49 protein-coding genes and 7 pseudogenes (2 of these 56 cut by a window edge) are annotated in these 57,671 nt (G+C 65.7%); 32 read left to right on the forward strand and 24 right to left on the reverse strand.

Annotated features, from left to right (window positions below; translation table 11 throughout):
- The 12 genes and pseudogenes from ACRXBZ_RS33750 to ACRXBZ_RS33800 form a co-directional block, all read left to right on the forward strand.
- Positions 1–881 carry the 3' portion of a CaiB/BaiF CoA transferase family protein gene (locus tag ACRXBZ_RS33750; RefSeq protein WP_433882515.1) on the forward strand. 133 nt of this gene lie to the left of the window's left edge, so only the last 881 of its 1,014 coding nucleotides appear in the window; the start codon falls outside the window, past its left edge; it ends in the stop codon at positions 879–881.
- Positions 882–925: 44 nt separating this feature from the next.
- Positions 926–1,597 (forward strand): GntR family transcriptional regulator, encoded by a 672-nt coding sequence (locus ACRXBZ_RS33755; protein WP_433882516.1) that lies wholly within the window; start codon positions 926–928, stop codon positions 1,595–1,597.
- 85 nt (positions 1,598–1,682) lie between these two features.
- Complete coding sequence (locus ACRXBZ_RS33760) at positions 1,683–2,831, forward strand: thiolase family protein (RefSeq protein WP_433882517.1); 1,149 nt, start codon at positions 1,683–1,685, stop codon at positions 2,829–2,831.
- Positions 2,828–3,196 (forward strand): Zn-ribbon domain-containing OB-fold protein, encoded by a 369-nt coding sequence (locus ACRXBZ_RS33765; RefSeq protein WP_433882518.1) that lies wholly within the window; start codon positions 2,828–2,830, stop codon positions 3,194–3,196. The genes ACRXBZ_RS33760 and ACRXBZ_RS33765 overlap by 4 nt, the downstream gene beginning before the upstream one ends.
- A gap of 10 nt (positions 3,197–3,206) precedes the next feature.
- Positions 3,207–4,775, forward strand: coding sequence for a class I adenylate-forming enzyme family protein (locus ACRXBZ_RS33770; RefSeq protein WP_433882519.1), 1,569 nt, complete (start codon positions 3,207–3,209; stop codon positions 4,773–4,775).
- Entirely contained in the window at positions 4,768–5,646 is an 879-nt protein-coding gene (locus tag ACRXBZ_RS33775) for an SMP-30/gluconolactonase/LRE family protein (protein ID WP_433882520.1), read from the forward strand. The genes ACRXBZ_RS33770 and ACRXBZ_RS33775 overlap by 8 nt, the downstream gene beginning before the upstream one ends.
- Positions 5,624–6,403: an HpcH/HpaI aldolase/citrate lyase family protein gene (locus tag ACRXBZ_RS33780; protein ID WP_433882521.1), complete on the forward strand. Its 780-nt coding sequence runs from the start codon at positions 5,624–5,626 to the stop codon at positions 6,401–6,403. Before ACRXBZ_RS33775 ends, ACRXBZ_RS33780 begins: the two co-directional genes overlap by 23 nt.
- The gene (locus ACRXBZ_RS42195) at positions 6,376–6,483 is read left to right on the forward strand and encodes a hypothetical protein (protein ID WP_490885430.1); all 108 of its coding nucleotides are present in this window, start codon (positions 6,376–6,378) and stop codon (positions 6,481–6,483) included. Before ACRXBZ_RS33780 ends, ACRXBZ_RS42195 begins: the two co-directional genes overlap by 28 nt.
- Positions 6,480–7,628, forward strand: coding sequence for an acyl-CoA dehydrogenase family protein (locus ACRXBZ_RS33785; protein ID WP_433882522.1), 1,149 nt, complete (start codon positions 6,480–6,482; stop codon positions 7,626–7,628). The genes ACRXBZ_RS42195 and ACRXBZ_RS33785 overlap by 4 nt, the downstream gene beginning before the upstream one ends.
- A gap of 83 nt (positions 7,629–7,711) precedes the next feature.
- Entirely contained in the window at positions 7,712–8,596 is an 885-nt protein-coding gene (locus tag ACRXBZ_RS33790; protein WP_433882523.1) for an HTD2 family dehydratase, read from the forward strand.
- A 20-nt stretch (positions 8,597–8,616) separates the two neighbouring features.
- Positions 8,617–8,805: a hypothetical protein gene (locus tag ACRXBZ_RS33795; RefSeq protein WP_433882524.1), complete on the forward strand. Its 189-nt coding sequence runs from the start codon at positions 8,617–8,619 to the stop codon at positions 8,803–8,805.
- 69 nt (positions 8,806–8,874) lie between these two features.
- A pseudogene (locus tag ACRXBZ_RS33800) lies at positions 8,875–9,018 on the forward strand (IS256 family transposase); the annotation flags it as partial.
- A gap of 355 nt (positions 9,019–9,373) precedes the next feature.
- Here ACRXBZ_RS33800 and ACRXBZ_RS33805 read toward each other — a convergent pair.
- Positions 9,374–9,613, reverse strand: coding sequence for a hypothetical protein (locus ACRXBZ_RS33805; RefSeq protein ID WP_246868638.1), 240 nt, complete (start codon positions 9,611–9,613; stop codon positions 9,374–9,376).
- A 494-nt stretch (positions 9,614–10,107) separates the two neighbouring features.
- Here ACRXBZ_RS33805 and ACRXBZ_RS33810 point away from each other — a divergent pair, with 494 nt between their 5' ends.
- The 5 genes from ACRXBZ_RS33810 (at position 10,108) to ACRXBZ_RS33830 (ending at position 22,482) form a co-directional block, all read left to right on the forward strand.
- Entirely contained in the window at positions 10,108–10,419 is a 312-nt protein-coding gene (locus ACRXBZ_RS33810) for a hypothetical protein (RefSeq protein WP_433882525.1), read from the forward strand.
- 351 nt (positions 10,420–10,770) lie between these two features.
- Positions 10,771–20,028 (forward strand): WXG100-like domain-containing protein, encoded by a 9,258-nt coding sequence (locus tag ACRXBZ_RS33815; RefSeq protein WP_433882526.1) that lies wholly within the window; start codon positions 10,771–10,773, stop codon positions 20,026–20,028.
- A 112-nt stretch (positions 20,029–20,140) separates the two neighbouring features.
- Complete coding sequence (locus tag ACRXBZ_RS33820) at positions 20,141–21,436, forward strand: IS701 family transposase (protein ID WP_433882527.1); 1,296 nt, start codon at positions 20,141–20,143, stop codon at positions 21,434–21,436.
- 50 nt (positions 21,437–21,486) lie between these two features.
- Positions 21,487–22,125: a hypothetical protein gene (locus ACRXBZ_RS33825; RefSeq protein ID WP_433882528.1), complete on the forward strand. Its 639-nt coding sequence runs from the start codon at positions 21,487–21,489 to the stop codon at positions 22,123–22,125.
- A 15-nt stretch (positions 22,126–22,140) separates the two neighbouring features.
- On the forward strand, positions 22,141–22,482 hold the full coding sequence (locus ACRXBZ_RS33830) for a hypothetical protein (RefSeq protein WP_433884170.1): 342 nt from the start codon (positions 22,141–22,143) through the stop codon (positions 22,480–22,482).
- 243 nt (positions 22,483–22,725) lie between these two features.
- Here ACRXBZ_RS33830 and ACRXBZ_RS33835 read toward each other — a convergent pair.
- Positions 22,726–22,923, reverse strand: a pseudogene (locus tag ACRXBZ_RS33835) (helix-turn-helix domain-containing protein); the annotation flags it as partial.
- Between the two features lie 24 nt (positions 22,924–22,947).
- On the opposite strand from ACRXBZ_RS33835, the gene ACRXBZ_RS33840 reads away from it, so the two are divergent.
- The 3 genes from ACRXBZ_RS33840 (at position 22,948) to ACRXBZ_RS33850 (ending at position 24,681) form a co-directional block, all read left to right on the forward strand.
- A complete protein-coding gene (locus ACRXBZ_RS33840) occupies positions 22,948–23,178 on the forward strand; it encodes a hypothetical protein (protein WP_433882529.1) in 231 nt (76 codons plus the stop codon).
- A gap of 153 nt (positions 23,179–23,331) precedes the next feature.
- Positions 23,332–24,396 (forward strand): glycoside hydrolase family 25 protein, encoded by a 1,065-nt coding sequence (locus ACRXBZ_RS33845; RefSeq protein ID WP_433882530.1) that lies wholly within the window; start codon positions 23,332–23,334, stop codon positions 24,394–24,396.
- Between the two features lie 6 nt (positions 24,397–24,402).
- Positions 24,403–24,681, forward strand: a complete 279-nt coding sequence (locus ACRXBZ_RS33850; RefSeq protein WP_433882531.1) for a hypothetical protein — start codon at positions 24,403–24,405, stop codon at positions 24,679–24,681.
- Between the two features lie 124 nt (positions 24,682–24,805).
- Here ACRXBZ_RS33850 and ACRXBZ_RS33855 read toward each other — a convergent pair whose 3' ends face one another.
- On the reverse strand, positions 24,806–25,243 hold the full coding sequence (locus ACRXBZ_RS33855) for an Imm1 family immunity protein (RefSeq protein ID WP_433882532.1): 438 nt from the start codon (positions 25,241–25,243) through the stop codon (positions 24,806–24,808).
- Positions 25,240–25,485, reverse strand: coding sequence for a DddA-like double-stranded DNA deaminase toxin (locus ACRXBZ_RS33860; protein ID WP_433884053.1), 246 nt, complete (start codon positions 25,483–25,485; stop codon positions 25,240–25,242). The genes ACRXBZ_RS33855 and ACRXBZ_RS33860 overlap by 4 nt, the downstream gene beginning before the upstream one ends.
- Before the next feature lie 68 nt (positions 25,486–25,553).
- On the opposite strand from ACRXBZ_RS33860, the pseudogene ACRXBZ_RS33865 reads away from it, so the two are divergent.
- Positions 25,554–27,130: pseudogene (locus tag ACRXBZ_RS33865) on the forward strand (IS1182 family transposase).
- Between the two features lie 439 nt (positions 27,131–27,569).
- Here ACRXBZ_RS33865 and ACRXBZ_RS33870 read toward each other — a convergent pair.
- The 4 genes from ACRXBZ_RS33870 to ACRXBZ_RS33885 form a co-directional block, all read right to left on the reverse strand.
- Positions 27,570–29,042 carry an NAD-dependent succinate-semialdehyde dehydrogenase gene (locus ACRXBZ_RS33870; RefSeq protein WP_433882533.1) on the reverse strand — a complete coding sequence of 491 codons (1,473 nt, stop codon included), beginning with the start codon at positions 29,040–29,042 and terminating at the stop codon, positions 27,570–27,572.
- A gap of 13 nt (positions 29,043–29,055) precedes the next feature.
- Positions 29,056–30,168, reverse strand: coding sequence for an alcohol dehydrogenase catalytic domain-containing protein (locus ACRXBZ_RS33875; protein ID WP_433882534.1), 1,113 nt, complete (start codon positions 30,166–30,168; stop codon positions 29,056–29,058).
- Positions 30,165–30,464 (reverse strand): hypothetical protein, encoded by a 300-nt coding sequence (locus ACRXBZ_RS33880; protein ID WP_433882535.1) that lies wholly within the window; start codon positions 30,462–30,464, stop codon positions 30,165–30,167. The genes ACRXBZ_RS33875 and ACRXBZ_RS33880 overlap by 4 nt, the downstream gene beginning before the upstream one ends.
- 135 nt (positions 30,465–30,599) lie before the next feature.
- On the reverse strand, positions 30,600–31,415 hold the full coding sequence (locus ACRXBZ_RS33885) for an N-acyl homoserine lactonase family protein (protein WP_433882536.1): 816 nt from the start codon (positions 31,413–31,415) through the stop codon (positions 30,600–30,602).
- A 183-nt stretch (positions 31,416–31,598) separates the two neighbouring features.
- Here ACRXBZ_RS33885 and ACRXBZ_RS33890 point away from each other — a divergent pair, with 183 nt between their 5' ends.
- Complete coding sequence (locus tag ACRXBZ_RS33890; protein WP_433882537.1) at positions 31,599–33,572, forward strand: helix-turn-helix domain-containing protein; 1,974 nt, start codon at positions 31,599–31,601, stop codon at positions 33,570–33,572.
- Between the two features lie 596 nt (positions 33,573–34,168).
- Here the strand turns inward: ACRXBZ_RS33890 and ACRXBZ_RS33895 are convergent.
- The 4 genes and pseudogenes from ACRXBZ_RS33895 to ACRXBZ_RS33910 all read right to left on the reverse strand — a co-directional run bounded on the left by ACRXBZ_RS33895 (position 34,169) and on the right by ACRXBZ_RS33910 (position 37,661).
- On the reverse strand, positions 34,169–34,972 hold the full coding sequence (locus tag ACRXBZ_RS33895; protein ID WP_433882538.1) for a class I SAM-dependent methyltransferase: 804 nt from the start codon (positions 34,970–34,972) through the stop codon (positions 34,169–34,171).
- Between the two features lie 44 nt (positions 34,973–35,016).
- Positions 35,017–35,232: pseudogene (locus ACRXBZ_RS33900) on the reverse strand (HalD/BesD family halogenase); the annotation flags it as partial.
- Between the two features lie 755 nt (positions 35,233–35,987).
- Positions 35,988–36,626: an integrase core domain-containing protein gene (locus ACRXBZ_RS33905; protein WP_433882539.1), complete on the reverse strand. Its 639-nt coding sequence runs from the start codon at positions 36,624–36,626 to the stop codon at positions 35,988–35,990.
- 411 nt (positions 36,627–37,037) lie between these two features.
- Entirely contained in the window at positions 37,038–37,661 is a 624-nt protein-coding gene (locus ACRXBZ_RS33910; protein ID WP_433882540.1) for a hypothetical protein, read from the reverse strand.
- A gap of 351 nt (positions 37,662–38,012) precedes the next feature.
- On the opposite strand from ACRXBZ_RS33910, the pseudogene ACRXBZ_RS33915 reads away from it, so the two are divergent.
- Positions 38,013–38,189 (forward strand): annotated as a pseudogene (locus ACRXBZ_RS33915) (HNH endonuclease); the annotation flags it as partial.
- 315 nt (positions 38,190–38,504) lie between these two features.
- A pseudogene (locus tag ACRXBZ_RS33920) lies at positions 38,505–38,871 on the forward strand (IS701 family transposase); the annotation flags it as partial.
- A 65-nt stretch (positions 38,872–38,936) separates the two neighbouring features.
- On the opposite strand, the gene ACRXBZ_RS33925 reads toward ACRXBZ_RS33920, so the two are convergent.
- Positions 38,937–39,611: a GntR family transcriptional regulator gene (locus ACRXBZ_RS33925; protein ID WP_433882541.1), complete on the reverse strand. Its 675-nt coding sequence runs from the start codon at positions 39,609–39,611 to the stop codon at positions 38,937–38,939.
- An 82-nt stretch (positions 39,612–39,693) separates the two neighbouring features.
- On the opposite strand from ACRXBZ_RS33925, the gene ACRXBZ_RS33930 reads away from it, so the two are divergent.
- The 3 genes from ACRXBZ_RS33930 (at position 39,694) to ACRXBZ_RS33940 (ending at position 43,711) form a co-directional block, all read left to right on the forward strand.
- On the forward strand, positions 39,694–40,869 hold the full coding sequence (locus tag ACRXBZ_RS33930; RefSeq protein ID WP_433882542.1) for a glycerate kinase: 1,176 nt from the start codon (positions 39,694–39,696) through the stop codon (positions 40,867–40,869).
- Positions 40,869–42,290 (forward strand): purine-cytosine permease family protein, encoded by a 1,422-nt coding sequence (locus tag ACRXBZ_RS33935; protein WP_433882543.1) that lies wholly within the window; start codon positions 40,869–40,871, stop codon positions 42,288–42,290. The genes ACRXBZ_RS33930 and ACRXBZ_RS33935 overlap by 1 nt, the downstream gene beginning before the upstream one ends.
- 257 nt (positions 42,291–42,547) lie before the next feature.
- A complete protein-coding gene (locus ACRXBZ_RS33940; protein ID WP_433882544.1) occupies positions 42,548–43,711 on the forward strand; it encodes a peptidase C69 family protein in 1,164 nt (387 codons plus the stop codon).
- A 503-nt stretch (positions 43,712–44,214) separates the two neighbouring features.
- On the opposite strand, the gene ACRXBZ_RS33945 is transcribed toward ACRXBZ_RS33940, so the two are convergent.
- The 9 genes from ACRXBZ_RS33945 to ACRXBZ_RS33985 all read right to left on the reverse strand — a co-directional run bounded on the left by ACRXBZ_RS33945 (position 44,215) and on the right by ACRXBZ_RS33985 (position 53,268).
- Positions 44,215–45,240, reverse strand: a complete 1,026-nt coding sequence (locus ACRXBZ_RS33945; RefSeq protein ID WP_433882545.1) for a LacI family DNA-binding transcriptional regulator — start codon at positions 45,238–45,240, stop codon at positions 44,215–44,217.
- A gap of 33 nt (positions 45,241–45,273) precedes the next feature.
- Positions 45,274–45,591 carry a muconolactone Delta-isomerase gene (locus ACRXBZ_RS33950; RefSeq protein ID WP_433882546.1) on the reverse strand — a complete coding sequence of 106 codons (318 nt, stop codon included), beginning with the start codon at positions 45,589–45,591 and terminating at the stop codon, positions 45,274–45,276.
- A 1-nt stretch (position 45,592) separates the two neighbouring features.
- Positions 45,593–47,173, reverse strand: a complete 1,581-nt coding sequence (locus ACRXBZ_RS33955; RefSeq protein WP_433882547.1) for a phytoene desaturase family protein — start codon at positions 47,171–47,173, stop codon at positions 45,593–45,595.
- Positions 47,170–48,189 (reverse strand): membrane dipeptidase, encoded by a 1,020-nt coding sequence (locus tag ACRXBZ_RS33960; RefSeq protein ID WP_433882548.1) that lies wholly within the window; start codon positions 48,187–48,189, stop codon positions 47,170–47,172. The genes ACRXBZ_RS33955 and ACRXBZ_RS33960 overlap by 4 nt, the downstream gene beginning before the upstream one ends.
- A 40-nt stretch (positions 48,190–48,229) precedes the next feature.
- Entirely contained in the window at positions 48,230–49,750 is a 1,521-nt protein-coding gene (locus ACRXBZ_RS33965; protein WP_433882549.1) for an aldehyde dehydrogenase family protein, read from the reverse strand.
- Between the two features lie 11 nt (positions 49,751–49,761).
- Entirely contained in the window at positions 49,762–50,577 is an 816-nt protein-coding gene (locus tag ACRXBZ_RS33970) for an ABC transporter permease (RefSeq protein ID WP_433882550.1), read from the reverse strand.
- Positions 50,555–51,412: an ABC transporter ATP-binding protein gene (locus ACRXBZ_RS33975; RefSeq protein WP_433882551.1), complete on the reverse strand. Its 858-nt coding sequence runs from the start codon at positions 51,410–51,412 to the stop codon at positions 50,555–50,557. Before ACRXBZ_RS33975 ends, ACRXBZ_RS33970 begins: the two co-directional genes overlap by 23 nt.
- The gene (locus tag ACRXBZ_RS33980; protein WP_433882552.1) at positions 51,412–52,431 is read right to left on the reverse strand and encodes an ABC transporter substrate-binding protein; all 1,020 of its coding nucleotides are present in this window, start codon (positions 52,429–52,431) and stop codon (positions 51,412–51,414) included. Before ACRXBZ_RS33980 ends, ACRXBZ_RS33975 begins: the two co-directional genes overlap by 1 nt.
- A gap of 525 nt (positions 52,432–52,956) precedes the next feature.
- A complete protein-coding gene (locus tag ACRXBZ_RS33985) occupies positions 52,957–53,268 on the reverse strand; it encodes a hypothetical protein (RefSeq protein ID WP_433884171.1) in 312 nt (103 codons plus the stop codon).
- A gap of 166 nt (positions 53,269–53,434) precedes the next feature.
- On the opposite strand from ACRXBZ_RS33985, the gene ACRXBZ_RS33990 reads away from it, so the two are divergent.
- The 4 genes from ACRXBZ_RS33990 to ACRXBZ_RS34005 all read left to right on the forward strand — a co-directional run bounded on the left by ACRXBZ_RS33990 (position 53,435) and on the right by ACRXBZ_RS34005 (position 55,549).
- The gene (locus ACRXBZ_RS33990) at positions 53,435–54,010 is read left to right on the forward strand and encodes an IS607 family transposase (RefSeq protein WP_433882553.1); all 576 of its coding nucleotides are present in this window, start codon (positions 53,435–53,437) and stop codon (positions 54,008–54,010) included.
- A 2-nt stretch (positions 54,011–54,012) separates the two neighbouring features.
- Positions 54,013–54,996 carry an IS607 family element RNA-guided endonuclease TnpB gene (tnpB, locus tag ACRXBZ_RS33995; protein WP_433884054.1) on the forward strand — a complete coding sequence of 328 codons (984 nt, stop codon included), beginning with the start codon at positions 54,013–54,015 and terminating at the stop codon, positions 54,994–54,996.
- Between the two features lie 33 nt (positions 54,997–55,029).
- Positions 55,030–55,242: a zinc ribbon domain-containing protein gene (locus ACRXBZ_RS34000; RefSeq protein WP_433884055.1), complete on the forward strand. Its 213-nt coding sequence runs from the start codon at positions 55,030–55,032 to the stop codon at positions 55,240–55,242.
- A 64-nt stretch (positions 55,243–55,306) separates the two neighbouring features.
- Positions 55,307–55,549: a hypothetical protein gene (locus tag ACRXBZ_RS34005; protein WP_433882554.1), complete on the forward strand. Its 243-nt coding sequence runs from the start codon at positions 55,307–55,309 to the stop codon at positions 55,547–55,549.
- A gap of 48 nt (positions 55,550–55,597) precedes the next feature.
- On the opposite strand, the gene ACRXBZ_RS34010 is transcribed toward ACRXBZ_RS34005, so the two are convergent.
- Positions 55,598–55,930 (reverse strand): hypothetical protein, encoded by a 333-nt coding sequence (locus ACRXBZ_RS34010; RefSeq protein WP_433882555.1) that lies wholly within the window; start codon positions 55,928–55,930, stop codon positions 55,598–55,600.
- Positions 55,931–56,081: 151 nt separating this feature from the next.
- Between ACRXBZ_RS34010 and tnpC the strand changes: the two are divergent.
- Positions 56,082–57,245 (forward strand): annotated as a pseudogene (gene tnpC / locus ACRXBZ_RS34015) (IS66 family transposase); the annotation flags it as partial.
- A gap of 9 nt (positions 57,246–57,254) precedes the next feature.
- Here the strand turns inward: tnpC and ACRXBZ_RS34020 are convergent.
- Positions 57,255–57,671 carry the end of an ATP-binding protein gene (locus ACRXBZ_RS34020; RefSeq protein ID WP_433882556.1) on the reverse strand. Its footprint extends 756 nt past the window's final position, so 417 of the gene's 1,173 nt are visible here — the last part of the coding sequence; its start codon lies off the right edge, out of view; the stop codon is at positions 57,255–57,257.

Raw genomic sequence — 57,671 nt, forward strand, 5'->3', positions numbered from 1 at the left:
GGATCCTCGACCGCGGGCGCTCCGCGGTCGGCCTCGACCTGAAATCCGATAGTGGCCTGGCCGAGGCCCGTGCGCTGATCGGCCGCGCCGACGTGCTCATCGAAGGTTTCCGGCCGGGCGTTATGGAGCGGCTGGGCCTGGGACCCCAGGTGTGCCTCGACCTCAACCCGCGCCTGGTCTACGGGCGGATGACCGGCTGGGGCCAGACCGGACCGCTGGCCGCCAAGGCCGGGCACGACATCAACTACCTCGCCCTCACCGGCGCCCTGCGTTCGATTGCCCGCCGGGGACAGGCCCCCGTGCCGCCGCTCAACCTCGTCGGGGACTACGGCGGCGGCGGGATGCTGCTCGCCTTCGGGGTGCTGGCGGCACTGCGCGAGCGCGACGCGAGCGGCCGCGGCCAGGTCGTCGACGCCGCCATGATCGACGGGGTCAGCCTGCTGATGTCGGGCATCTGGCAGCGCGTCGCCGACGGCCGGTGGCGGACCGAACCCGGCACCAACGACATCGACACCGGTGCCCCCTTCTACGACGTCTACGAGACCGCCGATGGCGAGTACGTCGCGGTGGGCAGCATGGAGCCGCGGTTCTACGACCGGCTCGTCCGGGCACTCGGGCTGGATCCCGCCCAGCTGCCCGAGCAGTGGGACCGGGCGTCCTGGCCTGCCACGAAGAAGCTGTTCGCCGGGATCTTCGCCGGCCGGACCCGGGACGAGTGGGCGGAGATCTTCGCGCCCCTCGACGCCTGCGTCACGCCGGTGCTCAGTATGGCCGAGGCGAGCGCGGACCCGCACCTGGCGGCACGCGCGACGCTGCGGACGCGCGATGGTCGCGTGGAACCCGCGCCCGGCCCGCGCTTCGGTCCGACCGCGGAGGGATAGTCTTGATAAAGTATTCGGCATCGGCGGCACGAGGACGGGGTGACATGGCGAGGGCGGCGCAGCCACGACGGCGGAACACCAGCGACGAAGTCGCCGCCCACATCCGCGAGCGCATCTTCGACGGCACCCTCGAACGGGGCCAGCGCGTGCCGCAGGACGCGATCGCCGCCGAACTCGGCGTCAGCCGGCTGCCGGTGCGCGAAGCGCTCATCACCCTCGAGACCGAGGGCCTGGTGGACACCGAGACCCACCGCGGCACGTTCGTCGTGCCGATCCGCCAGGAGGACATCGAGGACCACTACCGCATCTACGGCATGGTCCAGGGCCTGGCGACCGCGCGAGCCGCCACCCGCATCACCGAGCCCGTGCTGCGCAAGCTCGAGGAACTGCACGAGCAGATGGGACGCAGCACCGATGCCGACGAGCTGCACGACCTGAACTGGGAGTTCCACACCCTGATCAACAAGACCGGGGGCAGCAGGCGACTGCTCTCGGTGCTGCGGCAGCTGTCGCGCAACCTCCCGCGTTCGGTCTACGAGGCGCCCTCGGGCGGCGGACCCCAGGCGAACACCGGGCACGCCCGGATCCTGGCGGCGCTGCGAGCGGGCGATGCCGCGGCAGCCGATGCCGCCAGCCGCGAGCACGTCCGCGGTGAAGGCGACTACGTGGTGCGGACTCTGCGCACCAAGAGCGTGCTCGCCGACGACGAGTTCTGACGCGCCACCCGTGCCACCGGCGAAACCGGGTCTCTGCCCACTGAACATATATATGATCAAATATCCGAACGACGAGGGAGTCGTGATGAGCACGCCACTCGCGGCTGTCGCCGGGGTGGGCACCACCCGCTTCGGGAGGCCGCCCGATCTCTCCGCCGATGACCTGGCCGGCTGGGCCCTGCGCGAGGCGCTGTCCGACGCCGGGCTCACGGTGCGCGACATCGACGGGCTCGTGGCCACCCGGGTCAGCGGCTATGAGCAGTTCGCCTCGGCCCATGGCCTGCAGCCCCGGTGGTGCGTGCAACTGCCCTCCGAGGGGCGGATGTGCGGGGCGGCGATCGCACTGGCCGTCAACGCGCTCCGCACCGGGGAATGCCGGACCGTCGCTCTCGTCTACGGCAACAACGGCCGCTCCGCTGGCGCCACCTACGGAGCCGGAGGCGCGGGATACACCGCCGCGGGGGAGGGCTATGGGACCGCGCCCGAGCTGACCCGGCCGTACGGGATGACCTCGCCGGGCGCGTTCTCGGCGCTCATGTTTCAACGGCACAGCCACCTGTACGGCACCACCGAGGAACAGCTGGCCGAGGTCGCGGTGACCTTCCGCGGGCACGCGGCGCTCAATACCGCGGCCGTCATGCGCGACCCGCTGGACCTGGAGACCTACCTGGCCTCCCGCTACATCGTCGAGCCGCTGCGCCTGTTCGACTACTGCCTGATCAACGACGGAGGCGTGGCGGTGATCCTCACGACTGCCGAGGCCGCCACGGATCTGCCGCGTCCGCCGGTCTATGTCATCGGAGTCGCCCAGCGAGCCCAGTTCCTCGGTTCCGACTTCCCGCCCGAGGATTTCTGGGCCGGGGCGATCGGCGAGGTCGGAAGTGCCGCGCTGCACCAGGCCGGCCGCGACCGCGCCGACATGGACGGGCTGATGCTCTACGACAATTTCAGCCCCACCGTGCTGTTCACCTTGGAGGGCCTGGGTTACTGCCCGCCCGGCGAGTCCGGGCGCTGGATCCAGAACGGCCGCATCGGCCTGGGCGGCGAACTTCCGGTCAACACCTCCGGTGGGCACCTGTCGGAGAGCTACCTTCAGGGATGGGGCCTCACCGTCGAGGCCGTCCGCCAGCTGCGCGGCGAGTGCGGTGCCCGGCAGATCCCGGGAGCGACCCACATCCAGTACGCCTGCGCCGCGCCGCTTGTGTCCTCCGTCGTGTACGGGAGCGAGCCGTGACCGCCGACCTTGGGGAACATTTCGCCGGGCTCGAAGCCGGACGGCTGTGCGTGGCGCGCTGCGGGGCGTGTGGTGAATCCCGGTTCCCGCCCAAACCGGTCTGCCCGCACTGCCGCGTGTCCCGCGGTATCGAGTGGTTCACCGCCGCCGGCACCGGAACCGTGTGGTCGTTCGCGGTGTTCCACAAAGCGTATTTCCCGCCACCGGGGCCACAACCGCCTTATGCCGTGGCGGTCGTGCTGCTGACCGAAGGCATCAAGATCATCAGCAATGTCACCGGTGACGGCGTTCGCGTCGGCATGCCGGTCCGAGCGAGCTTCAAGCGTGTGAACGGCGTTGCGCTGGTGCGCTTCCACCCGGCCTGAGGAGTCCATTGTGGATCATTACCGATTACTGAACCAGACGACGCTGCCGGGTGTGCTGCGCGCGCTGGGCGAGCATTTCGGCGACACCGAGGCGGTCGTCGCCGCGGACGGTCGCGCGACCTTCGCCGCCCTGCTCGGCTCCTGTGAGCGGGTGGCGGCGGGCTACGCCGCTGCGGGCCTGCGGCCGGGCGGCCGGGTGGGTGTGCTGCTGCCCAACGGGCTGCGCTGGCTCACCGCGACGCTCGGCGCGCAGCTGGCCGGGCTCGTCGCGGTCCCGATCAACACGTGGTACCGCTCCTCCGAGTACGCCTACGTCATCGAACGTGCCCACCTGCGCACCGTGATCACCGATGCCAAGCTGTTCGGCCGCGACGTGCTCGCCGACCTCGCCGAGGCCGGTTACGGCGAGATCTTCGGCGAGTCCCGGCGCGACTACCTCGGCGCGCTCACCTGGCCCGCCGGCGCCGAAGTACCCCCGGCTCTGCCTGCCGGCGCACCCGTGGACGTGCCGGTCGGGCCGGACGATCTGGCGGCGATCCTGTTCACCAGCGGCAGCACCGCGAAACCCAAACCCGTCCCGCTGCGGCACGGTCCGCTGGTCGCCAATCCCCGGGAGATCGGCCGCCGCCAGCACCTGCGCCCCGGCGACCGGCTGTGGATCTCCGCGCCCTTTTTCTTCGGCTACGGCACCGCCAACGCGCTGCCCGTCGCCCTCACCCACGCCACGACCCTGTGCCTGCAGGAACGGCTCGACGGTGAAGCGGCGCTGGAGTTCATCGAACGCGAGCGCTGCACTGTCTACTATGGACTCGCTCCGACCACCCGTGCGCTGCTGTCGGCGCCCTCGTTCGGGAAGCGCGATATTTCGTCGTTGCGCACCGGAACCACCGGTTTCACCGCCGAGGACAAGCGCCTCGCCATCGAGGAACTCGGGGTCACCCAGATCTGCAGCATGTACGGGCTCACCGAGGCCTATGGCCACTCCGCGGTCAGCGACGCCCTGGATCCCGTCGAGGTCAAGCTGCACACCTGCGGCACCGCGTTGCCCACGCAGCGAATCCGGATCGTCGGCGACGCCGGCGAACCGTGCCCGGCCGGTGTGAGCGGTGAGATCGAGCTGTCCGGCGCCGTGATCGGCGGCTACCTCGACGCACCCGACCTCGACACCGAAGCGATCCGGCCCGGCGGCTGGTTCCGCACCGGTGACCTCGGGTCGCTCGACGAGCACGGCCGGCTGCGTTTCGCCGGACGCAGCAAGGAGATGATGAAGATCAAGGGCATCAACATCGCGTCGGCCGAGGTCGAGGAGGTCCTCATCGGTCATCCCGGGGTGGATCAGGCCTTCGTCATGGGCTTGCCCGGTGCCGGCGGTGACGAAGTGATGGCCTGCGTCCTGGTGCCGCGCGACCCCGACGCCGATCAGGACGGTCTCATCGCCGACGTGACCGCCCACATCCGGGCCAACGCGGCCAGCTACAAGGTGCCCGCCCGGTTCGTGCTGATGGCCGGGCCCGACCTGCCGCTCACCGACACCGGCAAGGTCAGCAAGCTCAAGCTGCGGGAGGTGCTCGATGCCTGAGATCCGTTTGCTCGCAAGCGGTATCGGCTTCACTGAGGGTCCTTTGTGGACAAGCGACGGCCGTCTGCTGGTGACCAGTGTGTCCCGCGGCCAGGTCCTCGAACTCGACCACCGCACCGGCGCCGTGGTACGCCGCGTCGAGACCGGCGGCGGACCCAACGGCCTGGCCGAGGACGAACATGGCCGGGTCTGGGTCGCCCAGAACGGCGGATCGGTGCGGCCCAGCAGTTCGCGCCGGGCGGCCGCCCCCGGACTCCAGACCCTCCTCGGCGACACGGTCCTCGACGCGGTCAGCACCGGCCTGCGTTCCCCCAACGACCTCGTGCGCGGACCGGACGGACGGATCTGGTTCACCGACCCCGGCAGCCCGCACGAAGAGAGCCCCGGCCAGGTGTACGCCTACAATCCGCGCGGCGGCCGCCTCGAAGTGATGGCCGAGGGCATCGACTTCCCCAACGGGCTGGCTTTCGCCCTGGACGGAACCCAGTTGTTCGTCGCCGCCACCCGGGAACGCCGCCTGGTGCGCTACACCTGGAACGGGCGCGCATTGCGGTGTGACGGCGTCTTCGCCGAACTCCCCGGCGGTCCCGATGGGCTCGCGTTCGACGTCGAGGGGCGGCTTTACGCGGCCGTGCCCGACGCGGACCAGATCGCCGTGACCGACGCCGACGGCAGCCCCCGCACCCCGGTCCGGTTTCCGGCGGGCACCTTCCCCACCAACCTGTGTTTCGCCGGACCGGCACGCGACACGCTCGTCGTCACCGCGGCCAAGGGCGGCCGGGTGCTGGCCTTGGCCGATGTCGCCACCGGCCCCCGGCATCTCCTGCCCAACGCATCGAGGAGTCTCGATGATGCCCGGCGGCGGGCATGAGCGAACGGCCGCTGGGCATCGCGGAACGCGTGCGGGACGCGGCGACCCTGCTGTTCGTCCCCGGCGACCGGCCGGAGCGTTCGCGAAGGCCGCGGCGGCCGGCGCCGACCTGGTCGTGCTGGACCTGGAAGACGCGGTGGCCCCTGACCGCAAGGACGACGCGCGAAAGCACGTGGCGGAATGGCTGGCCGGCGGGCACGAGTGCGCTGTCCGGATTAACGTGGCGGGCACCGAGTGGTACCGGCGGGACGTGGCCGCGGTGACCGCACCCGGCCGCGCGGTGATGCTGCCGAAGGCCGAGGACCTGGTCGTGCTGCACGAGCTGGCGGCGGCCCTCGGCGACACCGGATGTGTCCTCGCGCTGATCGAGACAGCGCGCGGCGTGGTGGACGCGCGCGACATCGCGGCGGTGCCCGGGATGCGGCGGCTGGCGTTCGGCAGCTTCGACTTCGCCGCGCAGCTCGGCGTCGCCCCGACTGACCGCGAGGCGCTCGGGCCCGCGCGCGGCGCATTGGTGCTGGTATCGGCCGCTGCCGGACTCGCCGGTCCGATCGACGGCGTCACCTGCGACCTGCACGACGAAGACCTGCTCACCGACGACGCCCGCCACGCCCGGCAACTCGGGTTCACCGGGAAGCTGTGCGCGCACCCGAAGCAGGTCCGGTGGCCGCGGCCGCACTGCGCCCGAGGGACGCCGAGGTGGGCTGGGCGCGGACCGTCCTCGACGCGGTGTCGGCGGATGGGGTCGTCACGGTGAACGGGCAGATGATCGACAAGCCGGTGCTGGACCGCGCACGCCGCATCCTCCGGCAGGCAACGCAAAGGAGTGGGCAGTGAAGCTCAGCGAGGACGAGCGGCAGATGGTCGCACTGGTCTCGGAGTTCGTCGACGAGCGGGTGCGCCCTCGGGTGCGCGAGTTCGAAGAGGACGACATCTACCCGGCCGAGTTCATCGAAGAGATGAAGAAGCTCGGGTTCTTCGGTCTGCTCGCGCCCGCGGACTACAGCGGCGTCGGGGTGAGCACGGCGTGTTTCGCGCGGGTCACCGAGGAACTGGCCCGGGGCTGGATGAGCCTGGCCGGCGCGATCGGCGGCCACTCCGTCATCACCTACCTGATCAACACCTTCGGCACGCCCGAGCAGCGCGAGCGGTACCTGCCGAAGATGGCCGACGGGACCATCCGCGCAACCATGGCGCTGACCGAGCCCGGCGGCGGCAGCGACCTGCAGGCGATGCGCACTCACGCCGTGCCCGACGGGGACGGGTGGTCGATCACCGGGTCAAAGACGTGGATTTCCAACGCCGCGCACTCCGGGCTGATCGGCCTGCTGTGCATCACCGACCGCGACGCGAAGCCCGCGCACCGCGGGATGAGCGTGCTACTGGTCGAGCCCGGCGACGGGCTCACGATCTCGAAGAAGCTGCCCAAGCTCGGCTACCGCGGCATCGAGGCGTGCGAGCTGATCTTCGACGCGATGCGCGTGCCCGGACACGCCGTGCTCGGCGGAACCGCGCACCAGGGCTGGCCGCAGATGATGCGCGGCCTGGAGGTCGGGCGGATCCAGGTCGCCTCGCGCGCGGTAGGTGTCGGTCAGGCCGCGCTCAACGCCGCGGTGCGGTACGCGCAGGAACGGGAGTCCTTCGGCAAGCCGATCTGGAAGCACCAGTCCGTGGGCAACCTGCTCGCCGACATGGCCACCAGGATGCGCGCGGCGCGGCTGCTGACCTTGGACGCCGCCGAGCGGCTGGACGCCGGTCAGCGCGCGGACATGGAAGCCGGCATGGCGAAGCTGTTCGCCTCCGAGACCGCGATGCAGGTGGCCCTGGACGCGGTGCGGGTGCACGGCGGCTACGGCTACTCCAAGGAGTTCGACGTCGAACGCTATTTTCGGGACGCACCGCTGATGATCGTCGGCGAGGGCACCAACGAGATCCAGCGCAACGTGATCGCGGCGCAGCTCATCGCCCGCAACAAGATCTGACTGCCAGGAACGGCAGTGACCGGCGGAAGGTTCAGGTAACCTTTATAGCGCAATGGAAACCGCACACGCTGAGCACCCGCGAGGTGATCGACCCGGGTCGGGTCGACGCGCTGGCGCGGCTTTTCGACAACGGCCTGCGTGGGCCTGGGCCAGGTGACGAGCTCCCGCCGCTGTGGCATTGGGTGGCGCTGCCCCGCTGGCCGATCTCCTCGGAGCTGGGCACCGACGGACATCCGTCGTGCGGGGCATTCCTGCCCCCGATCGCCCTGCCGCGGCGGATGTTTGCCGGAGGCGAGCTGACCTTCCACAATCGGCTCCGGGTCGGCGAGACGGTGCATCGCGAATCCACTGTGGACTCGGTGACGGAGAAGCAGGGCCGGTCCGGGAAACTCGTCGTGGTGGTGGTGCGTACCCAGCTGTTCAAAGCCGACGGTGGCCTGGCGATCGACGAACGGCAGGACCTGATCTACCGCGAGGCCGGGGCACCGTCCGCCGAGGTCGCGTCGGTGGCGGACGCCGCGCAGTTCCGCCCTGTCGGTGCCCCGTTCCACCGGGCGGGTGAGTGGACCTGGGACTTCGCCATCGATCCGACCCTGTTGATGCGCTTCTCCGCCGTCACAGCCAACGCACACCGGATCCACTACGACTGGCCCTACGCCACCCGCGTCGAGGGCTATCCAGGACTGGTGGCGCACGGACCGCTGATGACCCTGGCGCTCGCCGAGGTGCTGCGACTGGAACACCTGTCCGGGCGCCTGACCCGGCTGACCCACCGCAACAAGACACCGCTGTTCTGCGGCCAGCCCGCCCGGCTCCACGGCCACCGCACCCCATACGGCGTCGACATGGACCTCTTCGGCCCGGCTGGTGGCCCCCACACCAGCCTGACCATCGAACTCCAGCAGGAAGGCACTCCCCTGCCTGACGGCGTAGAGGGACGGGTTCCGGATTCGATGACCGGTTACTAGGCGACAACCGCCTGCACTGGGTGCGTGACGTCACCTACGGCGAGGACAAGTCCCTGATCAGAACCGCAAACGCACCACGCGTGATGGCCACCATCCGCTCAACCGCGATCAGCCTCCTACGCCTCGACGGCGCCACCAACATCAAAAAAGCCAACCGCGACCACGCCAGATTCCCCGAACGCACCCTCACCCTCATCGAAACCGCATGATGAACCATGCCCATCCACACGAAAACACAGGTCAGACATAGGATTCAACGAACTTGCCGGATCCCTGGGGCTGCCTTGAAGTGCGTCTATCTCGCAATCACGAGTCTTGATCCCACCGGGACGGGCCGCAAGCGCTGGTCCAACCGCTGGAAGAAGGCCCTCAACGCCTTCGAGATCACCTTCGACGGACGCCCAGGGCGTGTGCAAGGTTGATCTGAGGGTTGCGGCGGGTTTCTGTCCAGGTGGGACGCGAGACGAGGGCGCGGTTTCCGGTGGGAGATCATCGGGTTGTCCAAGCCGTGACGGTCTATCCAGGAGCCGCGCTCTTGTGTTCTTGGCTTCCCTGATTCGGGTTGTGCTTGACCGGCCCACCGTCACAGTCGAGTCCTTGCGGGGTCGTGTGGACGGTCTCTGGCGGGCTCTGGAGGCGGTGGGCGGGGAATCCTGTATGGGTTGCCGTTGCTGCCGACTCTGCCGGCCCTGGCGGTGAACGCCGGTGCGAAGACGTTCATCGAGTCCGTCTCGGTGGAGAGAACCCGCAAGTTCCATTGAAATCGAACCTTCGATTTCAATGGAACTTGCGGACCGTCGGCGTGTCGCACCCCGACACGCCGATGCCTGTGGACAACCTCCGCAATTTCAATGGAAATCGTGGACGGGCACGGACGTGCCAGGGCCCGCAGCCTGAAAGGTCCTTGTTCTGGACGGAAACCTGCGAACCGATCTGCTCGGGGCCCGGCAGGGCATCCGGATATGGCGCTGGCGCCGCCCGAACGGCAAAGCCGCCGGTATCGAAACGGTCCACCACCTGGCCAACCTGCCACCCACCTGGCCAACCTGCCACCCACCTGGCCAACCTGCCACCCACCTGGCCAACCTGCCACCCACCTCCCTATCCGAAACTACCTAAACCGGACAGGTCAACCTTGCACACGCCCTGGACGGACGCCTGTCCGCCGGACGCCGATAAAACCGAAAACAACAGTTACACCGAAAACTTGACAGCCCCTGGATCTTTCGGGCAGCAGTGAGGCAGTGGTATGTTTCGGGTTAGGGTGTCGGCATGTAAATGTGTCGTGAAATGTTCCTGTCGTCGCGAACTTTGGGCAATGGCCATCGGCTTTCGGGCAGTTGTGGCTGTTGTTCATGTTCGCGTCTCCTGTTGTGCCGTCATACTGGAACTATTGTCTCAGTTGGTCAGTGGGATGGGAAGATGATCATCTTGGGTCGGAAAAATGACCGGGTAATGGGGGCTTCACCTCGCGGCAGATCCGTTGGCTGCGCACACATCTAGAAGGTTGCTTGTTCGGCGTGGAACGAGCTCTCGATGGCGCGGTGGATGATTGGGTCATCACAAGGCTGTTCGTCGGCCATACTGGCGAGCGCAGCGGCGCATTCAGGCTATGCCTGACGCGGGCATCGGTCAAGACTGTAATCGGCCATCTGCCGTACCGCAGTGGAGGCATCGTGATTCCGGCCACGGCCACGGCCGCCGCGCAGAGCTTTTCCACGCGAGCCGGGAGACGCTGGACGATGAGTGAGACGCCCGATGCTGTTCTTGCCAAGCGGCGGTTTGCCGTCCTTGTTGTGAGGTGTCCCGGCGCCATTGCATGAAAGATATGTGTGTTAAGGATCTTTCATTATTGGGGTGGTCTTGATTCATAGGGGGGAGTCCCGCGTGGCCAAGGAAGGAGAGGCACGGTTGGTGGCGGTTGCCGACGTGTTCCAGGCCGGTCTCTGTGGCGGTGTGGGCTTGGTCGATGGCGTTGGGGCAGAGGTTCGCCGGTTCGGTGGCTTTGACGTTAGTCGTTGCTGCTGGGAGCGTGCACTATCCGTTTTCGCCTTGGAAGCAGTGTTACCGCGCTCGTGGATCACGGTGCGGGCATCCAGTGGAGTGGGAGGCCTGATTCCGGTGTCTGCTGGTGCTGTTCCGGGTTGTGGCGGCACTGGGGCCGGGTGGTTGTGATGTTTTCGTCGATCATGGTGCCGGAGGAGGTGCGGCGGCTTTTCCAGGTGCTGACGGGTGAGGATATGACGGATGCGGATGAGGGTTTGTTGTTCGCGGTGGCGGATGCGTTGGAGTCGGGTGCGGCGGGGCTGGGTGAGGTGCGGGCGTTGGTGGCGGAGTTGGTGGGGAAGGTGCGGACGGAGTTTTCGGGAAAGGCAGCGGACCGGTTCGCGGGAGGGCTGGCGGTTTTCGATGGGTTGTTGTCTTCGGGTGAGGCGGCGTTGCGGGAGTTGGCGGTGTTCATGCGGTATCTGGCACAGCAGGTGCGGTATCTGAAGCTGGTGACGATATATGGGTTGGAATTGTTGTTGTTGGAGATGGCGTGGGCGATGCAGTTTGCGGGGGCGACCGCTGGTGCGTCGCTGTTGTGGCTGGCGGCGCGGATGGCGGTGATGCGGATGTTGTTGTCGCGGTGGTGGGGTCAGTTGTTCATGCGGTTGGCGACGGCGGCGGCCGGTGGTGTGACGTTCAACGTGATGCCGGATGTGCAGGCCCAGTTGCAGATGGTGGGTGAGGGTTTCCAGTGGGACGGGACCCTGACCGCGCAGTCGGCAGGGATGGGGGCGTTCTCGGCGTTGGTGTCGCTGCCGTTGTCGGCGTTGGGCGGTCTGGTCAGCAACACGTTGACGAAGGTCCTGGTGAAGGGCCTGGGCGATGACGTGGACGCGGCGATCCTGGAGGCGGCGGCGAAGAAAGCGGTGGCCGAGCACGCGGAGTTGTATCCGGTATCGGCGATGGCGAAGTTCGCGGACGCGGTGGGCAAGAGTCTGGATGACTATGCGGGGATGTCGGTGGGGGCGATGTGGCTGGCGCGGTTCGGGCATAGCGTGGGGGACGCGGTGGCTGGCTCGTTGTCGGAGCTTTTCGGGGAAGCGTTTTATCAGTTGTTGCAGGGTGGGCCGTTGACGTGGAACCCGTATTCGTTGTCGGCGGGTGGGTTCGAGACGGTGTTCAGCGGTCTGGGCACTCTGGCGGGTTTGGCGTTGCGGGGCAAGCTGCACCCGGAAGGCCCGAGCCCGTACCTCGAGGACACCGGCGGGGGCGGGGGCGGCAGCGACGATGGTGGCGGGTCCGGTGGGGAGAAGACCCCGCTACTGGGGATAGGGTCCAGGTCGCAGACAGGGGATTTCCCTGGTTCCCCGGGCAAGGACAGCACGTCCGACTTCTCGGATGGCTCGGATGTGCATTCTGTTATCTCGGGATCGGATACCGGGTCGGTGGATTCGGCTGCTGTGCCGGTGTCTTCAGGTGACGGGCTGGTGGTCTCCGGTGCCGGTCCGGCCTTTGGTGACATGGCGGGTAAGGACGGTCAGGGAGGCACGGACCGTAAAGGGGGTGCCGAGGGCAGCATGCCGGGCGGGAAGGCCGCTCGTGGTGTCCCGATGGTGCCCGGTTCCGGGCAGGACCGGCCAGGCGCACCGCCGCCGGCACATTCCGATGAGGTAGCGGGTTCCGGGCAGGACCAGCCGGGCGCACCGCCGCCGGCGTACCGTCCGGTTGCCGGTGGCGATCCGGTGCCCGGGGTGCATGGTGTGGATGCGCCTGGGAACCGGCCGCTTGAGGTGCCTACCTTGCCGACAGCGGACTCACCGGCCGTGACCCCACATGCTTTTGGTGCCCCCGCGGATACCACGCTGCCGGAGACTGGCAGGTCCGTGTCTGTTGTGGACTCCGACGGTGGTGTTCCCGCAGGTGCTTTGTTGGCGAAGGGGATGACCGGCCGCCATGGGAATTCCGGTGTGGACTCCCTTGCCGGGCAAATGGTTTCGCATCGCCAGGATGTTGCTGTGGTGTCGCCGGATTCGGCGACACCGTCGGTGGAGGGGTCGCCGACGGCGCCGTATCTGCAACAGAACCCGGCGGCGGTATTGCCTGCGGGCCTGCCAGCGGACACGGTGCGGGTGCCGGTGCCCACGGATGTGGTTGCTCGTGGCGGGCTGGCGGAGTTCGTGCAGGGCGGTGTCACGGATTCCAGGGGTGGTCCTGTGGTGCTGGTGTCCCAGGGCAATCCGAATGCGGGTGCGGTGGTGTCGCCTGGTCAGGGTTCGGCTCTGGCACAGGGTATGGGGCGGAACGTTGTCGCGATGACCTCGGAACAGGGTGGGCGCGAGCCGCAGTGGACGGTATTCGGTCCGGACGGATCGGCTAGGCCGGTGGCCGGGGACGCACAGCTCGCGGCGACCACCACACGCGGTGTCGGGGCGGACACGACGTGGGGCGAGCGCACTGAAAGCCCGGGCCGCACCAGTGGGTCTGAGGAGCGAGTATCCGCGTCCAGTGTGGGCAGTGGGACGAACCCTGAGCCTTTGCAAGAGTCCTACAGGGTTGCGCTGAGTGAGTTGGCGGGGGCTGACTTGGACAGGCAACGCGAGGCGTCTGCGCGCGCGGACAGCATTCTGGGCCCGACGCTTCAGGAGTACCGGGTGGCTCGGGTGTTGATGGCACATCAGTACCTGCGTTTCCCGGATGATGAATCTGCTGCGGTGGAACGGCGTGTAGAGCTGCAGCGCCAAATGATCCGGCTGATGCATATTGGTGCGGGCGCGGGGCCGGAGCCAGGTGGGAACGGGCTGTCGCCGTCCACTGGCAGTGCGGGGTCGAAGTCCACTGAGGATGTGGTGGATGACACCAAGAGTATTGATTGCGATGCGGGGACGTTCGGGCGCCCGAGTCCGGAACCGGACGCCGAGCCGAGCCCTGGCACATCCGCTGCCAATGCGCATGTGTTGGATGAGGTGACCGATGACGCCGAGAGCGATTTCGCGAAGTTCGAGGAGAGCCTGAGGCGGCTTCGGCGCTTGGGCGAAGACGGGCCGTCCCGGAGCCCAGTGCGTGCCGTGGAGTCCGTTGTGGACGATGATGCTGTCTCCGCTGGTGAGAACGGTCCGCGACGCAGTCAGACCTGGACTGGTGTGGGGAGGAACCAGGATGACTCCGCTGACAATGGGGCCCGGTCGCTCTGGGGTTCGTCCGGTTCGGATACTGATAGCGGCAGTTTGGTGGATTCCGCTGATCGAACGGGGCAGAGTGATCGAACGGTCCTGACCGACCCGACCGAACCGTCGGAGCGGACGGATGGGGTCGCACCGCCCGGTGATTCCTCCCATGACAGCAAACCGCCGGATGAGACGGCCGGTGTTCGGGAGCGGGTTGACGGTGTCGATGCCCGTCAGGACGGTTCCCGGTTGCGGATTCCCCGTGATCTCCGCCGGAGCGATTGGCTGGGCACGGCGCCGCAGATCGTCCAGACGGTGGGTGCGGATCGGGTGGTCGAGGCCGTGCGGGGTTTGGTGCCTGAGGGTACCGAGCCGGTCGGCATCGACGCGGTGGAGCATGCCGTGCTCAACGAGGTCCGGAGCTTGCGTCGTGGGGGCAGGAAGTTCAAGGTCGGTGGCGTGCGGGTGCTGGTGCAGGCCAAGTTCGATTGGCGAGGCAGCGAAGCGGTGGAGGGAAACGCTACCGAGCAGTCGGCCACCTGGACAGCCGATCATAAGGCGGGGGCGTCGAATGCGTTCAGTCATCGGCCGCGTTACCGGCAGATTTTCTTCATGCCCGCCGTGCCGGGCCTTTTCGCTTTGGGTGCTATGGAGCTGCCGACTGGTTTGGCTTCCCACCGCGCCACGAGCCACACCGACACGCACGGTCAGTCGGTGCGTATCGCGTTGCCGGAGCGTGCAACGCCGGGCGGTGACAGTGAATACGCCGGGGCGAGGCCGGTGTTCGTGCCGGTGACGTTCCGGGTGTCGCGGGTTGATGCGGACGGGCACAGCACTGGTCCTGTCACGATCGTCGGTGGGCGTGATCGTCCTGACGCCGGCCCGGTGGGCACCACGTTGAGCGTGCCCGAGGGTTTGCAGCCCATGACGCGTGCACGCGTTGTGCCGATGCCGGGTGAGTTGCCTGTTTCGGTGCTGGAGGGGGCGACGGTCCGGGGGTCGACACGCGGTTGGTATCGGGGCAAGCCCTTGCCGGCGAAGACGACGAGATCCGGGGAGCCGCCGGGGATCTATGATCAGATGGCCGCCCAGCTTGGGTCGCTGGATGAGGACTCGCGGGAAGCCCTGCAGGAGTTTGTGAGCCAGGGCAATGTCGAGCGGCTGCTGCCGGAGATGCGGGTGAGCGAGCACGCGGCCGCCGCCGGCCGGGGCTGGGTGACGTTGGAGACGCCGCTGCGCTCGGGCAACTCGTTCAGGCGTTTGTTCTCCAGCCGTTCCCAGGGTGTGCAGATGCGGGCCGTGGCCAAGCGGGTCGGCTACCTGGAGACGATGGACAACGCGCGGTGGGAGTCGGCTTCCGCCGGGGGCGCTGACGCGGTGAACGTGCATGGTTCGGGGCGTGCGGGTGAGGGCTCGGGGGCCTCCGGGCCCGGTGTGGACGTCGGGATGGTCACCGCGGCGGCGGGGCCTTTTGCCGCGGCCGGTGCCGGCCGTAGCCGTGACCAGGAGTTCACGACCTCGGCGAAGGCCGACGACACCGCGTCCCGCACGGTCCAGATCGTGCGCTACCACACTGTGTACGACTTGCAGGTCCGGTTGCCGGGTCGGTCCTCCCCGATCACGTTCCATGACGCCATCGATGGCGTGCACTGGACGCCGTCGGAGTCCGCGCGGGAAGCCGGTTTGCTGGGCGAGGACGGCCAGCCAGACCCGAATGGCGTGGCCGGTATCACTCGCATGGCGCTGGCATCCAGTGGTGCGGGGGCGAAGCTGGCCAGGATCCTTCGGGACTCGGCGCATAAGGTTCCGGGGCATCACCGGTGGGCGTGGCGGGACACCGATCTCGTGATCGATTTCGGTGATCCCAAGCTGGTCAAGGGAATCCCGGGCAAGGCCCAGGAGCAGCTGGCGCGGGGCAATGAGATCGACGGTGCGCTGGCGGGCACCCATTTGTCGTCCCCGCGGGTGGTCGAGGACATGCTCACCGATCAGGCCGCGTCGATCGAGATGGTCGAGCACGGTCGGGGACACGACTATCACGTGTCACTGAAGGTGACCGCGGAGGTGGCCGAGGTCCGGGATCTGGGTGCGGTCGGCGAGACCGATACGGGGGTGCGGATCTCCGAATCGGAGTCGGCCAAGCACAGCAGGGGCGTGACGTGGCGGGCCGGGGTCGGTTTTGTGGCCCGCGTCTACACGCTGTTGGCCGGCAATTTCTCCCTGGTCACCAGCTACCACAAGTTCGGTTTCGAACGGGGCACGTCCTCGCACGTGGGGGAGGACATTTCATTGTCCTTCGGCGGTGATCGGGGGACGCAGCCGACCGCGACCGGTGGAGTGGGTGCGCAACCCCGCAAGCGGCTGGCCTACCGGGTGCGGTACACGGTGTCGGGGACGCACTGGCAGGAATGGAACCAACTGGTCAAGGGCGTGACGATCGGCAGGCCGGGGATGCACACGCCGACGGTTGAGAAGTTGCCGATTGTGGATGCCTCGGCCCTGGAGGAGGGCCGGGGTGCGGGTGTGGTGGAGACCGACATCGTCGTGGAACTGCCTGCGTGGCAGGCCGACCAGTTCAAAGCCCAGTTGGAGCAGTTGCGTTCCGCTGCCGTCACACCCGTTGAGCACACCGTGGTGTCCTATGACGAGGAGACGATGCGGCAGGGCCTGTCCCGGGTTTTCGATGGTATGCCGGTGGTGTCCTTGCATGGTCTGAAACATCTTCGGGAATCGGCGTATCGGCAGCTCCGGGCTCTTTCCGGGCATTCGGTGTGGGAACTGGGCGGTAATGGGAACCTGATCGATCGCGGGATCTCGCTTCACGCGGTGCGGGCGACCGCGCGTGCTTTCAGTAAGAAGTTCCGGGTGGATGGGCTGTCGGTGGAGAAACGCCGCCAGGATCAGCATGGTGTGGTCGAGTGTTCGTTCATGATGAAAAACCCCGTGCCGGTGCTGGATGGTGACGGTAATCCGGTCAAGATCTGGGAGCGGCCGACTCGGTCGGTGACCGGTGGACGCACCACCGGCAGCAGCAAGTCCGGCACCTTCTCCTGGATGAACTCCATCGAGCCCGCGATGGCCGCGGTGGATGATCACACCGGCGTCATATCCGGTGTGCTCATGCAAGAGTTGTCCCCGGGGTCGGGTAGCTACCGGCGGGAACGGGGACATACGACCGACAGCGGCCGCACCCGGTCGGAGACGGGCAAACCGCGGGAACTCCACCTGGTCACGGTGGACCTCGAGGCCACCGTCGGCGCCGAGGTCAAGACCGTCGGCAAGATCGACAAAATCGGGTTGTTCAAGGGCAAGCCGCCCGCCCGCTCCGCCGAGCGGTTCACGCTGCCTGAATCGGCGACGGTGTTGGTGGACGACCGTCAGCTGCAGGAGATCAAGACTAGGCAGGCCGAGCTTCAGGCGCAGCGAGCACACGAAGCCGGCAAGGAACCGGTGGTGACGTCCATCGGATTGCTGGAGGCGCCTAAGGATGTGGCGAAGGTTCCCGCCGGATTGCTGGAGGCGCCTAAGGATGTGGCGAAGGTTCCCGCCGGGCACACGCTGGCCACCCCGTCCTGGAGCCGGGGGGTCACCGAACCGGTGGATCTAAGTGACCGGATTCCGTTGCTGCGCGAGCAGATTTCCCAGCGACTGGGTCGTGAGGCGGCCGAGGGGCTGCTGCCGGTTTTCCCGCAGGACACCCCTCTAGGCAACGACCGCACGGCCGGGCATTTCCTGTCCAACGTGCAGGCCAAGCTCGGCGATCTCGACAACGGGGGGGCGGGCACCCAACTGCGGTGGGAAGGCCGCTGGCGGGGCCACACCTACGAACTGCACGTGGGGGCCGAACTTCTGGGTGAGCCGGAGGCCGACGGGATCAAGCACGGCGGGCTTGCGACGGCCAGCGTGGCGTCCATCACCGCAAGCAAGATCCGCGGTGGCAGCAGGGTCCTCCTCGAAGTCATGACGGGCGCGATCCCGGGTGTCCTGCTGCGCGGGACAGATTCCCCGGGGACAGCCGGGCTGGCGGGCAGCGAATCGATCCCGCAGCACGGGCCGGGATTCGGCAGGCTGGGCCTGGGAATCCTCCACGTCGCCGAATGGCGGAAGCAGGTCCGTAGCCGCACGCAGACCCCGACAACGAGTTACACGAGTTCCGAGACGGTCTCCGGTGCGCTGGCTTCGCACCGCGCCGAGGTGATCTTCGACGTTCGCATCGAGCGCCACGGGGAACGGCTCGCCGAAGCCCCGGACGTTCGCACCGTCGGGGTGAGCACGGCGGTCGAGGACACCCTGCCCGAGGATTTGGCCCAGCGGTCCCGTGCGGCCGAGATCACCGATCTGACGGCATCGCAGGCGACGGATGAGGCCATCCAGCGCTGGAAGACCGACCACGACGCCGAGGTTCTGCCCGGTGCCAAGGAGTTCCGGGCGGTGGAGTTCCGCGGGCGTGTCGAGGACCTGATCGCCGCCGCCGAGCACGCGATCACCTCCGCGGGGGGCTCGGTGACCGCGGAGGCGCGCCGGAGCTTGCGGGCGTGGTTCACCCCGCACCGCTTGGAGGCGCTGCTCTGCCCGTTGACAGATCCGGAACACACCCCTGTGCCGGTCGAGCTGCCGCCCGGGCTGGGCGTGAACCTCGAACTGTATCTCAAGATTCCGGACCGGGGCGCGCTCTCCTCGACCAGCGGGAGAATCATGCTGGATGGCTCGGCGACCAACCGTTCGCCCGACGAGCACCAAGCCGGCTCGGCCAGCGGGCATGCCGTTCTCGCCACACCGTTGTTCGCCAGCGGCGTGTTGCATCCCGAGGGTGCGAAGACCTACGAGGAAGGCCGCCACGAGTTCGGCCAGGTGGGTGACTGGAACATTCCGCTCATTTCCCGTGGCGGGCACGAATCCGAAACCGAACACCACACAAAATCAGAGACGGCCCGCGAAACGATTTCCCAGGAGAGCCTTGACTCTCCGTTGAAGGACATCACCAGCACCTGGCTGCACGGCGCGGAGTTCCGCATGCTCGCTACCCCCGCTGAGCACAGCTTCGGCAAACGGCGAGCCGGCGTCAGCGCCACGTTCGAGGCCGGTTATGTGATCCGCCGCAGCGACCGCAGCGGCGAGCTGCCGGCCGGGTTGGTGGCCGCGACGAAGGAATTCGCCGAGCGGGACCAGGAATGGACCTCCGCGAGCGACCAGCAACGCGCCGCACGTGTCCACCTGTCCCAGGCCACGCAAGTCCGACAGCGGGCCGATCGTGAGGAGCTGCCGGAAGCCCAGGCCCACATGCAGACAACGCAGCAGGCCTGGGACGAGGCGGACACACGTGCACGGCACGCCGAACACAAGTGGTGGCAGGCCAAGCGCGACTACGAGACCCAACTCGTCCGCGCCCGCACCGACCCCGGGCTGGCGGGTGCCCCAGCCGACGCGAACCTGACCATCCGCGAGGATTCCCGGACGCGGGTGCACAACCGTTACGCCTTGTTCCCGGTGGCGCGCAAGGCCGTCGATGCAACAAGGGAGGGACGCCGGCCCCGCGCCCGCTACGTCGTGCGCGGCAATCTCGACAGAAAGGCCAATGGCGCATCGCAAGCCGGTCAAGACTTCTTTATCGTCGCGCAGGGCCTGGAAAGCATGCTTGACCTTGCACAGCATGACCGCCCCCGCGAATCCCGTTTCGGGGTCAATGACGCCGGACTGATCGCGCCACCGCAGTTTTTGCACGCCGAAGGGCCGACGCGGGTGGACATCTGGATCGAGCCGGGCCCGCTCGTGCGCGATCCTGCGGAATCCGCGGTCAGTCCGGACGGCCTTGGGTGGACCCGCGAGGACCTGCGGCGCGAGGCGGAACAGTCGAAGCCGGTCTTCAGCACGCTCAGTGCGCTCGCACAGGAATCGTTGCGGTGGCAGGCCGAGGCGGTCCTGGCCAGGGACCACGATTTCCGCGCCCTGGACGGCCGGACCGCGGATGAGGTTCTGGCGCTGCACAACGACATGGCGGCGGTGCTGGCGCGTCCGCTGGCACAGCACGACCAGGGCCTGGCCGACGAACTCTCGCGGAACCTGGCACACGAGTTCCACACCGCTCGGCCCACGTCGACGCGCCCGAGCCCGAAACCGGATACGGCCAGGACAGTCCAGACGCCGAACAACGGTCCCGCAACATCTGCGGACCGGCCGGGACCGTCCTATGTGACGGCCAAATCAGGGCTGGAACCGATCCAGGAGGAACAACCAAAGCCGGATGACGCGTCCGCTCTGAGGTTTCTCAGTTTTTGGTGAGTTGATCTGGTGGGTGGATGCCGAGGTGCTCGGCGTGGCGGCGTGAGTTGGCCTGAAGATGGAGGAAGCATCGGCGTTGCTTACAACCGCCCGTTGTCCGGGAGATTCGCCGATGCTTCCTGTGGGAACCATACCGTCTTGTTTGCTGTCGGTGTTGGAAGGGGTGCGTTCGGTGTTCACCGCGCCGACGTTCGCCACGTTCGTCTCGTTGGTGACCGGCCTGCTGGCAGCCACAGGCCCCCGGACGGTGACGGGAATGTGGAGCGCGGCCGGACTGGCGGGACGCTCCCACCACGCTCGGGCGCACCGGTTTTTCTCCCATTCCCGTTGGGATCTGGATTCGCTGGGGTTGCTGCTGGCCCGTCTGGTGGTGGCCCGTTTCGTCCCGGCCGGGGCGGCGGTGACGGTGGTGGTCGACGACACGTTGTTTCACCGCTATGGCGCTAAGACCCACGGGGTGTTCTGGCAGCACGACGGCTCGGCGAAGGGCCGCGATGGGATCGGGCGGGGTAACTGCTTCGTGGTTGTCGGACTCGTCGTGACCGTGCCGTTTTTGACCAGGGCGGTCTGCCTGCCGGTCCTGTTCCGGTTGCATATCCCTAAATCCGGTGTCTCCAAGCCCGATGCGGCCCGGGCGCTGGTCGGGTTGCTCGCCCGCGCGTTCCCCGAACGCACCCTCCACGTGGTGGCCGACGCCGCTTACCGGGGACCGGCGTGGCGCACGCTGCCCGGCAACACCACGTTCACCACCCGCCTGGCAGCCAACGCCGTGCTGTATGCCCTACCGCCCGAGCCCACGGGCAAGCGCGGACATCCCAGATGGAAAGGCGAGAAACTCGGCACCTGCACCGACCTCGCGGCCACCGCCACCTGGCGAACCACGGAAGTCACCTGCTACGGCAAGACCGAAACCGTGCACATCGCCACCGTCACCTGCCTGTGGTGGGGCTCGCTGCACCGTACCCCGGTCACCGTGGTGCTGATCAAGGAGACCGACTCGGCCCGGCCCTACGACATCGCGCTGGTGTCCACCGACACCAGCGCTTCAGCCGAAACAGTCATCGCCCGCTACGCCGACCGCTGGAGCGTGGAGCAGACGATCAAGGACTCCAAGATCCTCATCGGCGCAGGCGACGCCGCCAACCGGCTGCCTCGCGCCGTCGAGCGCACCGTGCCCTTCGCGATGCTCGGCCTGACCATCCTCACCCTGTGGTACGCCGGACACGGCACCCCCGAGGCGGACCTGGCCGCCGCCCGCGCCCGAGCACCCTGGAACCGCAAGAAGAACAACGTCAGCGTCGACGACATGCTCATCGCCTTCCGCCGGGCCCGAATAACTGCCATCAGCGCAGGCCAGAACACAGTCGATCCCGCCAGGCCCTCGACCAGCACCTCATCCGCCGCATAACTGAGAAACCTCAGGACTGTGGGACCAGTCTTTTATTTGGAGCTGATCGCATGCCGATCCCTCACGTCACAGCGGGAAACGTCGCCCGCGCCAGCGAACAGAACGCATTGATCGACGCCGTCAACACCAACACGACGAACATCGCCAGCAACACAACCGCGATCAACGGCAATACGTCCACACTGAACAGTTACGGCACCCGCATTACCGCACTCGAAAGCACAGACGTCGGCACCGACGCCGGGCAGTACTTCGGACAGTGGAAGGACGCGGGCGGCAACGTCGTCGGAACGGCGATCAGCGGGTCCGGCGCGGGCGCGATCGGCGTCAAGGTCGCCGACATCACGACCGCGATCGGCACGCCCGTCGGGTGCTCGATGTCGGCCGGGACGCTCACGGTCACACAAGCCGGTCTGTGGATGGTGCTTTTCTCCGTGCAGTACACGGGAAGTACCTCCGTGCGCGCCGCGTTCGCCGGAACGGGAAACGCTACGAACTTCACCGACGGCAACACGAAGTACGGCACGATCACCGGTCCATCGATGGACGCACAGTCGGGCTCGGCGGTGCTTCGGCTCGCCGCCAACGCAACCGTGTCGATCTACGCCGCTAACTGGACTGCCAGCACGACGCTAAACGTATGGCGTGCTGGGGCAACCGGGCTCACCGCCGTGTGGCTCGGCCCGTAACGAAAGGAATCACCTGTGATCATTGAGGTTCTGCCGCGCCCGCAGGTTCACCGCGTGTGGATCTGGAACGGCACCAACACGACCGCGATCCGTGAACACCTCGCCGAGCTCGGCCGCGACTCCGGCAACGTCGTCGATTTCATCGACAACGGCGACCAGACGGCGACCGTCCGGTCCGCGACACAGCGGTACGGCACGTACGAGTTCCCCGTCTATCAAGGCGAGTGGTACGCAACTCAGATCACATACATGGGCGTCGTGCCCGAAATGCGGTCCGTGGAACAGATCAATACCGATTTCGTCGCGTACCCGGATTACACGGTCCCGATCGACCCGGCGCAGACTCCGCCCGCGTGACCTCCGAAGGTGTGGCCATCGTGGACTCCGCACTCGTCGGCGCGATCTTCGCCGGGATAACCGGACTCGTATCAGGCTCAACACGATGCCGTGCCGTACCCGGATCAGCTCGGCCACGGCCTTGCGGGTCCACACCAGGCCGGTCAGCCCGAACGTGGCCGGAGTGTGCTCGGCCACCGCATACCGCAGCTTGCGCTGCCGGCGGGCACTCAACACTTTCTGCTCCCCGGCCTTGCGGCCCCGGCGACGCGCGGCAAGACCCTTCGAGCCGCGTTTTCGCCACGCCTGCACCCATCTGGACACCGACTGCGCCGACACCGCGAACACCTGCGCCGCCTCGGCCTGGGTCATCCCACCATGGACAGCCGCTACCACCCTGCGCCGCAGATCCTCCTGCGTCTCAGGCGATAACCTCCGCGCATCCCGCACACCAGCGATCATGCCAGATCAACGAAGATCAGACCTTTGAGTTCCCGATCAAAAACCGCGATCGGCGGACTCCTGCTCAGCCGCCAACGGCAACGGGCCGAGACCGTCGCCGACCTAGAGTCCGAAGTGGTCGACCTCCGGCACAAGTTCGAGGCAGCTCTCCGGCATATCTACGCGCTCCGTGAAGACATGAAGCGGCAAGGCCACGCACCGCCGGACATGCCGGAAGGGCTGACCACACGTCGCGACCGGCGCGACACGAGGTGAAAAACGTCCGTCCACACCGGAACGGTTGCCTCGACCGCGGGCCGACCTCCGGCATGAGCTGACCAGGGAAAACACGACCGGCGAAGATCGATCGTGCCCAGCGGAAGTGTCCCTCCACAACGGAGCGGGGCCAACACGACGAAGGGGCTTCGGATGCTCTGGGGAATCGACGTCTCGCACCACCAGGGCGACGCGTTCGACTTCGCCGCCGCCCGCGCCGCCGGGATCGAGTTCGCGATCCTCAAGGCGACCGAAGGCGGAACATGGATCGACCCGCAGTTCCGCCGGAACCTCGCGGCGGCGCGCTCGGCGGGAATGCTGGTCGCCGCCTACCACTACCAGCGTCACGGCGTCCCGCTCGCCGACCGGATTGCCAACATCACGCGCACCGTTCCCCGCGACGTGCCCGTGATCGTCGATCTCGAAGACGGCGGCGGGCACACCGACCAGACTCGCGCCACGCTGGACCGGCTTCGGGAGCTCGGCTACTCGTCGCCGCTGCTGTACTTGCCGCGCTGGTACTGGGAACAGATCGGCCGCCCGGACCTTCGCGGGCTGCCTCCACTGTGGGCGTCACGCTGTCCGGACAACAACGGCGGGACGCCCGCCGAGATTTACCGGCGCGTTCCCGCCCGATTCTGGGACGCCTACGGCGGAAACCGCGTCGACGTCTTGCAGTTCTCAAGCTCGGCCACGGTCGGCCGTCACCGACCGGTGGACGTCAACGCCTACCAGGGATCACGCGCCGAGCTCGCCGCGTTGCTCGGCGCCCGGCCGCCCGCGCCACTACCGGGAGGGATCGAAGACATGGCGCTCGATACTCAGTTCCGCGACAGCTTCGGCAACGTTCAGACCGTCGAGTCGTTCATGTCCGAAGTGATGCGCAAGCTCAACGACTTGCATTACCCGGCCGTCGTTCCGGGGAGCGTTCCGTCCCGGATTCCCGGCGACACCAACACGACGACGGTCTTCGACATGGTCAAGGACGCGACCGCGTGGACGAATCAGATCCTCGGACGCGTGATCGCCATTCAGGCGGCGAGCTCGACGGACCCGGCCGCCGTCGCTGAAGCGCTCCGGCCGGTCGTCGCCGACGTCGTCGGCCCGGTCATCCGTGACGCATTACGTGACGTGCTCGGCGCCGACGCCGCCGACCAGGCGGACGCGATCGTCGACGCGATCGCCGCCCGACTGTCCACGCCGACGCCGCAGGAGTGAGACAAAATGACACACCAGTTCTCGGAGGAACCGCACGTCACCGCGACCGAACCGGCCACGCTCGCCGAACTCGTCCGCCTCGTGATCGGGCTCGCCGTCGGCGCCGGGTGGCTCACCACAAAGTCGGCGAACACGTGGACCGTCGGCGCGACGGTGCTCGGGCTCGCCGTGTCGGTCGTACTGACGTGGTGGACTCGCCGTAAGGTCACCCCGGCGGCGCGTCCGCGCACCGACGACGGGACACCGTTGGTCCCGGCTCCGCCGCCGACCCGACTCGCCGAGTGAGGGACGCTCGGCGCCCGCCCGGTACGGCTGCACCGGGCATCAGAACGCCCCCACCTGCACCCGTGTTGTTGCTCGCTTCGCGGGGTGCGGGTGGGGGCGTTTCTGGCGTGCTCGCGTCCGCCGGTCACCGACCGGCGTCGGGCTCGCCAGTTCCGCCGAACATCGCTTGCAGCATTTCCGGGCTCACCCCTGTGTCTTCGACAGGCATCGCGCCGTGGTAGTCCGTCCAGGTGACGCACGTCGGCCGCGCCCCGGTTGCCGCGAACTCCTCCGCCGCCGCGATCACCGTCGCCGCGTCGATCTCCGCGCCCGGCGGGAACGGGATCTCCGACCACCCGTAGACGATCACCTCTTCGTTCTGCCCGCCGGTCGTCACCTCGCCGTCGCCGTGCTGCCAGAGGCACACGCCCCGGTCGCCCCGGAAGCCGACGACGAGTTCCGGGCCGTCGTCGTGCGTCAGGTGCACGATCACCCGATCATCGGCCTGTTGCGCGATCAGCGCCCCTCGCACGTCGGCCGCGTCGAGCCGCGTTTGGTCGTCGAGTTCCATCGTGAGCGTCATTGCTTCGCCTTCCCGTGGTACGTGCGCCGGTACGGGCGCCCCTTGCGGTCCGTGCCGCAGACGGTCACCTGTGAGCCTTCCGGGAGGAACGGCTCTAGCACCTGGTGACAACCTGGCGGCCGGGTCTGGTACCCGCACGGAACGTTGTTGATCACAACATCGGCCGACGTAACGCCGCTACGTACCATCATCGCAGCAGCCCGCAGCTCGACGTGAAAGGGCAGGAACGGCGGCGCCGTGATGCCTAGGAGGCCGCTGAATAATCGGCGTGTCTCCCAGGAATCTGGGCTTGAGCTGGGAGAATCGGTTTATGCAGGGTGTGGAACGTGCCGACCGGGAACTGCTGGACGCTCACGCGCTGGTCGGTCATCTGGTGCCGGCGGGCAGTGTGTTCGCGTTCCTGGCCGAGCATCGTCAGGATGTGTTCCCCGATGGGGAGTTCGAGGACCTGTTCCCCTCGGGGAGGGGACGTCCGTCGATCCGGGCGTCGGTGATGGCCTCGGTCCTGATGTTGCAGACGCTGCATGACTACTCGGATCGGGAGACCGCCGACGCCGCGCGGTGTGATCTGCGGTGGAAGGTCGCGACCGGAATGTCGTTGGACCACAAGGGATTTGATGCCTCGACCCTGGTGTACTGGCGCAAACGGCTGGCGGCGTCGGATCGGCCCCACCGGATCAATGACGCGGTCAAGGACGTCATCGAGCAGACCGGGATCCTGCGCGGCCGGCGTAAACGGGCGGTGGATTCCACGATCCTGGCTGATGCGGTGGCCACTCAGGACACCGTCACCCAGCTGATTGCGGCGATCCGGCGGGTGGCCCGGCAGGTTCCTGGCGCAGCCGAGCGGATCGCACAGGTGTGCACCGGCCATGACTACAGCCAGCCGGGCAAACCGAGGATTGACTGGGATGACCCGCAGGCCAAGGACGCACTGGTGTCGGCCTTGGTCAACGACGCAGGCGCGCTGGTGGCGGTGTTGACGGAGGCCGAGTTGGAGGGCGATGCGGAGGTCGCGGTGGCGTTGCTGGCGCTGGTCGCCGGTCAGGATGTCGAACCGGCGGAAGGATCGGATGGCACTGATGGGCGGTGGCGGATCGCGCGGCGGGTCGCCCCGGATCGAGTGATATCCACGGTGGACCCGGATGCGCGGCATACCCGCAAGTCGCCGGAGAACCGCCGCGACGGGATCGGGCGCACGTGGCGGCCGAGCCCGAGACCGGGATCATCACCGACGAGAAGCTGACCAAGGCCGCTGGGACGGAGAACTCCGATCCGGCGGTGGCCGAGGAGTTCCTCGACGCCGAGGACGATCCCTGCGAGTGGTACGGAGATTCCGCCTACGGCACAGGGGATCTGCGTGGCGCGATCGACGACACCGACGCCGACGAGGCTGTGATCAAGCCGAAACCGGTGCAAGCGCCGGTGGAGGGCGGGTTCACCGTCGACGACTTCACCGTCGACGAGCACGCGGGCACGGTGAGCTGCCCGGCCGGTAACACCCGCCCGATCAGTCAGAAAAACCGGGTGGCGACCTTCGGCGCGCTGTGCCGCGACTGCCCGCTGCGTGCGCGCTGCACCAAGTCCAAGACCGGCCGTAAAATCGTTCTGCACCAACGAGATGATCTGCTGCGCCAAGCCCGCCGTGACTGGGCAGACAAGCCCGAACTGCGAGAGAAGTACCGGAAGTTCCGGCCCAACGTGGAACGGGTCATCTCCCAGATCGCCAGCATCGGCGGCCGTCGTCTCAAACTCCGTTATCGCGGCGCCACCAAGAACCATGCCTGGCTCACTCGTCGCACCGCCGGGCTCAACCTGCGCAATCTCGTGGGCCGCGGGCTATCTCGCACGGCAGGAGTCTGGGTTCTGGCGGGCTCGGCCGCCTGACCAGCGGCCGACCGGCCGGACCGGGCCCTCACCGGCCCGTCTATGTGCTCTCTCGCCCGCCCCGACCGCACTGCCACGCGCGGATAGGGGCTTGCTGCGGGACTGCTCGTCAAGCTGTGAGAGTGAGATGTCGTACCACTCGATGGTTGTGCCGACCAGGCTGGCGCCGACAATTCGGGTAATGGAGGAGCGCGAGGGAGTGGATGCGCGTGTCATGGTAGGTCGCTTCGTCGTCGGAGCAGGGTTTTCGGGGGAGGTCGGTCCGTGCGCGGTTGGAGTGCTGCAAGGCGGCGACATGTGCCGCCTTGCAGCACTGGTCCGTAGCGGTGCCGGAGTGCGGTGCCGTTACCAAGCCGAGCTGGGCAGCATTCGCACTGGGGAGTCGTGGTCTGCTGTGCTGCGCCCGAGGTCGGTTCCGCCGGGAGCCGCACAATGTGTTTCAGCCTGCGAACGGGTCCGCGATACCCGCGTATCGGGCTTCGAGGAACTCCTCGATGCCTTCGAGGCCGCCTTCCCGGCCGAGTCCGGACTGCTTGACGCCGCCGAACGGGGCTGCGGGGTTGGACACTATGCCGCTGTTCAGCCCGAACATCCCGGAGTCGAGACGCTCCATCAACCTCATGCCGCGGCGGAGGTCGCGGGTGAAGGCGTAGGAAACCAGCCCGTATTCGGTGTTGTTCGCGAGGTTGACGGCCTGGTCTTCCGTGTCGAACGTGATGATCGGCGCGACTGGCCCGAACACCTCTTCGGAAAGGATGCGGGCGTCCTCGCTGACACCGGTGATCACAGTCGGCGGGTAGAAATAACCTGGACCGTCGATCGGGGCGCCTCCGGTCAGGACCTCCGCGCCCCTGACTACCGCGTCCCTGACAAGACCGTGCACCTTGTCCCGGCTGGCGGCGTCGATGAGCGGACCGAGGTCGGAGTCCGGCTCGGTGCCGCGGGCCGGTCGCAGCCGCGCCATCCGCTCCACGAGTTTGCGGCTGAACTCCTTGGCAACGGAGGTGTGCACGATGAACCGGTTCGCCGAGGTGCATGCCTCGCCCATGTTGCGCAGCTTCGCGACCATCGCTCCGTCAACAGCGGCGTCCAGGTCAGCATCACCGAAGACCAGGAAGGGCGCATTACCACCGAGCTCCATGGAGGTGCGTAGCACCTGGTGTGCGGAGTCGGCCAGCAGTTTCCTGCCCACCGGCGTGGATCCGGTGAAGGAGAGCTTGCGCAGCCGTGAGTCCTTGATCAGCGGTCCGGTGACCGCACCTGCCGCGGTGGTGGGGATGACGTTGAGCACGCCTGCGGGCAACCCTGCATCCGACAGCACCTGAGTGAACAGCGCTGCGGTCAGAGGAGTCAGCGCCGCTGGTTTGAGAACCATCGTGCACCCCGCGGCGATAGCCGGCGCGATCTTGCGAGTCGCCATCGCCAGCGGGAAGTTCCACGGCGTGATGAGCAGGCACGGGCCGACCGGCCGCTTCAGCACGACGAGACGAGATTTCCCGTCCGGGGCGGTTGCGAAACGACCGGAGATGCGTGGGGCCTCCTCGGAGAACCAACGCAGGAACTCAGCACCGTAGGCGACCTCGCCGCGCGCCTCGGCCAGTGGCTTGCCCATCTCCATCGTCATCAGCAGTGCGAAGTCTTCGGCGCGAGCCGTGACGGCTTCGAATACGCAGCGCAGCAACTCGGCGCGCTCCCGGGGTGATGTCGCCGCCCAGGACTCCTGCGCGGCTGCGGCGGCGTCCAGCGCTGCCGCCCCGTCAGCGGGGGTCGCGTCCGCCACCGAGGTCAGGACCTTCCCGGTGGACGGGTCCTCGACGTCGAATGTCGCGCCGTCCTCGGCCGACCTCCAATCACCATCGACGAACAGTCCTGTTCGGACATCCGCGAGGAGCTTCTTCTCTTCAGGTTTCATGGCCTGGCGTTTCTCATTCCTGATCGAAGATGATGACTTGCCTGATCGCCGCGCCGTCGGCGAGGGAGTCCATGGCTTCGTTGATGTCCGACAACGCGATCCGGGACGAGATGAGTTCCTCGACAGGCAGCTTCCCCTCGCGCCACAGCTGGACGTAGGCGGGAATGTCACGAGACGGCACTGCCGAACCGAGATAGCTGCCGATGATGGTCCGCGCCTCGGCGACGAGGCCCAGCGGGGAGATCGACGCCCGCGCGTCGGTGCCGGGCAGACCGGCCGTGACCGTGCGGCCTCCGGGCGCCGTCACCGCGACCGCAGTTTCGAAGGCGCGGGCATTGCCTGCGGCCTCGATGACGACGTCGGCCTTGACGCCCTGCGCAAGTGCCTCCTGGGGGGTGTACGACGCGGTCGCACCGAGCTTGTCGGCGAAGGTGAGCTTGTCGTGGAGCGAATCCACCACGATGACCTCGTTTTTCCCAAGTGACAGCGCGGTCAGCAGGGCGGCCACGCCGACACCTCCGAGCCCGACGACCATGATCGACTGACCCGGCTTCGGCGCTCCGGCGTTGAGCACAGCACCGCCACCGGTGAGCACGGCACAACCGAGAACGGCCGCGATGTCGGGCGGCACGTCGCTGTCCACGGGCACGAGTGAGTGCCGGTCGACCACGGCGTGGGTGGCGAACCCGGAGACTCCGAGGTGATGCTTGATCTCGCAGCCGTCACGGTGTAGGCGGACACCACCGTTGAGGAGAACGCCCTCCTTGTTCGCCCGGGTTCCGGGGATGCAGGGCATCTGGCCGTCCGTAGCGCAGCCGGCGCATTCTCCGCAACGCGGCAGGAACGCCATCACGACCCGCTGGCCTACGGCGACGTCCGCCACCCCTTCGCCCAGTGCCTCGACGCGGCCCGCGGCCTCGTGCCCCAGCAACATCGGCACGGGGCGCACGCGGTTGCCGTCGAGGACCGAGAGGTCGGAATGGCACAGCCCGGCCGCCTCCAACCGCACCAACACCTCACCGGGGCCCGGGGGGTCGAGTTCGAGTTCCGAGATCGTAATGGGGGTTGAGTCGCGGAACGGGCGCGGTCGCCCGATCTCTTCCAGAACTGCTCCGGAGATCTTCACTTCGTGTCCTTAGAGGGAATCTCGGCTTGCTTGGTTGTTTTCGTCTCGGCGATTGCGTCAGTCACACGGGATGGGATGTCGTCGCCGACCCTCAGCGGGTTGCTGGCGAAGAGGCCCTCGTGCGCGAGCACCGGCCGACGATCGCCGGCGAGCTCGGGGTACTTGTGCTCGAGCTTTTCCCGTTCCACAAGCAGTTTCCGCCAGCCGTCCAGGGTGGACCGGTCTCCTCCGCGGACGGCTTGCCAGCTGCGCGGCATCTCGTCCCGGGACGGGCCGGGGTTGGCTTGGCCGGCCATGGTCACTGCGGACGGGCGGCGCGACGAAGGCCGTCGGCAGACCGGACAGGCGGGGTCTGGCGAGTGCATCGATGCAAGCCCCGCTTCGAACCGATGACCGTCGGCGCAGGTGAAGTCGTAGAGAATCATCGTGGCCTACCGGTAGAACCCCGTGGGGGCGACACGCAGCTGCGAGAACTGATCGGCATCATGGCCGAAGACCACCTCGGCGCCGGTTTTGTCGGCGATCGTGCGCAGCTTCTCCACGGATTCCAACCACTTGAGGTTGTCCCACACGATGGCCGCGCCCACTGCGGGAGGCCCCCAGCTCTCGTTGAGGTACACCGCGTCCGAGGTGAAGATCTTCGTCCCGTCCTCGGGAAGGTCGACCCGCAGGGACATGGTGCCCCACGTGTGACCGGGAGTTTCGATGACGCTCACGCCGGGAACGATCTCCACGTCACCCGACACCGCTTCCAGCGGCAGGCCCTCGTAGTCCGAAACCAGGTGCGCGCCCTTGAAGGCGCCGTCGATGGCCAGTGCACCGTCGATCTCGTTCGAGTTGGCGATGATCCTGGTGCGGTTGGGATCGAACATCTTCGCGTTGGCCGCGTGGTCGAAGTGCAGGTGCGAGAGGACCAGCATGTCGATGTCGTCGGGGGTCAGCTCGAGTTGCGCGAGCGCGGAGTCCAGGTAGCCGGGGCCTTCGGGGTCGTCCTGCACCGGGAAGAAGTCCTGGAATCCGGTCGGCGCCCATCGGGTCTCCCAATCCCTGGGCACGCCGGTGTCCCACAGGATGCGTCCCTCAGGGTGCTCGATGAGCACAGCGTGCGTGGGGCAGTCGCCCCAGGCCGGGCGGGTGTTGCGGTGATGGCGGTCGACGATCGTCTTCCCGCCCTTGAGCAGCAGCCACGTGTGATCGGTTTCCATGACACCGGTGGAGAGCACGTGGACCTTCATGTTATTCGCCATGACAATCGCCCTTGTTTGTCTGACTAAGAATGCAGATGTGCGAATGAGCGCCTAGGTGTGAATGGCGTCTCAGTGAGGAGCAATTCTCCAGCTCCGCATATGGGCTGTATATGGCATGAGATGCCATACTTGACGTTCATTTGTGTACACCCAAGCCACTGGCAGATGGGCTACGCTCGTTGCGTGACTGGCGCGAACTCGCCGGAGGATGACAAGGGCCTGCCCGCACTGCTCGAGCTTCTCGACAAGGGTATTGCGCCGCTGGAACTGGAGAACGTCCTGGCCTCGCACCGCACTGGGACGAAGGACCCACGTGCCGCAGCTGCGCTGCGCCGGGTCAACAACTCGCTGTGGGAGGCGAGGCGCCGTGAGGCGCTGTTGCGCACGTTGCATGCAACCGCGACGGATCTGACCGCGATCCGCGACGTCGAGGCCATCCTCAGTGCGATCGTTCGCCGGACCCGATCGCTGATGGGCACGGACATGGCCTACATCAGTCTCAACGACGACGAGCGGCGGCAGACCTACATCCGGATGGCCGACGGTGTCGCCACCGCTGCGTATCGGGCCATCCGCATGCCGCTGGGGGCCGGGGTGCTCGGCAAGGTCGCCCGCGGTGCGTCGCCGGCGCAGACCGAGGACTACCTCACCGACGAGACGTTCATCCACATACCGGAGATCGACGACGCCGTCGCAGGCGAGGGAGTGAAGGCGATCATGGGTGTCCCGCTGCGAGCCAGCGGGACCGTGATCGGTGCGCTACTCGTGGCGAACCGGCACCGGCACGTCTTCAGCAGCGATGAGGTGGCCTTCGTCGAGTCGATCGGCGCCCATGCCGCCGTCGCGCTGGAGAATGCCCGGGCCTTCGGTGAGATGGGGGAGGCACTGACAGCCCTCGACGAGGCCCGATCCCGCAATCTCGAACACCTACAGGCTCTGCAGGACCTGGTCCGGCTCGACGAAGTCCTGACAGCCGCCCTGCTCGAGTCCAAAAGCGTGGAAAAGATCGTTCCCCTGCTGGCAGAGTTCCTGCGGTCCGACGTGGCTGTCGTCGATGCCACCGGCACGCTGATCACGAGTTCGAGGGACGAACTGATCGCCGATGACATCACGGGTGTCCAGCAAGCCGCTGCCCGCTCGGCGAACTCCCGCGGCGCGGTCGAGCTCAGCGTCGCGGGCGAGCCCTGGACACTGGTCGCTGCGACCGCGGGCTCGGAATGCCTCGGCGCGGTGCTCGTCGCCGAACCGATGCCGCCCTCGACCGCTCTGGTCGAACGATCGGCGGTATACCTCAGCATCCTGCTGCTCTTCGAGCAGGTGGTCCTCGATGCCGAGGATCACCAGCAGCGCGAGCTCATCGACGACATGCTGGCCGAGTGGTCCGACCACGGTCCGGCACTTCGCCGCCGCGTGTCCCAATACCGCCTCACACCGGAGGGACCATGGTGCGTGCACATCGTCGACGTTCCGGTCGAACAACGCTACAGAGCGCTGGTCGTACTGCGCACATACCTGCACGAACGTTCCGGGCTGGTTTCGCTGCACGAAGGACACCTGTGCCTCGTGACACCGGGCGAGGTCGCCCTGCTGGATGGGCAGGGAGCGCTGAAGGCACTGAAAGCCGCCGACGTTACCGCAACCATCGGTTGTTCCGGACCGGTCAACGGCCTGGCGGGAGTCCGACGTGGGCACCGCTACGCGCAAGCGATCGTTCGCGCACTCGAAGTCCTCGGCCGCGAAGGCGAGGCGGCGGATCTGACGCATCTGGGGACGGCCGGAATCCTGCTGGGACTCACTGACCAGCGCTTGGCGCAGGATTTCGTCGAGGTCCAGCTCGGGCCGATCCTCGACTACGACCGGCACCGCAACACCGATCTGGCGTTCACAGCATGGACCTTCCTCGACACCGGATCGAGCCTGGCGCCGACCGCACAACGGCTGAAAGTGCACCCGAACACCGTCCGGCAGCGGCTCGAACGCATCGACCAGCTGCTCGGAGCTGACTGGCGGCGTGGAGGCCGGATGCTCGACAGCCACGTCGCCCTGCGGATGTGGCGACTGCGGAGCGCGGGAACCGGTGAGGAACTCGTACAAGCGCAGCCGGAAGACCCCGACCCGACTGGACGTTTCGATGATCAGATTGGGACGGATGCTTGAACCCGTCGTGACATGCGGTTTGAGTTTCGAAACTGCCGAGGCGGAGTATGCCGAGTGCGAGGTTGCGGAGGGTGGCCATGACCTGGGCGCCAGTGCCTGCGAGCCGAAGCACCGATCCCCTCCGTGCTCCGGCTGATCCGCTACGTACTGTCGAACACCACCCACGGACACACCCGGCACTACATGCCTGGCGTCGACCTCGACCACCAAGGCCGCGAGAAACGATTCCTCGCCTTCGACAACTTCCTGTCCCTACCCAAGGAACCCCAGGCCGACGAGAAGCGAGGCCGACGGCCGACCTGGCGGCGTAACACCGCCACTTCATGCCGTAGGACCAGGATCTCGACATCCTTGGGCCGCGGTACGCCTGGCGAGCAGCCCCAACCAACCGAAGACGGTCACCGACGCCATGTACATCAGTCGAAACAGCACGATCCGCGATCATGGCCTAATCACAACGATCAGCGAAACCCCAGGTCACCGACTGGGTGTGGCGAAAGCTGGTGGTGAGCCTGCGGAAACCCGTGGCAGTGTGCTTGATCTGCGGGCACGCCATCGCCATCGAGCTGAAGTTCCTCGACTTCGTAGGTTTCTTCTCAGTCGTGGCGTGGTTGGAAGAGGTGGAGCCGGGCGTAGAGCCAGCCGTCGGCTTCCAGTCCGCTCGGATCCACTCCGGCGGCCGACAACGTCTCCAGCACCCGCGATTGTTCCTGCGCGGAGGCGAACCGGCGCTGTTTGAACATACCGGGTACGGGAACGTTTTCGTATCCCAACGCCGCTAGGCCGTCTGCAATCGGTTCTATCGGAAACATCCGCAGCACGAAGTGCGCCATCCAGGGCCGGTGCCGCCGGGCGATGCTGGCCAGCGTCCGTTCGCCGACGTAGCCGATGCAGCCGGTCGAAATCACCAGATCCGTTCCGGTGAGCAGCACGCGTTGCTGTTCGGTGGGGTCGTGCGCTTCCAGATCCGCGTGCACCGCATCGTCGAGGAAACCCGCCGCAAGCGCATACGAGAGGGCCGGTTCGGAGTTGTCGAGTCCGACGAATCGGACGTCCTTGAGCTGACTTCGCGAACGAACCAGATTCCGGTCGCGGGCCAGCAACCAGTCGCGATCTGCCGTGCGGGCATCAGTACGGCAGTAATGCTCATTGAGCTCGTCGATCGTGGCGTCACATTTCAACAAAGCCGCGTTGATGCCGTAGGAACAGCCGAGGTCGAGGATGGTAGGCGCGCGAACCCCGTGGGATTCCCGGTATTCCTGGATGACCTTCTGGAAATACGGCTTGGCCAGCTGCGGAATGCAGTAGTCCAGCTCACGCAGCGTGTTGAAGTAGGCGCGTGGATCGGGCTGTGTGTAGATCTGGTCGAGCAAGATCTTTCCGGTGACGTCGAACTGCACGGACCGTCCTCCTCACTTCTGGCAGTCGCCGACTGGTCTGGCGCTCAATCCAGCAGCTGGCCGCTCCGCACCGCGTGTCCCCCAGCGGCCAGGTGTGCAGGTAGCACCCGGCCGAAGATCTGCCGCGTCCGCGACACGCTGCTGCTGCCCGCTGCCATGGTGCCAGCATGCTCGCTGAAGGCGGAGATCGCCGTATGGCCAGCCGTTTCGCCTTGCACCGGTGTTACTCGGTGTAGCGAGTAACGGCCTTTGAACAGCTGGTGCGCACTCAGCGACCTGCAAGTTTCTTCGGTGACTTCGTGGTGGAGTGCGGTGCTGAGGTCTCGCCTGGCTTGACCTTGACGGAGGTGGCCGTGTCGGCGGTTTCGCCTGCCAGGGCCACGTGATCTGCGGCGCCCGCGGATGAATGGTCGTGATTCATCCCGAACCGCCCTTACGAGGTTCCCTGCCTATGACGTGACCGGTGCATCAGGTCGGCTCAGGGAGCGGGTTGCACCGCGACGACTCCGACGTCCAGGGGAGAGCGGTGGCGGTCGTCGACGGCGCACACCTACTACTACACGGCGAGGAGGCCGGTTGCGCCAGGCGTAGTAACCCGAGTTCGAGACGTCCTGGACGCGGCAGGCGACCTGAACCGGGTAACCCTCTGAAGTCATCATTGCGATGGCCTCGAATATTCCTTTGTGGACACATCCTTTCTCGGGAACTCAGTGGCGCGCTTGGTGACGGCCAGTTCTGTTTCGAGTTTGGCGATGCGCCGGCGAGGAGATCTTTCTGGTCTGTGCTGGTGATACCGGGTCGCTGATCGGTGTCGATCAACTCCTGGCTCCGGCAGAGATAGATCGTCTGACGACGGCATCGAGATCCTGAGCGATCGGACGACCGGCGGCGACCAGGTCAAGCACCGTGCGACGAATGCCGGACATGGTCACCGCCTGTGCCGTGCCAAAACCCAGATTATGGGCCTGACCTGGGTTTTCTGGTTGGTATCAAGAGGCTCGGGTGTACTCGTTGATCAAGCCGCCGAGGACCTTACGGCAGAGGATGGGAGGGTCGTTCGAAATCCCCGTGTGGGAGCGTGCGTAGGTGGGTGTTGGTCGAGGCTCTGATGTGGACGGTGGGTGTTGAAGTGGTCCGCGTACTCACATAGCACCGTCATGGCGTGCCGTTCGTGGTAGATCAGGAGCTGGTCGGTGCATTCCTCGCGGACGGTGCGGACGAATCGCTCGGCGTAGCAGTTCGCCCGCGGTGTCCGCGGTGGGGTCTTGATGACCTTCACATCCTCGGACGCGAGGACCGCCTCGAACTCTGGTGTGTACTTGGTGTCGCGGTCACGGATGTGGAACCGGAATGATGCGGCTCGTTCGCCGAGGTCGATCAGGAGGTTACGGGCGACCTGGGTGGTCCAGGCGCCGGTCGGGTGCGCGGGGACACCGAGAATGTGCACGGTGCGGGTACGAATCTCCGTCACTAACAGGACATGCAGCCGACGAAGACTGATGGTGTCGACGTGGAAGATATCGACCGCCGGCAGCCCGGATGCCTGAGCGCGCAGGAAGCTGCGCCACGAGGTGTCCATTCCGCGCGGGGCCGGGCCGAGGCGGGACTGCTGGAGGATGCGGCGGGTCGTTCGCGCCGCGGACCCCGTCGGCACCTGGCGCGAAGACGACCGTGGCTACGTCGATGCACCACTCGGCCCGTCCTTGACCGACCTGGAAATGCCGAACGCTTCCCTACCCTGCAACTGCGCATCGGCGACCACCGGCCCCACGTCTGCGGCAAGCTCCGCGAGTACCTCCCGCGCTGTAGGAGCTGCAACTTTCTGGATGCCGCCTACGCACGGAAGTTTGCTGGCCCAGCTCGAAGCCGGTCTACGTGACGAGAGCACGACGCTGACCATGCTCTTGCAGAAGTGCTTGCTGTTGGGCGGGCATAGCGGTTCAGAACAGTTGAGGAAGTGGGCGCGGCAGTCAGCGCCCCAACCCCGCACAGGAGTCCGGCAGGGCTCGCCGGAGCTGGTGCTGGTAGGGGCGTGCAAGCGGCCCCGGACGGCGCGCTCGGGTGTTCAGCCGATCAGGTCGGCCCAGGGGCGCTTGGCGAACGTGGTCTGGCTGCCGAAGGGGTCGCTCCAGTCTTCGCCGTGCCGGACGGCGACCAGCCAGGCGCGGTCTTTCTCGCTGTCGCGCATCCGGATCGAGCCGGTGGTCTCCGCGTTGGAAATCCACGCGTCATCGCGACTCACGATGTCCATACGCAGCGCGAACCGGAGCTGGTCCCCGTAGATCACGGCATTTTGGACCGTGCGCATGGGCATCGAGCCGGTACCCCTGGCGATGTAGAAGTTTTGGCCCTTGCGCTGCACCGGCCGACTCCACGACTCGCTGCCCAAACGGCACAGCAGCGGCGTGCCTCGCAAGGCGGGCACGTCGAGAACGTTCTTATCGGTGTCGAACTTGAACTGAAGGATCTCGGATTTGCCGACCGTGTTCTTGGGGGAGAAATCCATGTACTCCCACAGGCCGACCGGGTAAAACCAGTCCTTGTCCTCCTTGCACCAGTACAGCAGGAAAGGCTGGCCGCCGCCCAGCGCCCCTGTCCTGTTGTCCTTGCCCCTGTATTTGAGAAGTGAGCCGCGAGTCCCGGCCTCGTCGTCCTCGGCCTCACGGTGGGCAGTGTCGTCGGTGGCCATAGTCTTCTCCCCCCAGATCGGTGGCAGACAACGGCAATCAGTGCCGGTCAGTGGTTCCCCTGATGGGATACCCGTGTAACGGCGGCAGAATCACCGAGGTACCTGGTCAATGTGCGCCCAGCGGCCGGCGGTGTTGCTCTACGCCGTACTCCCGGGCTCCATCGCGTGTGGCAGGACGTTGCACTTGATCGGGTGATCTCGGGGTCGACAACCGACGAGTGCCAAACGTGCCTCACTCGACGACATGTCGCTGACCAGTGGAAACCCTGTCGTCCCTCCAGATAACTTTCGGCCTCGTGGCCATACCGGTGCAGGTCTCCGCGCACCCCATGAGAACGGTGCGAACTCTGCGAGCAGGTCGGCGAGGTGCAAGTCCACCACGTCCACGCCCTCGCTGAGCTCGATGCGTCCGATCCAAGCCCGTGGGTCACGGTCATGGCCAGACGGCGCCTCAAGACCCTGGTGGTCTGTGCCGGCTGCCACGATCGCATCCACGGGACACGACCAGCCAGCACGTTCACGGCGTGATCACTGGAGAGCCGAGATGCCTGGAAAGCGGGCACGTCCGGTTCGGCGGGGGGCCGCGCCTCTGCCCGGAGTTCAGGCGAACTGAGGGATTCTCAGCGGGAACCCAAGGGTGTTCGGGCTGTGTGGGGCGGTTGGACCCTTGGGTTCGTGCTCAACCCACGGTGTCGTGGTGGGCGCTGTGCAGGAGATTACGGGCGGCGGCGCTGTATCGGATGGCGGTGGTCTCGTCGAGCCCGAACACGGCGGCCAGGTGGAGAGGGTCCGAGGAAAAGGACCCCGGCTTATGGGGCACCTCGCTGCGCGGCCCACCCATCCGAGTTCGGCAAAGACAGCTTTAGCCTGAACCAGTCCCAAGCCAGGCTCTACACCGCGATCGCCCGGCACACCGTGCTCGTCTGCGCCGCCCTCGCTGTCTGCGCCGTCACCGCCGCGCTGCTACGCGACCGCACCAACAGCCAAGCCTCAGAACCAGCACACCCGGACCAGCCCCCACCCGCCGATCCCGGCATGATCCCGCTCACCATCCCCGAAATCAAAGACCTGACCGCCGACACCACACCCCGACCATCCGAACACAACAACCCACTGGGTGAACTGGCACCGCAAGCACCAAGCACGATCACGATGGCACCACAAACGCACCAGACTCGCCCGCGACACCAAGATCACCCAGGTCAGCTAGCGAATGGCTGCTGCCGTACTAGGCACTGATCCGATTAGTCTCAACGTCGATCGGTGGGACCGACCTCACGGACTATCGGTCGTCACACACGTGAGGTGCGCGAGGAGAATGTCGCGGGCGCGCTCAAGGTGCTGGCGACCACGTGCGCCCGCCGTGTCCGCATCCGATGCGCGAAGCGCCTCGAGAATGCTTCTATGCTCCTGTTCGATCGCGAACGGGTCCAGCAGGTGGTTGCTCTGCACCTGGGCAAGGCAGAGCCTCATCTGATTGATGAGCTTGTCGTGCGTCGAGCTCAGCCCGGGGCTTCCAAGCAGATCGACCAGCTCCCGGTGGAACCGGACATCCGCGTCGACGAGTTCGACCACGTCCCCGCTCGTTGCTGCGGCATGAAGGCGAGTGATCTCACGCTCCGCCTTGTCGTAGTCGTGCGCCGTCTCGGCGAGCATCCGGTAGGCGCCGGTCTCGATCACGGCACGAGACAGGTACATGTCGACAATCGCTTCGGGCCGGAACGTCAGGACGCGCGCGGCGCGGTGCGCGGAACGTTCCAGAAGCCCCTCGCCAATGAGCCTCTCCACCGCGACGCGAGCGCTCGGACGGGAGACCCGGAACTGCTGAGCGACGGCGGCCTCGGCCACCCGGTCGCCCGGGCGGATCTGCTGCGTCAGGATCCGTTCGCGCAGCGCAGAGGTCAGCGAGTCCGCGACAGAGACCACATCGAGCTCGGAAAATTCCTCCATCCCTTCACACTAGACGACCACACGCTTGCACAATACATGCATACATGTAATACAGTTACCTGGCTGTCAGAGGGGAGCCGGAATGCGCATCGTGGTCGCAATGGACAAGTTCAAGGGCACGGTCACCGCGTTTGAGGCGTGCGCCGCTGTCGCACGGGGCCTGCACCGGGCGCGCCCGGACATCGAGGTCGTGGAACTGCCGATGGCGGACGGAGGCGACGGGACGCTCGATGTGTTGCTCCACCATGGATACGACCAGTACTTGATCCCGCTCCTCGGCGCGCACGGAGTGCCGAGGAGCGCTCGCGTGGCCCGCCAAGGGAGGACCACTCTCATCGAGGTCGCGGAGATCTGCGGGCTCGGCGCGACCGAGCCCACCGCAGAGATGGCAGAACACGCAGACAGCACTGGTGTCGGCGAAGCGATCGTGGACGCCCTCGACGTCGGTGCATCCGAGATCGAAGTCGCGCTGGGCGGCAGCGCCACCAGCGACGGCGGCGCCGGTATGCTCCGCGGGCTCGGTGCACGGTTCCTCGATGCCCAGGGACGACCGCTCGCCGCAGGCGGCAGTGCGCTGACAGGGCTCGCGCGCATCGACTGGTCCGGACTCGATCCACGCCTCACGACCATTCGGCTCGTCGGGCTCCGCGATGTCGACTCCCCCGTGCTGGGGCCGGTCGGTGCAGCGCGACGGTTCGGCCCCCAGAAGGGCGCCGACAGCGAGGCCGTCGACCGGCTGGAGACCGGACTTGCGCAGTTCGCCTCCGTCGTCGCCCACATGCCCCCGCCGACGGGATTCGTCGCCCCCGACACCCCTGGCAGCGGTGCCGCCGGGGGCCTCGGCTGGGCGATCCTGCTGCTCGGCGGTTCGTTGACCAGCGGAGGCGACCGTATCGCGGGGGCGCTCGGGCTCGACGAGATGATCGCCAGCTCCGACGCTGTCATCACTGGGGAGGGCCGTCTGGATGAGCAAACACTCATGGGGAAATCTCCGGCCGTCGTCATCTATGCGGCACGCCGCCACGCCCGTCCTGTCGCCGCCGTGGCGGGGCAAAACCGACTTGGCGAGGACCCCTCCCGATTCGGCCTAGCCGAAGTGCTCTCCCTCGAATGCCTCGCCAGCGGCACAGCCCGTAATCCGGCGCTCACCGTCACGACACTCGAGCGAGCCGGCGCCATGATCGCCGAAGGCATGGTCCGCCGCATATCCGCCTCCGCCTCCATGATGGCTGTTCCCTCCCCAACGAAAGGACAATGATGTCGTTCACCGAACTCCGTCGGGCTTTCAGAGGCCCCGAGGCATCGATCGACGATCAGATCGAGAGCTATTCGACCGCGCGCGTTCCCTCGTCGCAGCGATGGCCGATCCCTGCGATCAGCCTTGTGTTACTCGGCAACGCCACGGCGATGTTCTTCTTCTCCTTCGGCGCACAGCAGCTGTTCGCCGTCGGGTGGCCGCTGATGCTGCTGCCGATCAGCTATTTCTTCATCGGGGCACTCGTCATCGGTGCCCTGACCATGCGGATGGCCAGCCGCGAGGGCTTGTCACAGGGGCTGCTGTCCCGTGGGCTGGGATTCGGCGCACGAGGCGCTGCGGTGACCTCGTTCATCTACGCGATCAACTTCGTCTTCTACTTCCTATTCGAAGGGACGATCGTCTCCCATGCGATCGCTTACTCGCTCGGGATCGACATCACCTCGATCGCGGGCATCGCGATCTTCGCCGTGGTGGGCCTCGTCACGATCGCACTGGTCTGGCGGGGTATGCACGCCATGTCCGTGCTGCAGAGCTGGGGGTTCCCGATCTTCGTCGTACTGCTGATCTGGGCGATCGTAGCGATGGCCGACCAGCCCGGCGCCGGCGCCTTCGAGTGGGGACCCGTCGGAGTCGGAGGCGGGGCTGGTCTCGCCGCCGCGATGAGCCTCGCCAACGGCCAGATGATCTTCCAAGGACTCATGGCAACCGACTATGGGCGCTTCGCCGCGCAGAAGATCCGATACCGCGGCACGGCCACAATCATGCTCCTCGAGCTCATCCCCATGTTCGCCGTGATCGGTCTGGGCGCGTACTTCGGGGCGGGACTCATCGGCCAGTTCGGCACAGAGAAGGCACAGGATCCCGGGTTCGTTTTCGTACACCTGATGGGGATCGCAGGTGTTGTATTCGTCGTCATCACGCAGATCCGCATCAACGTGATGAATCTGTACGGCGGATCGATCACGCTCGCGGCAGGGTTCGACGTGGTCGCCCACTTCCGGCCAGGTCGTCCCTGGTGGATGTTCGGGGTGTGGGTGTTCGGCGTAGTGTTCTATGCGACCAACGTAATCAACCACCTCAGTACGTTCCTGGCGATCACCGGCGTCCTGACAAACACCTGGGTACTCGTGATCCTCGCCGACTACTTCATCTGCCGTCGTCTGCTCAAACTCGGCCGCTCACACGACATCGAGTTCGCAGAAGACAAGGTGCGGGCGTGGAATCCCTGCGGCCTAATCTCCCTGGCCTCCGCCGTCGCTGTCGGCGCAGCCGGAATCCTCGGGCTATATCCGATTGAGTTTGCGTCGTTCGTCGCGATGATTGTGGGACCCATCCTGCACGTGGTCCTCACCGTCGCCACGAAGGGACGCTTCTACCTCCCAAAGCAGGACGGCGTGATCGAGGCGGAGGTCGCACGATGAACGCACCGCTCGAGAAATCGTGGTCGCCTGCCTGGAGTTGCGACACGCTCGTGTCGCTCCCCGCCAGCTCTGCCGCCGGGGCGACGATCTTCGGGAAAAACAGCGACCGGCCCGCTGGCGAGGCGCAGCCGCTGAGACAGCGCCCTGCACGTCCCTCGAATGGCAGCGTAACGCTGTCGCAGGTCCAAATCGAAGACGCTCCCGCATACGCGCACATCGGATCGTCGCCCTTCTGGTGCTGGGGATACGAATCCGGCGTGAACCAGCACCGTGTGGCGATCGGCAACGAGGCTCTGTTCACCAGGTCCCTCCGCGCACACGTCGAAGCAGCCAGAGGCGGCGCGAATCCCCCAGCCGGGATCCTGGGGATGGAACTGGTCCGTCTCGGCCTCGAACGAGCGGCGACGGCGGCGGAGGCGGTCGATGTCATCACCGGCCTGCTCGAGCGTCACGGGCAATGGGGGTCCGGGAAGTTTGGAGAAGAAGCCGTCACGGGCGCCTACGAGAACTCGTTCCTGATCGCGGACCCCCAAGAGGCGTGGATCATCGAGACCCTGGGCCGGGAGTGGGCCGCGCGTCGTGCGGACGCGGTGGACAGCATCAGCAACGAGCCCTCTATTCGCACCGCATTCGACCGCGGCAGCGACGGACTGCTCGACAAGGCTCGGGAACTGGGCTGGCGCGGTGAGGCGACGCTCGACTTCGCCGCTGCGGTCGCCGATCCGAACGTGCCACTCCAGGTCTCCCGCATCCGGCGCGCCCGCTCCGCGGAGTTGCTCTGGCGCGGGCGCTCGGACGGTGGAGTCGACCTGGCCTGGGTGCGAAGGATCCTGCGCGATCACCTGGAGGATTCCTTCCTCGGTGGCCCTTACTTCGACGCGGGGACACCGGACTTCCACACCCTGTGCATGCACGAGCATCCGTCCGGCTTCACCTGGGGGAACACGGCGTCGTCGCTGATCGCGGAGCTGCCGACGGACCCGGATGAGCTGGACGTGATCTGGTGGTCTGCCGCCACGCCCTGCACTACGATCTATCTGCCGGTCTTCCCCTCCGCTCAGCTGCCGAGCGACTTAACAACACCGCACGAGCTGCCCCTCACATCGCCGGGCCGCTACGTGCAGGAGCGTTTCGACGAGCGCTCGTTCTGGTGGCGCACCCAGCAGGCGCTCGATACGGCGCGGCGCTCCGGACGCTTCCCGGAGGTGCAGCAGTCGCTCCGTGAGCACCTGGACCCCATCGAGCAGGACCTCGAGGAGCAGGTCGACGAGCTCAGGAGCGCATGGCGATCCGACCCGGTTGCCGCCACCGCGCGTGCCGGGCAGATCACGCAAGAGGGCCTTCGCCGGGTGGACTCCGCGACGACGCAGGCGTTTGAGCGTCTCGGACTGGAGAGATCCGCCGACCCGCGCTGGGCGTGAGCCGCCCGGCCCGGACAGCGGGTGCTCGCTGCGCCTCACGCGGGCCGATCAGTATGGGTCCCGTCGCTGATCAAACAAACCGTCGGATCGACGTATCGCGTGATCTGGCGCAGGCTCTGCCCGGTCTTGTCAGGCCAGGCGAGGTCGGCGGCATCACGGCTGGCGTCGGAGGAGTAGGCGTCGTAGGCCCCGATGCGCGAAGTAGGCGGGTGTCGACTTCGCTACGTCAGCCGGTCTGTGTGCGAGGGATGCGGGGGCGCTAAAGCGTGCGCGATCTGGAGGCGCTGGCCTTCCCTGCATCACGCCGCCGCTGCAGAGGAGACCTCGTGGACCGGCGGCGTCACTCGGATCGCCTGATCACACCCCAGCCACCCGAACACAAAACCCACTGGGTGAACTGGCGTCGCAAGCACCAAGCACGATCACGTTGGTTCCACAAACGCACCAGACTCGCCCGCAACATCGACATTACCCAGGTCAGCTAGCGAATGGCTGCTGCCGTACTAGTGCGTACCAGCAGCTGTGACCGAGTGTCCGGTTGATTCTCTTAAGACCAGTCGGCGCTCGAGCACGGTCGTGCGTGTTGTCCCGTTTCCGCTGAAGTAGTCCCATAACTCATTGAAGGCCACAGAAGCAGCGGTGACTGCAGAACCATCGACAGATGAAAGAGATGGTAGGACGTACTCAAGAAAATCCGTGTTTCCGTATCCCATCACCGCGAGGTCGCTCGGAACCCGAAGCCGATGTTCGGCAGCTGCCCGGGTCACGCCGAGTGCAAGCTCGTCGTTGACGCATAAGACCGCCGTAGGCGTCTCGCCCCGCTCGATCGCTTGTGTCATCTCGCGGTAGCCTGCTGCGAATCCGAAATCGTTGATGTCCCATACGATTCCGTGCGCGTCTGGTTGTTCGTCGACTGCGCGGCGGAATCCTTTCAGTCGCTCGCCCGCGAGGTATGAGGTCACGCAGCGCCCCAGGAATGCGATGTGGCCGTGAGATCTCTGTAGAAGTACTCTCGTAGCTTCATACGACCAATGCTCATCGTTGAATCGGACGGTCGGCCAGGTTGCGTCTTCAACGTGTTGGCCGATGACAACGAGCGGTGTCGTTTGGTGCGCGCGCGTCATTGCGTTGATAATTTCGGGCGTATCGAGAAAGTCGCCTGTGGCGAGAATGACTCCGCTAATTCCTTGGTTTTCGACGCCGCCCAGGTAGTCCACAAGAACCCTTGGGTCATGCTCCAAGTCGAAGATCACGGAGGTGTATCCGCGGGACCCGATTTCCGTTCTGAGTGCCCTGACGAGCTTCACGTACCAAGGTTGGGACATGTTAGCGACTACCAGCGCAATCGTCTTAGCGTGGCCACGTCGTAAGGCGGAGGCAGCGCTGTTCACGCGGTAGTTCAGCTTCTTCATAGCTTCGCTAACACGATCCCGGGTGGCTGGCGCGACGAGTTCGGGTTGGTTGATGACGCGTGAAACTGTGGCGATCGAGACGCCCGCCGCCTTGGCCACTTCGTTGACGCCAGCCACCCTCGTGCCCTTCTACTTAGCCGATCGTGATCATCAAGCTTCTCGCCGGCTCGCTTGACTCGCGGCTTCCGCCCGGCGTGGGTCTACCGGGTGCTCCGCAAGAGATATTACCTTGACCTGCATATACGGCCAAACGGGGAGACGGGAGATCACGTCGTGGATCTCTGTCGCGTCAGCGGCTCGCCACAGGCCCCAATTCTCTCGCCGCCCTGGGACGCGCCACATCCGCACGAGATGACCGGACTCAGCGAGCTGAGCGGCCAGGTGGCGCTCCTTCTGGGAAATGCGTTCAATCTCCTCACTGGCCATATCGGATGGCCAGGTGATGTTGATGTTGATCAGGAATTCCATCCTAGCACTTCTCCAAGTATTGACAGACATAATTGGCAGCATTTCGGCCCGGCGCTCCCGTCACGTAGCCGCCTGGCCACACGCCCGAGCCACCAAGGAATAGCCCACGCACGCCTGATCCGGTACTGGCGATGGTCGCGTTAGGGCGGTTCCCGAACAAGCGGTCTGGCAGCATATTGCCGTGGGTGATGTTGCTCCCGGGGAGCCGGAGCTCATCCGCAAGTTCGATGGGGCCAAGGAACCGGTAGTCCACGATATGCTCGTTAAGTCCAGGAAGGTGCTCGTCCAGCACGGCGAGGCAACGGTGTCCGAATGCATCCCGTCCGCCGTCGGTCCAGTAGTCGCGGCCAAGAGAGTGGGGTGCGTGCCATACATTTACACTCATCAGGTGCCTGCCCTCTGGTGCGAGTCCGGGCGATGTCAATGAAGGAATAAGTCCCCACATGATGGGTGAGTCCGACGGGAGGTCTTCGAGCCCGTCCTGAATCGCCTTCTCGATGTAGGAGGTAGAAGGTCCGATTCTGAACTGAGAGCGAAAAGCCCGCTCGGGAACCACGTCAGGCGGGAGATTTCGTACGCTTGGTAGGCCATCCAAGGCCACAGCGAGCTTGAACGCGGAGCCAGTGGGGGGGTTGATAGTGCTGCCTGCGAGGTTGGCGGGACCGTTGTCGAGTAACTCCGTGTACAGCACGGAGGGTTCGACGGTTGAAACGACGACGTCTGCCTCCAGCGTGGTAGTGTCGTCAAGCTTCACGCCTACAGCCCGGCCGTCATTCACGACGATCCGTGTGACTGGAACTCCGGTGATGAAGGTGACCCCTGCCTCCTCGCCGGCGCGGACCATGGCGTCCACGATCGCGCTCATGGAGCCAATAGGTAGCCCGACAGATCCTCGAAGGACCTGCTTGTTCGCGCTGTCCGGGCCGGCGTCTTCGGAAGAAGCCATGGAAATCGGCCGCATGAGGAGGCCAACGCCGGAGCCAGGCTGGGTGGGAGAAACGAGTTGAGCGTTCACAGCGAGCATGGTCAGGATTGATTTGGCTTGATCAGACTTGAGCCGCGAATCGAGTATCTCCTTCAGCGAACCGTCAACCAGTTCGTCAAATAGGCGTCGCTCAGCGGAGTCGCCGAGGTTCTCTCGGATCTGCTTCAGCGGTAGCGACGGCTTCCACAGCGACAAGCCGGTCTTCGCTCCGACCGAGTTCAGAGTGTCCGTAAGCTCTCGGTAGCGGCGCGATTCGCCGCGGGAGAAATGTTCGAGCTGGGTATCTACTTGCGACCTGTCTCGCCAGCCCAGAAATACCATGTCGTCAAACGGCTGGACGAGCGTTATTTCAGGCTTGCAGTAAGTCAAGCCATGCCGTTCCAGCTCAAGCTCTTGCACCACGGCGTATTCTAACGAGCCAGGCGAATTTGTAATCGCCGCATGGTAACCGTGCATATATTCGAAGCTTGCAGCTGGCCCGCCCAGCCGTTTACGAGCCTCCACGACTGTGACCGATGCGCCGCGCTTCGCGAGGTATGCGGCACAAACTAGCCCATTGTGTCCGCCGCCGACGATGACGACACGCCTTGCGGTCATCGCGATTCGCTCTCATCCAACGGCCAAAACGATTCATCGAATAGTCGGAGCCAGTTGCCGCCGAGAACGCAGCTGAGCTCCGAGTCGGTGAGTCCCTCCGCAGATAGCTTCTCTGCGAGCTCGGGGAAGGCCGCCGGAGAGTGGAACCAGGCTGGCCATTCGACGACTGGGGCGTCGGCATCGATGGGTACGGGACTTTCCCTTCCCCATCGCCCTGCTCTCCACCACCTGACGGCTGAGATGTCGTAGCCGGTGTAGAAGTCCGTGCCGAATGCAACGTGGTCGACGCCGAACTTCTCCACGCTCCACAGAACCATCCGGGCGAAGTCGTCGATTGTGGTGTTCAAGCCGTCTCGTAGCATCCGTGTGTACGGGCTGAGACCGATGACACCTCCACGGTCGGCGAGTTCTCTGATGACCTGCGTGGACTTTGGGCGTCTGTTCAGCTCCACGCCGGTGCCGACGTACTCCAGTGGATTGGCGTGCGTGATGGCGACCGGACGAGAGCTGTAGGCGATGGTGTCCAAGCAGGTGCGCTCGGAGCAGTGCGAAAGGTCAATCAGTACACCCACATTGTTCATCTCTCGTACGAAAGACGTTCCGACGTGCTTTGACAGCCCAGTGTTGTGGTCCTCCCAGCAGCCTGCGGCGATGCTATTTTGGGTATTATAGGTGAGTTGCATGATGCGAACCCCGAGATCCGCGAAGATTCGGATCAAGCGAACGTCGTCCTCCAGCGGCGCCGTATTCTGAAACCCGAAAAGGACGGCTGTTTTGTTCGCTTGAGAGATTCTCCGAATATCTGCGGCGGATCGAGCAAGTTCGATCAGATCGTGATTCTCTGCAAGAAGGTCATTCCATTGTCCGAGGACGGAGAGTGTCTCTCGCGCGGTCTCCCAGACCGCTAGCGTGACGTGAACGCAGTCGATGCCACCTCGATTCCATTCAAGGAAACGCTCCCGGCTAGGTCGGCTGTACTCAAGGCAATCCACTACAAAGTGATTCGTGATGCTCATTTTCTTCCTGTATCGTTTCTGCTCGACATCCGTTGGGATGTCACCGTGCAACGAGTGCAAATGGGTCGACGGCGGAGGCAAAGTCCTGAACCACGGTCTTTGTCTGCGTGAACTCCGCGAGCCCCTCCAGGCCGTTCTCGCGTCCGATCCCGGACTTCTTGTAACCCCCGAACGGCGTACGCCAGTCCATCCCTCGGTAGGTGTTGATCCAGACAGTGCCGGCTTGCAAGAACCGCGCCGCCCGATGTGCTTTGCGTTGATCGGTGGTCCAGATCCCCGCTGCAAGTCCGTACTGCGAGTCATTTGCGAGGCGTAGAGCCTCGTCGAGCGAGGAGATCCGCTGAACGGCCACGACCGGTCCGAATACCTCCTCCCGGCACACTTCCATATCCGGCTTGACCTCGGTAAGGATCGTCGGCCTGACCCAGTAGCCATTCCTCAGGGCGGGATCCGACGGGCCGTCCTCGTCTCCCAAGATCCTCTGCGCGCCGGCAGCGAGGGCGCGCGCGATGAAGCCCTTGATTGAGTCCCTTTGTCGGGCCGTAGCGATGGGTCCAAGATGAGTCGCGGGATCGAAAGGGTTACCGACTACTAGCTTCGACGTGTGCTCGACAAACCGTTCCAGAAACTCGTCGAACACCTTTTCATGGACCAGAAGACGCGACCCTGCGACACATGTCTGTCCACTGCCGCTGAAGACACCCTGAGTTGCCGCTACGACGGCGGACGAGAGGTCCGCGTCATCGAGCACGATATGCGCGGACTTCCCGCCCGCCTCGCACACGAACCGGCCCATCCGACCACTGACGATCGCGCCGATGCGTTGAGCAACAGTGGTACTCCCGGTGAAGGTCACAAGCTCCACTCGGTCGTCCGATGCGAGCTGACCGCCTTCGCGTGCGTCTCCCACGACGACGTTGAGCACACCGCGCGGAACACCCGCCTCCAGTGCCAGTCTCGCCAGCTCGATAGTCGAGCCGGGGGCGAGGGCTGGAGGCTTCACCACGACACAGTTGCCTGCAGCTAGCGCCGGAGCGATCTTCCAGGATCCCAGCGAGTACGCGCCGTTGAAGGGAGTGATTGCAGCGACCACCCCAAGCGGCTCCGCTCTGACCACTGCGTCCTTCGTCGGTCCGAGACTGACGAACGTGTCCCGTCCCGTCTCGAGCGCCGCCGCGTAGTAGCGGTACCATCGGACGCCATAGGAGACTTCTCCGCGGGTGACGGTCAGAGGCTTGCCGGTAGCGAGTGTCTCCAGGACCGCCAAGCGCTCGGAGTTGCGTTCGATGAGGCCACCGAGTTCGACGAGTACGGCGGCACGCTCCTGAGTGCTGAGCTCCGGCCAGCCTGAGTGCTCGAACGCCGCCGCTGCCGATCCAACGGCAGCCTCGACACTGTCCTCGGCGACGACAGCGCGTCCCCATACACGGTCGGTGGCCGGGTCTCGCAGGTCCACCTCCCCGGTGGCGCCCGGCCAATCCACTCCATCAACGAAGGACCGGAAGCTAGTCGGATAGGCGTGAACATTTAATCGTGCAGCGAGGTTGTTAGCCTCGGCCATATTCGTTCCTTTCATTGGCCACGGTGGCGGAGCGCCAGGCGCCCCAGTAGCTCGACACCGTAATAAAGGGCCAGGCCCACTATTGTCAGAAGCGTTAGATCGGCGAAGAGGAGAGAGGTCTGGAGATTGCCCTGGGTCACGATGAGGAGGTAGCCCAATCCGGCATTGCTGCCGACGAACTCCCCGACGATAGCGCCGACAATGGCAAAGGCGATAGCCAGCTGGAGCCCGGACAAGATAAAGGGGATCGCGGTCGGGAAGCGAAGGTAGCAGAACTGCTGCCACTTTGTGGCCCTCATCGATTGAAGCAGATGCAACGACCCTACTTCAACAGATTTCAGGCCTAGTGTGGCGTTCACGACCACCGGGAAGAACGCCATGACGAAGGCGATGATCGCGGATGTCGTCAGCCCAGTACCGATCCACACCACCATGAGGGGTGCAACCGCAACCTTGGGAATCACCTGGGACGCGACGAGAAGTGGGAACGCCGCGCTGCCGGCGACCGGCCACAAGACCATTAAAATCGCGAACGCAAGGCCGACAACCGCGCTGATCAGGAAGCCAGCGAGAGTCTCGACAAGAGTGACCCCCAAGTGCCTCATCAGTAGCGACCAGTTCTCCAGACAGGCCTCGGCTATCGTGCTCGGCGCGGGGAGAAGGAAGCGCGGGACGTCGAAGACGCGGACACTGGTCTCCCAGAGCCCGATGAGCAGCGCAATGAGAATCGTCGGCGCCACACCGGGCGTCTGAAGGCCGCCTGTTATTGCTCTGACGACACCCGTCCTAGGCGCAGTGACTCGGTCACGGTTCCGAGTGAGTGCCACCGTCTGCACCTCCAGCCGTAGAACGATCGTGCAGCACACCCAGCCGCTTGAAGATCTCCGTCACGTGTCCGACGCACCTGCCGAACTCGGCTGATTGCCGAATGTGCAGTCCTCGCGGTCGCTCCAGCTGTACCGCCACCTCCGTGTCGATGCGGCCTGGCCGTGCGGACATCACTAGGACTCGGTCAGACAGAAAGACGGCCTCGCTGATCGAATGGGTGACGAACACGACGGTCATCTCCGTGCGGTAGGCGATCTCCGCGAGATCCACCGAGATCTGGTCACGAGTCATCGCGTCCAACGCTGCGAACGGTTCGTCCATCAGCATAAGGCGCGGTCGGTGCAAGAGCGCCCGGCAAATACCGACACGCTGCCGCATTCCGCCCGACAGTTCTTTCGGGTACTTATCCTCGAAGCCCTCGAGGCCGACCTGGGCCAGCAACTCCAGCGCACGGCGTCGGGTCTGCACGGACCGCTCTCTGCGGACATCCGCTTGAAGGAGTACATTGTCCAGAACCGTTCGCCACGGCATAAGGAGGTCGCTCTGGAACACAACGCCCAATTCAGGATGCGGACTTGTTACCTCATCGCCGTCAATGCTGACGACCCCGCGGCTCGGCGCCTCAAGGCCTGCGATAAGGCGGAGCAGCGTGGTCTTCCCGCATCCACTCGGACCTAGTAGCGAAACAAACTCGCCGGGTTTGATGTCGAGAGTCGCCCCGTCCAGAGCGACAACTGTGCTGCGCCTGGTCTCGTACTCTTGGCGCACGCCGGCGCAAGAAACCGTTATGGGCTTCTGGGAAGGTGCGTCCGTCTTTTTTGTCAGAGTAGGCACTACTGAACCTTCTTAGGGAGGTAGTCATTGGTGAACATCGCAGTCGGCTCAACAGACCCGGTAGCGCCACCGAACGTCTTGAGGGTCGCGATGGTGTCCGACCACTTCGTCAAATCGTTGGTTCCCCATGCGGGATCATCGACGGGAGTCACCAAGGGCAGCCACAGCTCGAGCTGTGTTTCACAGGCCTTGACGCTGAGTGCCCCATCTGAAAGCGGCGCGATCTTGGCACACGCCGCCGCTGGATCCTCGATCGTTTTCTGCAGAGCCTCTCGGTAGGCCGCGAGGAAGTTGGTCGCCGCGTCCGGATGAGCCGAGAGGAACTGGTCGTTGGCAACAAACCCGTGATCGAGTGTGTCGACGCCCATCTCCGAGTAGGACTTACCGTGGGCTGGCTTCCCCTCTGCGACCGAGGAGCTGACGTAGTAATAAACCTGCCCGCTGATCGCGTCGACGTTGCCGGCCATCAGAGCGGCGAACTTGCCGTTGCCGGGGAGGTTCACAATCGTGACCTGGTCTTTTGCGATCCCGTTCTTCTCAAGGAACGCGCCGATGAGGGTCGAATCGGACCCGCCGGGCGTGCTTCCGATGCGGAGTCCGACTACGTCCTTGGCGGAGTTGAGTGTGGTGTCCTCAAGGACGGTGAGACCTTGGGAGTTCTTCGCCTGCACTGTTGCGATTGCCTTCGCAGGAAGACCCGAGAGTATCGACGCGGCAGAGGTCGAGAGATCGGCCCAGGCGATGTCGGACTGGTTCGTTCCGACCGCGAGCACGGCGTCCTTCGAACCAGCCGTGAAGCTCTGGCTGACGTTGACCCCGTGCTTCTCGAAGATGCCTTCTTCTTCCGCGAGAACGATGGGGGCGTGGTAGGCGATTAACGTGCTCCAGTCCAGCGACAGCCTGATGGTCGGATCCGATCCTTCATGGCCCGCTGGTTTGCTACCACACGCCGTCAGGCTCGCGATGAGAACGATCGCGACCGCCGCTGTTGTGATCTTGGTGAGCTTACTCCAATGCATGGCACCTCCCTGATCCGAAGCAACTTCTCGGCCACTCGGTGATGAAAACGTATTCATAGTGAGGCGCAGATGCCTCCGTAGGGGATGAAAACGTATCCATCGGATCCTGCACTACGCCCTTGTTGTCGTCAAGAGCCTCCTAGCGGTAGTGGCGTTGGGGTGGGATACCGCTAGCTAGTGAAGGTCGGCTGCTCCCGCGACTGCAACGAGTACGTAGCGTCGTGCTCCGCCCGAGGAATAGTCAAGACCTGTGGGTCAAGATTGTTTAGGCGCGGTGGGTGGAGCGTGGTCGTCGGGGCGTTCGAGGAGTTTGCCGCCCTGGAAGGGGCTCCCGCGCACACCAGGGCAACGAGTTGGGGTGCGTTGACCGCGCACCAGCGGGCCTCCGAGGTGCGCTGGCTTGCGGGAATTGGTGCTGCGGGAGCGCGCCGGGTTACCTTGACGGCTCCGACCGCGTCCTGCTGCGGCCCGCACCGCCCCGGCCGCCGGGTACCGTCGGGCGGCCACGCAAGCACGGCGGCGTGTTCACCGTCGCTTGTCCGGCCAGTCCTTGTTCAGCTCCCTCACTTTCTCGACGGCTACGTCGACGAGTCGTGCTTCGGGATCGACTTGCCCCAGTAGTCGCAACGCTACAGTGCGCTTGCCGATGCGCCGCTGTCCCATGATCAGGATCAGCTGGTGGCTCTTCCAGACCTGAACCAAGCGATTCCACTCTGGAGCGGCGATCGATGCATAGCACCGCTGAACTGCAGCGAGCTCTGATCGCAAGCCATGTTCCGATAGTACTTTTCCGAGGACTTGGTTGACCTCAACGTCGCCAGCAGCTTGTACGACCATGCTGTGAGCACCCGCTTGGACACTCATTCCTGCGGCGGTGGGTTCGTGACCTTCTCCCGGGACGGAGGTGTTCGCTTCTGCTTCGCTCGTACTGCCGATGGGGGTCGGAAACTGTTGGATTGGATCTCTGTAATTATCAGTGATCATCATGGTGTATGGTGATCTTGTGAGGCTATCGGAGTGGGCTGAACGGGAAGGTGTGCACTACCAAACCGCGTGGGCTTGGGCGAAGTCCGGTCGCATGCCGGTTCCGGTGGTGCAAACACCATCTGGGACGTGGCTCGTGCGCGAACATGACCGGCCCGCCGGGTTCACCGTCGCGTACTGCCGGGTGTCTAGCGCTGACCAGGAAGACGACCTCGAACGTCAAGCGGGTCGGGTCGTCGCCGCGTGTGGTGAACAGGGCATCTCAATCGATGAAACCGTGACCGAGGTCGGTTCTGGTCTGAACGGGAACCGGCCGAAGTTGCGGAAACTCCTCGTTGACCCACGGGTGTCCACGATCGTGGTGGAGCACCGCGACAGGTTGGCTCGTTTTGGTGTCGAACACCTGGAATCCGCCTTGGCCGCCACCGGACGTCGGATCGTCGTGCTCAACCCAGAAGAAGTGAAAGACGACCTCGTGCGGGACATGGTGGACGTGCTCACCTCGATGTGTGCACGCCTGTACGGGCGCGGGTCGGCACGCAAACGCGCGGAAGCGGGTGTGGCGTGCGCGACCGCTGAGGTCACTGGTCTGTGAGCATGGTGCATCAGGCGTACCGGTACGCGCTCGACCTCACGCCCACGCAGGAGCGTGCGGTGTTGTCGCACTGCGGGGCGGCGCGGGTGGCCTACAACTGGGCGTTGGCTGGGGTGAAGGCGAACCTGGACCAGCGCACCGCCGAACGCACCTACGGCATCGGCGAAGATCAGCTCACGCCGTCGTTGAACTGGTCCCTGGCTGGTCTTCGGCGCGCCTGGAACGCCACCAAGGACGAGGCGGCTGCGTGGTGGCCGGAAAACTCCAAAGAGTCCTACAACACCGGACTGGACAACCTGGCTCGTGCGTTGAAGAACTGGAACGACTCCCGCAGCGGCAAGCGCGTGGGCCGAAAGGTCGGGTTTCCGCGGTTCAAGTCCAAGCACCGGTCAGCATTGTCAGTGCGGTTCACCACCGGAACCATCCGCATCGAACCGGACCGGCACCACGTCACACTTGCCAGGCTGGGGACGCTCAAGACGCACGAGTCCACCCGCAAGCTCGCCCGGCGTATCGAAACGGGAACCGCACGCATCTTGTCGGCCACTGTGCGGTTCGAGGGTGGACGCTGGTTCGTCGCTTTCACCTGCGAAGTCCAACGCAGCGAGACGAAACCCGCTGATCCTGCCGTGACCGTGGGAGTGGATCTCGGGATCTCGCACCTCGCGGTGTGCTCGCGACCAGTTCCGGGTGTCACCGACGAGCAGGGGTCCGTGGGCAACCCGGAACACCTGCGCAAGGCTCAGAAAAAGCTGCGCAGGTGGTCTGGCACGGTGTCGCGTCGGCAAGGACCGGGCAAACGTACGGGACAGAAGGCGTCGAATCGGTGGAAACGTGCCAACCGGCGTCGCAACCGAATCCATCACCGCGTGACCAACCTGCGGCGCGACGGGATCCACAAGCTCACTGCCGGACTCGCCGCCCACATCGGCACCGTGGTGGTCGAAGACCTGGGCGTGTCAGGGATGTTGGCCAACCGGAAGTGAGCGCGCGCCATCAGCGATGCCGGGTTCGCCGAGATCAGGAGGCAACTCGACTACAAAACCAGCTGGCACGGCGGCCGGCTGGTTGTCGCTGACCGGTGGTTTCCGTCCAGCAAAACATGTTCGGCCTGTGGTGTGGTGAAAGCCAAGCTACGCCTCTCGGACCGGGTGTTTCGCTGCGACAACACCGCGTGCGGCCTGGTCATCGACCGTGACCTGAATGCCGCACACCCCTCTTTGCCAGACTGATGTGAGACACCTCGTGTGAGTGCGGTGTTCCTGACCGAGGGCGGGATCGGAGATCCTGGTGCACGTGTCCACACCATCTGACAAGCAGCCCGACCCGTCACCGCTGGCGGGTCCGGGCGACCCAGCACCGCGCCCGTCCCGCCGGGTGTTCAGCCCGGAGTACAAGCTGGCGATCGTCACCGAGTACGAGAACGCACCCAACGGCGAGAAAGGCGCCATCCTGCGTCGCGAGGGCCTGTACTCCTCCCACGTCATCGAATGGACACGGGCACGTGACGCCGGAGTCCTGACTAACCGACCAGCATAGGCAACGACTTCAGCGAAGCGACCGAAGAAGTCCGCCGAACAGCTCGAATTAGAGAAACTCCGCCGCCAGAACGAGAAATTGAAATCCGACCTCGCGAAGACCCGGATGGCGCTGGACATGTGTCCATTCATGGCTTGGGTTGAGCTGGGGTTGGTGGGGCGTGTCTGGCTTGATCTTGTTGGCTTGATCGTCGATCATTGTGGCCGTGTCCGTACCGCCCGAGCAGCCTGCGCCGTCGTATGAGCAGCTTGCGGAATTGGTGACGGCGCTGTCGGCCGAGGTGGCGGCACTGCGGGCGGAGAACGCGGAGCTGAAGCGCAGGTTGGGGATGGATTCGACGAATTCCTCGACCCCGCCGTAGCAGGATTCGCTTGCGGCCAAGGGGAAACGCCGCGCGCAGCGCTCACAGCGGGTGCGATCGAAGGACCGTAAGCCGGGCGGCCAACCCGGGCATCCGGGCTCGGGTTTGCAGCGCGCGGTGAAGCCGGATCGCAGTGAGACCGCGCCCGAGCCTGCGTAGTGTTCGGGCTGTGGCACGGATCTGGCAGAGGCGCGGGATGCGGGGATGTCTTGGACGCAGGTCTGGGATACCCCGCCGATCCGGCTGCAGCGGGTGCAGTACCGGCTGCCGAAGCGGCAGTGTGGCGGTTGCGGGAAGACCACGACCGCGGCGGTTCCTTTCGGGCAGGCCGGGGCGGTGTGCTACGGGCCGAACGTTAACGCCGCGGCGGTCCTGCTGTCCTCGACCGGGAATGTGCCGGTGGAGCGCACCGCGAGTCTGATGGAAGCGTTGCTTTCCGCTCCGGTGTCGACCGGGTTCGTCGCCCGCGCGCACGAACGTGTCGCCGAGCGGCTGGATCAGGCAGGCTTCGATGAGGCGATGCGTGCCGTGCTGGCCGCCGAACCGGTGTTGTGCGCGGACGAAACACCGGTCAACATCGCGTACCCCGACACTGGCGAGGACGGCCAACCGGTCCCCGGCGCCCCACATGTGGTCTGTGTGCGCACCCCGGATGAACGGCTGGTGTGGTACCGGGAACTGCCGGCACGCACCAAAAAAGCGCTGCGCACCCTCGGGCTTTTCAACGATTACACCGGGTATCTCGTGCGCGATGATTACACCGCCTGGCATCAGTTCGACGCCCGGCTGGCCGGGGTCCAGCAGTGTGTGGCGCACCTGTTCCGCCACCTGCAAGGCGTTCTCGACCTGCACCTCACCCAGCAGGGATGGGCGGCAACGGTCCGCAAGGTGCTGCGCGAAGCGCACACCGCCGTCGCCGACGCCCACGCGGCCGGGGCCGATCGCCTCGACCCCGACCTGCTGGCCGATCTGCGTGCCCGCTACGACAAGGCCGTCGCTTGGGGAATCGCCACCAACCGCTACCGCGACTGGGACAAAGGCAACCACCCTGGCTACAACCTCGCCACCCGACTGGCCGGCAAAGCCAACCAAGTCTGGCTGTTCACCAGGGTGTTCGCGGTGCCCTGGACAAACAACGCCTCCGAGCAAGCGCTGAAAAGCCCGAAATTGCACCAGAAAGTCTCCGGCTACTGGCACACCCTGGCCACCCTGGCCCGGTTCTGCCGAGTCCGTTCCTACCTGACCAGCGCCACCAATCATGGGCGACGCGCCATCGACACAATCCATGCCGCCCTCACCGGCAACCCCTGGATGCCACCAGTCACCCCAGCCTGACCACAAAGATCAAACCGCCCAGCGTCCTGTCCAGCCCTGAATGGACACCCCGAACCAGCGGTCGTGCGTGTCTTGGGCCAGCTTCAGGTACCAGTCCCGGTGCCGCTTCTGAAATTCACCTTCACGACCTTCTGCACACAACGCCTCGCGGCCGTACTGGCGAATGGTTTCCAGCAATCGGTATCGAACTACGCCGTCGCGTTCGTCACGGCTGATGACGGACTTGTCCAGCAGGCCGGCTACCGCTGTGAGCATGTCCCGTCCCGGCAGAGCGGCGTCGGAGCAGACGTTCTCGGCCGCGTCGATGTCGAAGCTTTCGGCGAACACCGACGCTCGGCTCCAGAGGGCTCGTTCCTGTTGGGTGCAGAGCTGGAAGCTCCAGTCGATCGATGCGCGAAGTGTCTGGTGCCGGGGGAGCGCGGCGCG

Origin of the sequence: Saccharopolyspora hattusasensis, from assembly GCF_050972075.1 — a bacterium.
In the GTDB taxonomy this organism is placed as follows: domain Bacteria; phylum Actinomycetota; class Actinomycetes; order Mycobacteriales; family Pseudonocardiaceae; genus Saccharopolyspora; species Saccharopolyspora hattusasensis.

Excerpts from the sequence above, each read along its gene's own strand:
- ACRXBZ_RS33755 (WP_433882516.1), top strand. The coding sequence starts at position 926 with ATGGCGAGGGCGGCGCAGCCACGACGGCGGAACACCAGCGACGAAGTC.
- ACRXBZ_RS33760 (WP_433882517.1), top strand. The coding sequence starts at position 1,683 with ATGAGCACGCCACTCGCGGCTGTCGCCGGGGTGGGCACCACCCGCTTC.
- ACRXBZ_RS33775 (WP_433882520.1), top strand. The coding sequence starts at position 4,768 with ATGCCTGAGATCCGTTTGCTCGCAAGCGGTATCGGCTTCACTGAGGGT.
- ACRXBZ_RS33780 (WP_433882521.1), top strand. The coding sequence starts at position 5,624 with ATGATGCCCGGCGGCGGGCATGAGCGAACGGCCGCTGGGCATCGCGGA.
- ACRXBZ_RS33815 (WP_433882526.1), top strand. The coding sequence starts at position 10,771 with ATGTTTTCGTCGATCATGGTGCCGGAGGAGGTGCGGCGGCTTTTCCAG.
- ACRXBZ_RS33820 (WP_433882527.1), top strand. The coding sequence starts at position 20,141 with ATGCTTCCTGTGGGAACCATACCGTCTTGTTTGCTGTCGGTGTTGGAA.
- ACRXBZ_RS33825 (WP_433882528.1), top strand. The coding sequence starts at position 21,487 with ATGCCGATCCCTCACGTCACAGCGGGAAACGTCGCCCGCGCCAGCGAA.
- ACRXBZ_RS33845 (WP_433882530.1), top strand. The coding sequence starts at position 23,332 with ATGCTCTGGGGAATCGACGTCTCGCACCACCAGGGCGACGCGTTCGAC.
- ACRXBZ_RS33850 (WP_433882531.1), top strand. The coding sequence starts at position 24,403 with ATGACACACCAGTTCTCGGAGGAACCGCACGTCACCGCGACCGAACCG.
- ACRXBZ_RS33855 (WP_433882532.1), bottom strand. The coding sequence starts at position 25,243 with ATGACGCTCACGATGGAACTCGACGACCAAACGCGGCTCGACGCGGCC.
- ACRXBZ_RS33870 (WP_433882533.1), bottom strand. The coding sequence starts at position 29,042 with ATGAAACCTGAAGAGAAGAAGCTCCTCGCGGATGTCCGAACAGGACTG.
- ACRXBZ_RS33880 (WP_433882535.1), bottom strand. The coding sequence starts at position 30,464 with ATGGCCGGCCAAGCCAACCCCGGCCCGTCCCGGGACGAGATGCCGCGC.
- ACRXBZ_RS33885 (WP_433882536.1), bottom strand. The coding sequence starts at position 31,415 with ATGGCGAATAACATGAAGGTCCACGTGCTCTCCACCGGTGTCATGGAA.
- ACRXBZ_RS33910 (WP_433882540.1), bottom strand. The coding sequence starts at position 37,661 with ATGGCCACCGACGACACTGCCCACCGTGAGGCCGAGGACGACGAGGCC.
- ACRXBZ_RS33925 (WP_433882541.1), bottom strand. The coding sequence starts at position 39,611 with ATGGAGGAATTTTCCGAGCTCGATGTGGTCTCTGTCGCGGACTCGCTG.
- ACRXBZ_RS33930 (WP_433882542.1), top strand. The coding sequence starts at position 39,694 with ATGCGCATCGTGGTCGCAATGGACAAGTTCAAGGGCACGGTCACCGCG.
- ACRXBZ_RS33935 (WP_433882543.1), top strand. The coding sequence starts at position 40,869 with ATGTCGTTCACCGAACTCCGTCGGGCTTTCAGAGGCCCCGAGGCATCG.
- ACRXBZ_RS33950 (WP_433882546.1), bottom strand. The coding sequence starts at position 45,591 with ATGGAATTCCTGATCAACATCAACATCACCTGGCCATCCGATATGGCC.
- ACRXBZ_RS33955 (WP_433882547.1), bottom strand. The coding sequence starts at position 47,173 with ATGACCGCAAGGCGTGTCGTCATCGTCGGCGGCGGACACAATGGGCTA.
- ACRXBZ_RS33960 (WP_433882548.1), bottom strand. The coding sequence starts at position 48,189 with ATGAGCATCACGAATCACTTTGTAGTGGATTGCCTTGAGTACAGCCGA.
- ACRXBZ_RS33965 (WP_433882549.1), bottom strand. The coding sequence starts at position 49,750 with ATGGCCGAGGCTAACAACCTCGCTGCACGATTAAATGTTCACGCCTAT.
- ACRXBZ_RS33980 (WP_433882552.1), bottom strand. The coding sequence starts at position 52,431 with ATGCATTGGAGTAAGCTCACCAAGATCACAACAGCGGCGGTCGCGATC.
- ACRXBZ_RS33985 (WP_433884171.1), bottom strand. The coding sequence starts at position 53,268 with ATGGTCGTACAAGCTGCTGGCGACGTTGAGGTCAACCAAGTCCTCGGA.
- tnpB (WP_433884054.1), top strand. The coding sequence starts at position 54,013 with ATGGTGCATCAGGCGTACCGGTACGCGCTCGACCTCACGCCCACGCAG.